This is a genomic window from Bacillus stratosphericus, assembly GCF_020524495.1.
Taxonomy (GTDB): Bacteria; Bacillota; Bacilli; order Bacillales; family Bacillaceae; genus Bacillus; species Bacillus stratosphericus_B.
This window is the reverse complement of the sequence record NZ_JAIVLB010000002.1, coordinates 57,672-115,342: the sequence shown is the minus strand read 5'-3', so window position 1 is coordinate 115,342 and position 57,671 is coordinate 57,672. Positions and strand designations below refer to the sequence as shown.

General features: G+C 40.7%; 51 protein-coding genes, 3 pseudogenes and 1 other annotated feature (2 of these 55 cut by a window edge). Of the genes and pseudogenes, 33 read left to right on the top strand and 21 right to left on the bottom strand.

Annotated features, from left to right (window positions below; all coding sequences use genetic code 11):
• The 3 genes from trmB to LC033_RS01505 all read left to right on the top strand — a co-directional run.
• Window positions 1-52, top strand: partial view of a tRNA (guanosine(46)-N7)-methyltransferase TrmB gene (trmB, locus tag LC033_RS01515; RefSeq protein WP_226566535.1) — the 3' portion only. 587 nt of this gene lie to the left of the window's left edge; only the last 52 of its 639 coding nucleotides appear in the window; the start codon falls outside the window, past its left edge; the stop codon is at window positions 50-52.
• Between the two features lie 129 nt (window positions 53-181).
• Window positions 182-1,030 (top strand): YtnP family quorum-quenching lactonase, encoded by an 849-nt coding sequence (locus tag LC033_RS01510; RefSeq protein ID WP_226566534.1) that lies wholly within the window; start codon window positions 182-184, stop codon window positions 1,028-1,030.
• A 71-nt stretch (window positions 1,031-1,101) separates the two neighbouring features.
• Window positions 1,102-2,799, top strand: a complete 1,698-nt coding sequence (locus tag LC033_RS01505; protein WP_226566533.1) for an NAD-dependent malic enzyme — start codon at window positions 1,102-1,104, stop codon at window positions 2,797-2,799.
• A 47-nt stretch (window positions 2,800-2,846) separates the two neighbouring features.
• Here the strand turns inward: LC033_RS01505 and LC033_RS01500 are convergent, their stop codons facing one another.
• Entirely contained in the window at window positions 2,847-3,161 is a 315-nt protein-coding gene (locus LC033_RS01500) for a PepSY domain-containing protein (RefSeq protein ID WP_003217759.1), read from the bottom strand.
• A gap of 199 nt (window positions 3,162-3,360) precedes the next feature.
• Between LC033_RS01500 and LC033_RS01495 the strand changes: the two genes are divergently transcribed.
• Complete coding sequence (locus tag LC033_RS01495) at window positions 3,361-4,434, top strand: M42 family metallopeptidase (RefSeq protein ID WP_226566532.1); 1,074 nt, start codon at window positions 3,361-3,363, stop codon at window positions 4,432-4,434.
• Window positions 4,435-4,606: 172 nt separating this feature from the next.
• Here the strand turns inward: LC033_RS01495 and LC033_RS01490 are convergent, their stop codons facing one another.
• Window positions 4,607-5,053 carry a YtoQ family protein gene (locus LC033_RS01490; protein ID WP_226566531.1) on the bottom strand — a complete coding sequence of 149 codons (447 nt, stop codon included), beginning with the start codon at window positions 5,051-5,053 and terminating at the stop codon, window positions 4,607-4,609.
• A 200-nt stretch (window positions 5,054-5,253) separates the two neighbouring features.
• Between LC033_RS01490 and LC033_RS01485 the strand changes: the two genes are divergently transcribed.
• The 11 genes from LC033_RS01485 (at window position 5,254) to ccpA (ending at window position 16,955) form a co-directional block, all read left to right on the top strand.
• Window positions 5,254-6,282: a PTS sugar transporter subunit IIC gene (locus LC033_RS01485; protein ID WP_226566530.1), complete on the top strand. Its 1,029-nt coding sequence runs from the start codon at window positions 5,254-5,256 to the stop codon at window positions 6,280-6,282.
• Complete coding sequence (locus tag LC033_RS01480; RefSeq protein WP_226566529.1) at window positions 6,269-6,589, top strand: thioredoxin family protein; 321 nt, start codon at window positions 6,269-6,271, stop codon at window positions 6,587-6,589. Before LC033_RS01485 ends, LC033_RS01480 begins: the two co-directional genes overlap by 14 nt.
• A 19-nt stretch (window positions 6,590-6,608) precedes the next feature.
• On the top strand, window positions 6,609-7,421 hold the full coding sequence (locus tag LC033_RS01475; protein WP_226566528.1) for a DUF1444 domain-containing protein: 813 nt from the start codon (window positions 6,609-6,611) through the stop codon (window positions 7,419-7,421).
• A 16-nt stretch (window positions 7,422-7,437) separates the two neighbouring features.
• Complete coding sequence (gene ytpR, locus LC033_RS01470; RefSeq protein ID WP_226566527.1) at window positions 7,438-8,043, top strand: YtpR family tRNA-binding protein; 606 nt, start codon at window positions 7,438-7,440, stop codon at window positions 8,041-8,043.
• 195 nt (window positions 8,044-8,238) lie between these two features.
• Window positions 8,239-10,980 carry a DNA translocase FtsK gene (locus tag LC033_RS01465; RefSeq protein ID WP_446680371.1) on the top strand — a complete coding sequence of 914 codons (2,742 nt, stop codon included), beginning with the start codon at window positions 8,239-8,241 and terminating at the stop codon, window positions 10,978-10,980.
• 301 nt (window positions 10,981-11,281) lie between these two features.
• Window positions 11,282-12,580: a UDP-N-acetylmuramate--L-alanine ligase gene (murC, locus tag LC033_RS01460; RefSeq protein WP_226566525.1), complete on the top strand. Its 1,299-nt coding sequence runs from the start codon at window positions 11,282-11,284 to the stop codon at window positions 12,578-12,580.
• A 379-nt stretch (window positions 12,581-12,959) separates the two neighbouring features.
• The gene (locus LC033_RS01455; RefSeq protein ID WP_226566524.1) at window positions 12,960-13,379 is read left to right on the top strand and encodes a DUF948 domain-containing protein; all 420 of its coding nucleotides are present in this window, start codon (window positions 12,960-12,962) and stop codon (window positions 13,377-13,379) included.
• 25 nt (window positions 13,380-13,404) lie between these two features.
• Window positions 13,405-13,875 (top strand): YtxH domain-containing protein, encoded by a 471-nt coding sequence (locus tag LC033_RS01450; protein WP_226566523.1) that lies wholly within the window; start codon window positions 13,405-13,407, stop codon window positions 13,873-13,875.
• A 30-nt stretch (window positions 13,876-13,905) separates the two neighbouring features.
• Window positions 13,906-14,229: a bacillithiol system redox-active protein YtxJ gene (ytxJ, locus tag LC033_RS01445; RefSeq protein WP_226566522.1), complete on the top strand. Its 324-nt coding sequence runs from the start codon at window positions 13,906-13,908 to the stop codon at window positions 14,227-14,229.
• 212 nt (window positions 14,230-14,441) lie between these two features.
• Window positions 14,442-15,518 carry a bifunctional 3-deoxy-7-phosphoheptulonate synthase/chorismate mutase gene (locus tag LC033_RS01440; protein ID WP_226566521.1) on the top strand — a complete coding sequence of 359 codons (1,077 nt, stop codon included), beginning with the start codon at window positions 14,442-14,444 and terminating at the stop codon, window positions 15,516-15,518.
• Window positions 15,519-15,953: 435 nt separating this feature from the next.
• The gene (ccpA, locus tag LC033_RS01435; protein WP_226566520.1) at window positions 15,954-16,955 is read left to right on the top strand and encodes a catabolite control protein A; all 1,002 of its coding nucleotides are present in this window, start codon (window positions 15,954-15,956) and stop codon (window positions 16,953-16,955) included.
• Between the two features lie 44 nt (window positions 16,956-16,999).
• Here ccpA and LC033_RS01430 read toward each other — a convergent pair whose 3' ends face one another.
• Genes LC033_RS01430 through LC033_RS01420 form a run of 3 tightly spaced genes read right to left on the bottom strand, consistent with a single transcriptional unit; the run spans window position 17,000 to window position 19,469 of the window.
• Window positions 17,000-18,160 (bottom strand): acetoin utilization protein AcuC, encoded by a 1,161-nt coding sequence (locus LC033_RS01430; protein WP_226566519.1) that lies wholly within the window; start codon window positions 18,158-18,160, stop codon window positions 17,000-17,002.
• Window positions 18,157-18,798, bottom strand: a complete 642-nt coding sequence (locus LC033_RS01425; protein ID WP_226566518.1) for a CBS and ACT domain-containing protein — start codon at window positions 18,796-18,798, stop codon at window positions 18,157-18,159. The genes LC033_RS01430 and LC033_RS01425 overlap by 4 nt, the downstream gene beginning before the upstream one ends.
• 38 nt (window positions 18,799-18,836) lie before the next feature.
• On the bottom strand, window positions 18,837-19,469 hold the full coding sequence (locus tag LC033_RS01420; protein ID WP_226566517.1) for a GNAT family N-acetyltransferase: 633 nt from the start codon (window positions 19,467-19,469) through the stop codon (window positions 18,837-18,839).
• 155 nt (window positions 19,470-19,624) lie between these two features.
• Here LC033_RS01420 and acsA point away from each other — a divergent pair, with 155 nt between their 5' ends.
• The 6 genes from acsA to LC033_RS01390 all read left to right on the top strand — a co-directional run bounded on the left by acsA (window position 19,625) and on the right by LC033_RS01390 (window position 29,759).
• On the top strand, window positions 19,625-21,349 hold the full coding sequence (acsA, locus tag LC033_RS01415; protein WP_226566516.1) for an acetate--CoA ligase: 1,725 nt from the start codon (window positions 19,625-19,627) through the stop codon (window positions 21,347-21,349).
• A 58-nt stretch (window positions 21,350-21,407) separates the two neighbouring features.
• Window positions 21,408-21,645 (top strand) — a binding site (T-box leader).
• 53 nt (window positions 21,646-21,698) lie between these two features.
• On the top strand, window positions 21,699-22,967 hold the full coding sequence (gene tyrS / locus LC033_RS01410) for a tyrosine--tRNA ligase (protein ID WP_226566515.1): 1,269 nt from the start codon (window positions 21,699-21,701) through the stop codon (window positions 22,965-22,967).
• A 361-nt stretch (window positions 22,968-23,328) separates the two neighbouring features.
• Window positions 23,329-24,921, top strand: a complete 1,593-nt coding sequence (locus tag LC033_RS01405) for a type I restriction-modification system subunit M (RefSeq protein ID WP_226566514.1) — start codon at window positions 23,329-23,331, stop codon at window positions 24,919-24,921.
• Window positions 24,922-24,925: 4 nt separating this feature from the next.
• Window positions 24,926-26,086, top strand: coding sequence for a restriction endonuclease subunit S (locus LC033_RS16975; protein WP_226566513.1), 1,161 nt, complete (start codon window positions 24,926-24,928; stop codon window positions 26,084-26,086).
• 19 nt (window positions 26,087-26,105) lie between these two features.
• Window positions 26,106-29,264, top strand: coding sequence for a type I restriction endonuclease subunit R (locus LC033_RS01395; protein ID WP_226566512.1), 3,159 nt, complete (start codon window positions 26,106-26,108; stop codon window positions 29,262-29,264).
• Between the two features lie 171 nt (window positions 29,265-29,435).
• Window positions 29,436-29,759: a cysteine hydrolase family protein gene (locus LC033_RS01390; RefSeq protein WP_226566511.1), complete on the top strand. Its 324-nt coding sequence runs from the start codon at window positions 29,436-29,438 to the stop codon at window positions 29,757-29,759.
• 59 nt (window positions 29,760-29,818) lie between these two features.
• Here LC033_RS01390 and LC033_RS01385 read toward each other — a convergent pair whose 3' ends face one another.
• The 3 genes and pseudogenes from LC033_RS01385 to msrC form a co-directional block, all read right to left on the bottom strand.
• Entirely contained in the window at window positions 29,819-30,370 is a 552-nt protein-coding gene (locus tag LC033_RS01385; RefSeq protein ID WP_226566510.1) for a hypothetical protein, read from the bottom strand.
• A gap of 248 nt (window positions 30,371-30,618) precedes the next feature.
• A complete protein-coding gene (rpsD, locus tag LC033_RS01380) occupies window positions 30,619-31,221 on the bottom strand; it encodes a 30S ribosomal protein S4 (protein ID WP_226566509.1) in 603 nt (200 codons plus the stop codon).
• A gap of 305 nt (window positions 31,222-31,526) precedes the next feature.
• Window positions 31,527-32,023: pseudogene (gene msrC / locus LC033_RS01375) on the bottom strand (free L-methionine (R)-S-oxide reductase MsrC).
• Between the two features lie 126 nt (window positions 32,024-32,149).
• On the opposite strand from msrC, the gene refZ reads away from it, so the two are divergent.
• On the top strand, window positions 32,150-32,815 hold the full coding sequence (gene refZ, locus LC033_RS01370; RefSeq protein WP_226566508.1) for a forespore capture DNA-binding protein RefZ: 666 nt from the start codon (window positions 32,150-32,152) through the stop codon (window positions 32,813-32,815).
• Here refZ and hisJ read toward each other — a convergent pair.
• Window positions 32,785-33,600 (bottom strand): histidinol-phosphatase HisJ, encoded by an 816-nt coding sequence (hisJ, locus tag LC033_RS01365; RefSeq protein ID WP_226566507.1) that lies wholly within the window; start codon window positions 33,598-33,600, stop codon window positions 32,785-32,787. The two genes, refZ and hisJ, sit on opposite strands and share 31 nt — an antisense overlap.
• A 340-nt stretch (window positions 33,601-33,940) precedes the next feature.
• On the opposite strand from hisJ, the gene ezrA reads away from it, so the two are divergent.
• Window positions 33,941-35,644, top strand: coding sequence for a septation ring formation regulator EzrA (gene ezrA / locus LC033_RS01360; protein WP_226566506.1), 1,704 nt, complete (start codon window positions 33,941-33,943; stop codon window positions 35,642-35,644).
• 41 nt (window positions 35,645-35,685) lie between these two features.
• Here the strand turns inward: ezrA and brnQ (LC033_RS01355) are convergent, their stop codons facing one another.
• The gene (gene brnQ / locus LC033_RS01355; RefSeq protein ID WP_226566505.1) at window positions 35,686-37,029 is read right to left on the bottom strand and encodes a branched-chain amino acid transport system II carrier protein; all 1,344 of its coding nucleotides are present in this window, start codon (window positions 37,027-37,029) and stop codon (window positions 35,686-35,688) included.
• 204 nt (window positions 37,030-37,233) lie between these two features.
• Complete coding sequence (brnQ, locus tag LC033_RS01350) at window positions 37,234-38,577, bottom strand: branched-chain amino acid transport system II carrier protein (RefSeq protein WP_226566504.1); 1,344 nt, start codon at window positions 38,575-38,577, stop codon at window positions 37,234-37,236.
• A 198-nt stretch (window positions 38,578-38,775) separates the two neighbouring features.
• On the opposite strand from brnQ (LC033_RS01350), the gene LC033_RS01345 reads away from it, so the two are divergent.
• From LC033_RS01345 to LC033_RS16970, 5 genes and pseudogenes are all read left to right on the top strand, one after another.
• Window positions 38,776-39,918 carry a cysteine desulfurase family protein gene (locus LC033_RS01345; protein WP_226566503.1) on the top strand — a complete coding sequence of 381 codons (1,143 nt, stop codon included), beginning with the start codon at window positions 38,776-38,778 and terminating at the stop codon, window positions 39,916-39,918.
• A 4-nt stretch (window positions 39,919-39,922) separates the two neighbouring features.
• On the top strand, window positions 39,923-41,128 hold the full coding sequence (thiI, locus tag LC033_RS01340; protein ID WP_226566502.1) for a tRNA uracil 4-sulfurtransferase ThiI: 1,206 nt from the start codon (window positions 39,923-39,925) through the stop codon (window positions 41,126-41,128).
• An 89-nt stretch (window positions 41,129-41,217) separates the two neighbouring features.
• Window positions 41,218-41,430: an alpha/beta-type small acid-soluble spore protein gene (locus tag LC033_RS01335; RefSeq protein ID WP_226566501.1), complete on the top strand. Its 213-nt coding sequence runs from the start codon at window positions 41,218-41,220 to the stop codon at window positions 41,428-41,430.
• 222 nt (window positions 41,431-41,652) lie between these two features.
• A complete protein-coding gene (gene mbcS / locus LC033_RS01330) occupies window positions 41,653-43,230 on the top strand; it encodes an acyl-CoA synthetase MbcS (protein WP_226566500.1) in 1,578 nt (525 codons plus the stop codon).
• A 136-nt stretch (window positions 43,231-43,366) separates the two neighbouring features.
• Window positions 43,367-43,626 (top strand): annotated as a pseudogene (locus LC033_RS16970) (amidohydrolase family protein); the annotation flags it as partial.
• A gap of 44 nt (window positions 43,627-43,670) precedes the next feature.
• On the opposite strand, the gene LC033_RS01325 reads toward LC033_RS16970, so the two are convergent.
• From LC033_RS01325 to LC033_RS01280, 10 genes and pseudogenes are all read right to left on the bottom strand, one after another.
• Window positions 43,671-45,611 (bottom strand): ABC transporter permease, encoded by a 1,941-nt coding sequence (locus LC033_RS01325; protein WP_226566499.1) that lies wholly within the window; start codon window positions 45,609-45,611, stop codon window positions 43,671-43,673.
• Window positions 45,601-46,362 carry an ABC transporter ATP-binding protein gene (locus LC033_RS01320; RefSeq protein ID WP_226566498.1) on the bottom strand — a complete coding sequence of 254 codons (762 nt, stop codon included), beginning with the start codon at window positions 46,360-46,362 and terminating at the stop codon, window positions 45,601-45,603. The genes LC033_RS01325 and LC033_RS01320 overlap by 11 nt, the downstream gene beginning before the upstream one ends.
• 101 nt (window positions 46,363-46,463) lie before the next feature.
• Window positions 46,464-47,468, bottom strand: coding sequence for a sensor histidine kinase (locus tag LC033_RS01315; RefSeq protein ID WP_226566497.1), 1,005 nt, complete (start codon window positions 47,466-47,468; stop codon window positions 46,464-46,466).
• The gene (locus tag LC033_RS01310) at window positions 47,468-48,157 is read right to left on the bottom strand and encodes a response regulator transcription factor (RefSeq protein WP_226566496.1); all 690 of its coding nucleotides are present in this window, start codon (window positions 48,155-48,157) and stop codon (window positions 47,468-47,470) included. The genes LC033_RS01315 and LC033_RS01310 overlap by 1 nt, the downstream gene beginning before the upstream one ends.
• A 110-nt stretch (window positions 48,158-48,267) precedes the next feature.
• Window positions 48,268-48,459 (bottom strand): annotated as a pseudogene (locus tag LC033_RS01305) (ABC transporter substrate-binding protein); the annotation flags it as partial.
• A gap of 156 nt (window positions 48,460-48,615) precedes the next feature.
• Window positions 48,616-49,215 carry a response regulator transcription factor gene (locus LC033_RS01300; RefSeq protein WP_226566495.1) on the bottom strand — a complete coding sequence of 200 codons (600 nt, stop codon included), beginning with the start codon at window positions 49,213-49,215 and terminating at the stop codon, window positions 48,616-48,618.
• Window positions 49,212-50,348 (bottom strand): sensor histidine kinase, encoded by a 1,137-nt coding sequence (locus LC033_RS01295; RefSeq protein ID WP_226566494.1) that lies wholly within the window; start codon window positions 50,346-50,348, stop codon window positions 49,212-49,214. The genes LC033_RS01300 and LC033_RS01295 overlap by 4 nt, the downstream gene beginning before the upstream one ends.
• Window positions 50,349-50,475: 127 nt before the next feature.
• Window positions 50,476-51,525, bottom strand: coding sequence for a Delta(5) desaturase DesA (desA, locus tag LC033_RS01290; RefSeq protein ID WP_226566493.1), 1,050 nt, complete (start codon window positions 51,523-51,525; stop codon window positions 50,476-50,478).
• Between the two features lie 189 nt (window positions 51,526-51,714).
• Window positions 51,715-53,154: a DEAD/DEAH box helicase gene (locus tag LC033_RS01285; RefSeq protein ID WP_226566492.1), complete on the bottom strand. Its 1,440-nt coding sequence runs from the start codon at window positions 53,152-53,154 to the stop codon at window positions 51,715-51,717.
• A 113-nt stretch (window positions 53,155-53,267) separates the two neighbouring features.
• Window positions 53,268-54,071, bottom strand: a complete 804-nt coding sequence (locus LC033_RS01280) for an NAD kinase (RefSeq protein WP_226566491.1) — start codon at window positions 54,069-54,071, stop codon at window positions 53,268-53,270.
• Window positions 54,072-54,501: 430 nt separating this feature from the next.
• Between LC033_RS01280 and sppA the strand changes: the two genes are divergently transcribed.
• The 5 genes from sppA to tpx all read left to right on the top strand — a co-directional run.
• On the top strand, window positions 54,502-55,503 hold the full coding sequence (gene sppA, locus LC033_RS01275; protein ID WP_226566490.1) for a signal peptide peptidase SppA: 1,002 nt from the start codon (window positions 54,502-54,504) through the stop codon (window positions 55,501-55,503).
• A 14-nt stretch (window positions 55,504-55,517) separates the two neighbouring features.
• On the top strand, window positions 55,518-56,042 hold the full coding sequence (locus LC033_RS01270) for an RDD family protein (protein WP_226566489.1): 525 nt from the start codon (window positions 55,518-55,520) through the stop codon (window positions 56,040-56,042).
• Between the two features lie 116 nt (window positions 56,043-56,158).
• Window positions 56,159-56,848, top strand: coding sequence for a DUF2953 domain-containing protein (locus tag LC033_RS01265; RefSeq protein WP_226566488.1), 690 nt, complete (start codon window positions 56,159-56,161; stop codon window positions 56,846-56,848).
• A gap of 14 nt (window positions 56,849-56,862) precedes the next feature.
• On the top strand, window positions 56,863-57,315 hold the full coding sequence (gene ytfJ, locus LC033_RS01260; protein WP_226566487.1) for a GerW family sporulation protein: 453 nt from the start codon (window positions 56,863-56,865) through the stop codon (window positions 57,313-57,315).
• A gap of 110 nt (window positions 57,316-57,425) precedes the next feature.
• Window positions 57,426-57,671: the beginning of a thiol peroxidase gene (gene tpx / locus LC033_RS01255; protein WP_226566486.1), read on the top strand. The gene runs 255 nt beyond the window's last position; only the first 246 of its 501 coding nucleotides appear in the window; its start codon is at window positions 57,426-57,428; the stop codon falls past the right edge of the window.

Below are 57,671 nucleotides of genomic sequence, written 5' to 3'. Positions count from 1 at the left end.
ATTCTCTTCTATGGGACAACCCATCTATCGATCAGAAGTGAAATTCCCATAATAACAAGTGAAAAAAAGCTGGCTGTAATGAACGATTGCGGTCAGCTTTTTTTGATGAAAAGTTCCAGTGGATTGGGGCATGCGCTTTTCGGCTGTATTTGCTACGATAGAAAAAGGAGGGATGACAGCAATGGAGACAATGAAAATAGGCGACATGGAACTGTTCTGGTTAAACGGGGGAGATACTCACATGGATGGAGGTGCGATGTTCGGTGTGGTGCCAAAGCCGTTATGGTCAAAAAAATACCCTGTGAACGAACGCAATCAAATTGAATTACGGTGTGATCCGATTCTCATTCGACGGAAAGGTCTTCATCTATTAGTGGATTCGGGCATCGGATCAGGGAAGCTGACAGATAAACAAAAACGCAATTATGGCGTGACAGAGGAGACAAACATTGAAGAATCGCTTTCAGCTCTCGGTCTACGTCCATCAGATATTGATTATGTATTAATGACACACCTACACTTCGATCATGCAAGTGGGTTAACAAAACGTGAGGGTGATCAGCTCGTGTCCGTTTTTGAGCAAGCAAAAATCATCACATCAAAAACAGAATGGGATGAAATGAGAGAGCCGAACATTCGTTCAAGAAATACATATTGGAAAGAAAACTGGGAGCCTGTAGTAGATCAAGTGGTCACATTTGAAGAAAGCATCGAAGTGACAAAAGGAATTCATCTGTATCATACAGGCGGTCATAGCAATGGGCATAGCATCTTAACGCTTACAAGTCAGGGCGAAACAGCGATTCATTTAGCAGATATCATGCCGACACACGCTCATAAAAATCCACTTTGGGTTCTGGCATATGATGATTACCCAATGACCTCAATACCAGCCAAGCAAATGTGGCAAGCATACGCAGAAGAAAAAAATGCGTGGTACTTGTTTTATCATGACGCCATTTACCGAGCTGTGAAGTGGGATCAAGAAGGGCAAATGACACATGAAGTCAAAAGAGAAGCAGGTAGATAAAAGATCATCTGTATGTTTTTTCACCTTTCATACAAAATAGACAATATGAACTTGTGAAAGGAAGAGTGCAGGTGAACCAATTTTATCGTGTACATGATGATGTCATTGAAACACCATTAAGAGGGATGGAAATCATGTCTGTCCCTTATTTAAATAAAGGAGTTGCATTTACAAAGGAGGAGCGGGAAGAGCTTGGTTTAAAAGGATTTCTCCCCCCTAAGGTCTTAACTTTAGAAGACCAGGCAAAGCGTGCATACGAGCAGTTTAAAGCACAGCCAGATGCACTTGGGAAAAATGTCTATTTAACAGCGCTTCATGACAGAAACGAAGTACTCTTTTACAAATTATTGAATGAGCATTTGGCTGAAATGCTTCCGATCGTATATACCCCAACCGTAGGAACGGCGATTCAGCGTTATAGCCATGAGTATAGAAAACCGAGAGGACTTTATTTATCTATTGATGACCTAGAAGGCATGGAAGAGATTTTCGCATCCTACGGTGTTGATGAATCCATTGATTTAATCGTTGCGACGGATGCAGAAGGTATTTTAGGCATCGGAGACTGGGGCGTTGGTGGAATAGCCATTTCAGTCGGGAAATTGGTTGTTTATACGGCGGCAGCAGGCATTGATCCTAGCCGCGTGCTGGCAGTTGTACTTGATGCTGGGACAAATCAAGAAAGCCTTCTAAATGATCCGCTTTATGTGGGAAATCAGCATTCTCGCGTTCGAGGAGAACGTTATGATCAGTTCATTGATCAATATGTAGAGCTTGCCCGTGCCACCTTTCCAAATGCGCTTCTTCACTGGGAAGACTTTGGCACAAAGAATGCCCGTGCGATCTTAGAAAAATATAAGGACCACATTTGTACATTTAATGACGATATTCAAGGAACTGGAGCGGTTTCACTTGCTGCGGTTCTATCATGTGCAAAAGCATCGAAGGTTCCGCTTAAGGACCACCGAATCGTCATCTTTGGAGCGGGTACGGCAGGTATTGGGATTGCTGAGCAAATTCGTGATGCCATTGTAAGAGATGGGGTTAAAGAAGAGGAATCATATGGCCACTTCTGGTGTATTGATAAAACTGGATTGCTTACAGATGATTCGCCTGAAATTCAACCATTCCAAAAGCCGTATGCGAGACATTCTGAGGAAGTAAAGGAGTATGCCCGTAATGGTCCAAAACACTCCATTGATCTATTAGAGGTTGTCAAACAAGCGAAACCAACCATCTTAATTGGCACCTCGACGGTAGGAGGGGCATTTACAGAGGACATTGTGAAAGAAATGGCGTCACACGTCGAGCGCCCAGCGATATTACCGATGTCTAATCCGACGCCTCTTTCAGAAGCAAAGCCGAATGATCTCATCGAGTGGACAGAAGGACGTGCCCTTGTGACAACGGGAAGCCCGTTTAATCCTGTGGAATATAAAGGAGTTACATATGAAATTGGGCAGGCTAATAATGCTCTTGTTTTTCCGGGGCTTGGTCTTGGAACCATTGTGTCTAAAGCCCGCCTGATGACGGATAGCATGTTTGTTGCGAGTGCTGAAGCCATTGCCAGCATGGTCAATGTCGGAAAACCGGGTGCGGCGATGCTGCCGAGTGTCGATCAGCTTCGAACGGTTTCAGCGACAGTGGCTGTCCGTGTGGCGCAAGCCGCGATTGCCGAAGGGGTTGCCGAAGAAACGCCTGATGATCTCATACAGGCTGTGCAAGACGCTATGTGGCACCCTGTGTACAAAAAAATTAAAGCCATATAAAAAAAAGAAGCTTCGCAGAGGAACATGTCCTTGCGAAGCTTTCTTGATCAAGCAACAGAATCAATGACATCAACGATCATGCCTGTTTTTGCATCAATCATGACTTCGTACTGTTCAAGCTCGCCAAAGGCAGAGCGGGTAATGCCAGATTTGTACACATCAATCGTTTCACCATTTACGGTATACGGTTCTGGTACAGTATAAATCCAAGAGCCATCAATTGGGCCGCGCTGTTTAAAAGCAGATTTCACAATTTTTAACGCTTTTTCAGACGAGATATACGTAGGGAAAAATACTTTCTTTGCAACAATTGCAGCGGCTACGCCAATACTCGCACCAATCAGAACATGTTTTAACTTCAACGTGCTGCACCTCCGTATTGTTGTTTTTTCCATTATACAAAACTTGTCCAATGATGTTAAGAAATCCGAATACTTGAAAGCATATTCAAAATTTCCGGAGAGAAACTTGGAAAACCGAAAGAATTCTTATAGTATAAAGTGAGTGTTATGTTTATAGGAATATATATGGTCATTACATAGAAACGAGGTAAACTGTAGAATGAACGAAGAAACATTATCGCTTTTCCGAAATTTAACAGAATTGCAGGGAACACCAGGTAATGAGCACCATGTGCGTGCTTTTATGAAAAAGGAACTTGAGAAATATTCCGATGAACTCATTCAGGATCGTCTTGGCGGTGTGTTTGGCGTGCGGAAAGATCCAAAAAATGGGCCAAAAATCATGGTGGCTGGTCATATGGATGAAGTGGGTTTCATGGTCTCGTCAATTACCAAAAACGGGATGATTCGTTTTCAAACACTTGGTGGCTGGTGGAGTCAAGTGATGCTGGCGCAGCGTGTTGATGTTCATACCGATCATGGGCCAATTCCTGGTGTCGTGTCCAGTACCCCTCCTCACCTTCTGACATCAGAACAAAAAAACAGACCTGTAAAGCCGTCAGATATGCTCATTGACATTGGTGCTGATAGCGAAGAAGAGGCAAAGGAGCTTGGCATTCGCCCAGGACAGCAAATTGTCCCTGCAACAGTCTTCACTCCAATGGCCAATCCGAAAAAGATTTTAGCGAAGGCTTGGGATAACCGCTATGGCTGCGGACTTGCGATTGAATTATTAAAAGAGTTGAAAGACGAAACACTCTCCTGTCAGCTATATTCAGGCGCAACGGTTCAGGAGGAAGTAGGGCTAAGAGGTGCAGAAGTAGCAGCAAATATGATTCAGCCGGATCTATTCTTTGCTTTAGATGCGAGTCCTGCAAATGATGTGACAGGTGATAAAACACAATTCGGCCAGCTTGGGAAAGGTGCACTTCTTCGTATTTTTGATCGAACGATGATTACGCACCGGGGCATGAGAGACTTTGTGCTCGATACTGCTGAAACAAACAACATTCCATACCAATACTTTGTATCGCCAGGTGGTACTGATGCTGGGAGTGTTCATATTTCTAACCAAGGTGTACCGTCTGCTGTCATTGGTGTTTGCGCTCGCTATATTCATACAAGTCATTCTATCTTGCATGTGGATGATTATGCAGCTGCAAAAGAATTGATTGTCCGCGTTGTCAAAAGCTGTGATCAAAGCACTGTGGAGTCCATTTTTCAACAGGTGTAAACGTAATAGAAAAGGGTGCCCCCTCAATGCGGGCAGCCTTCAGCGTGTAGACAAACCCTCGATTTCGTCCGCAGTCCTGCGCTTCGGTGCTCATGAATGTCAAATTCGCTCTGCTCCGATGCTCGTCCTTTCTAGAAAAAAGGCTAAAATAAAAACCATTTAGCCTTTTTTCTTATTCCTGTGCAAACACGTAAGATAACGCCTTGATCGCTTGATTCACTGTTTCCACAGTGATATTCGCTTTGTTCGATAGCTCCTTTAATGGATGATGTAATTCCTTTGGACGAATTAAAATAAGAGGTTTCCCTTTGGCGATGGCAGAAGCGGCATCCATAGCAGTGTTCCACTGTTTATATTTCTCACCAAACCGGGCAATGACGACATCTGCTTTATTTAATAAAATTTCGGTACGGAAATTGTTCAAATCAGAAGCGGCATCGTCTTTCAAAATGGCATTCGGCTGCTCACCTAAAATGTCTTCACCGATGTTGTCTGAGCAGTGATGATTCTCCATTGGACCAACGAATGTCACAGGTAATTTCAAAGAATGGCTTTTCTCCTTGATTTCATCACGCCACTGGCTATGAATTTCTCCAGCTAAATAGACGGTTAATTGCATAACGATCTCCTCCTTTTGCACAAACTAAGTAAAGGTTTGCCCTGTTTCTTTTCATGTTACACAAGAAGTGCTTGATAAAGCAAAAAAAATATGATTATGATATTCATGGTAGAGACTATTTTTCATCGAAAGAATACTACATATAATGGGAAGGACAGGTCTCTTCGTCTTTCCTATGAGAAAGCAGGAAGACGACGTTGATGACTTATTTGAAAAGAAAGGGTATTTCCCTTTCGCCAAAGGTTTATTTCATTGATGCACTCTCTTATATGGCTTTAGGTCTATTTGCTACATTAGTGGTAGGGCTTATTTTAAAAACAGCAGGAGGCCTGTTATCACTTCCGCTCATGATCAAAATGGGGACGCTCGCCATGGGGCTTATGGGACCAGCGATCGGTGTAGCAGTTGCTTATCGCTTGAATGCGTCTCCTCTGATCATTTTTGCGAGTGTTGTTTCAGGTGCTGCAGGAGCGGAACTCGGAGGACCTGCTGGAAGCTTTGTGGCTGCTTTAATTGGTGTAGAATTAGGCAAACTCGTCAGTGATGAGACAAGAATTGACATTATCTTAACGCCTCTTGTGACCATTATCACTGGCTTTTTCACCGCCGCTTTGATTGGACCAGGGATTGAGGCGATGATGACAGGATTAGGCAGGCTCATTATGTGGGGAACAGATCAAAGCCCGCTGATCATGGGCATGCTAGTGGCGACCATTGTGGGACTTGCCCTTAGCTCACCGATCTCAAGTGCTGCGCTTGCCTTGATGCTTGATTTAAGCGGGACAGCCGCAGGTGCTGCAACGATCGGCTGCTGCGCCCAAATGATCGGCTTTGCCGCCGCAGGATTTAGAGAAAATCGCTTTGGCGGTCTTGCTGCTGTTGGCATTGGGACGTCAAAACTACAGCTGCCGAACATTGTGAAAAATCCCCTCATACTCATTCCGCCGACAATTGCAGGGCTCATACTTGCGCCAATTGGTATTATTGGCTTTGGGATGGTCAATAATGCGGCAGGAGCGGGTATGGGAACGAGCGGTTTTGTCGGACAGCTCATGACATTGACAGTCATGGGGTTTCATCCATCCGTTTTACTCGCGATCGCTCTCTTGCATATCGTTGGCCCGGCAGTGATTAGTTTGGTAGTATCAGAATGGATGAGAAAGAAAGGCTATATACAATTCGGAGATTTAACCATACAAACTGGAGGAATCAAACATGAAAAAAATTGAATCAAACGAAGAATTACAAAAAGTGATTCAAGAAGACTTAACGGTCTTACTATTTTCAGCGGACTGGTGCCCGGACTGCACATTTATTGAACCGTTCTTGCCAGAGCTTGAAGCAAATTACCCAGAATTTGAATATTTTTATATCGATAGAGATCAGTTCATTGATACTTGTACAGAGTGGGAAATTTACGGTATTCCAAGCTTTCTAGTCTTTAAAAACGGACAAGAGATCAACCGTTTTGTCAGCAAAGATCATAAGACAAAGGAAGAGATTGAAGCATTTTTAACAGATTCTCTTTCTAAATAACGAAAGGAGAGTCTTATCAATGGCAAAAATGACATCAAGACAGCTTGCCAATCATTTGAAAAGCCGTCTGACCAATGACAGTTGGACACACCAGTTCGATCGGGAAAAAGATACGCTTCGTATTGAAGATAAACAAACAGGGAAAGGCATCACGCTTGAACTTCCGCAGATGATTGCGAAGTGGGAAGTAAAGCCTGATGAAACACTGGATGAGATCATCTATTATGTGAAAGAGGCGTTAAGCGCAATGAAAGGAGAAGCGCAGCACATATCAGGCAAAGAAAAGCAGATCTATCCGGTCATTCGTTCGACCTCCTTTCCAGAGACATCAAGTGATGAGATTCCGCTCGTTTTTGATGAGCATACAGCTGAAACAAGAATCTACTATGCACTTGACCTTGGAAGCACCTACAGATTAATTGATGAGAAGATGCTTCAAAGGGAAAACTGGACAAAAGAGCGAATCAGAGAAACCGCAAGCTTTAACGTCCGCTCACTTGAAACCGTCGTGAAAATGGATGAAGTTGCGGGCAATCGTTTTTATTTCTTCCGTGCGAATGACGGGTATGATGCAAGCAGACTTTTAAATGAATCGATTTTACAAGAATACGCGCAAAAAATAGAGGGGCAGATGGCCATTTCTGTTCCTCACCAAGACGTGTTTATCATTGCAGATGTACGGAATGAATCTGGCTATGATATTTTAGGGCAAATGTCGATGAGCTTCTTCGCCAGCGGCACGGTTCCAATTACCGCATTGTCATTTTTATATGACGAAGGTAAGCTTGAACCAATCTTTATTCTTGCGAAAAGCAGACCAAAACAGCAGTAGAAGGGAATTTAGAAGAATGAACGTTTTTTATAATGCAAAAGGTGTTGGCGATACACTCCTCATTTCATTGAAAGATGTGACAAAAGAAGAAGTAGGTCATGAGACATTTGGAGATGTGGTGAGAATCTTCAATCAAGAGACAAAAGAAACAACAGGCTTTAACATCTTTAACGCATCCAAATACATGAAAATTGAAGAAAACGGATCTGTACCGCTTTCTGAAACGCTTGTTCAAGATATCAACGAAATTTTAAAACGTAACGGTGTCAGTGAAACATTAACTGTCGATTTATCACCAAAGTTTGTTGTCGGCTGTGTGAAGGAAAAGGAAAAGCATCCGAATGCGGATAAATTAAACATATGCCAAGTAGATGTTGGCGAAGAAACATTACAAATCGTGTGCGGTGCACCAAACGTTGATCAAGGTCAATATGTCGTCGTGGCCAAGGTCGGTGCAGTAATGCCAAGCGGTATGGTGATCAAGGATGCTGAACTAAGAGGTATACCATCAAGTGGAATGATTTGTTCAGCAAAAGAATTAGATCTTCCAGATGCACCTACTGAAAAAGGTATTCTAGTTCTAGAAGGTAGCCACCAAGCTGGCGAACCCTTTGAAGGCTAACCTCCCATAAACGGGCATTTATGAGCGAAGAATGTGTTATACCAAAAGTCACTAAGTACGTACTTAGTGGCTTTTTTTCATCTACTACAGAATGAATAGCAAAAAGCGACACTTTTCTCGCTGTTCTGCATGAAAAAGCAATGGTATACTTAAAATCGCCCAAGAAAACGTAAGGGGAGTTAAAGAGAGTGATAAATAATGAGTTGGTTTGATAAATTTTTCAGTGTATTTTTAGGAGAAGAAAAGAAAGAAGAAAAAGCCGATAGACCTGAAGAAAGTCCGGGTGCGCCAAAGCGGTCAACTTTTGAAAAAAATAAAGAATATAAAAAAATTGAAGATACGAAAGTATTTTATGAGTATCCGAAAGGCAACTTCCGCTTTCCTCTCGTTCCAGATGAACCAACACGTGACGGAGTAAAGCAGCGGGAGAGAAGGCGCGGGAGACAGCCAAAGGCAAAGCAGACGACGTATCAGCCAAAACAAACATTGCAGCCTGATATGAAGAAAAAGCCATTCAAAACAGAGCAAATCCCTTCACCGATCTATGGCTACCACCAGGATATGCGGCCAAAACGCACAGAAGTGAAAGAAGAAGCACCCTCTGTTCAAATAAAAGCAGCAGAAGAAACGGCACAGCGTGTTACACTGCTATCAGAAGAGGCAGAACGTGAACGGAATGTGAGACAGCAAATGAACATCCCGTCTTTACGGAAAGAAAATCGCATGGAAAAAACGGCTTCGGCTCCTCCAGAAGAGGGAGCAGATAGACAAACAGTCACGACGCCTCTTACATTGCAAGAGGAACTCGCCTATCAGGATCACGTCCAGACGACGATGGAGCGCTTACCTATTACAAAATCAGAGGAAAAGGATCAAGCTTTGTCGCAACCTGAAAGTCATAAAGAAACTGTCTTACATAAGCAGCAAGAACGTGTATATCAAGATCAGCCAGTAGAATCTGAGCAGGAACAGGTAGTCTTTGACGAACAAGAAGAAAGAGACGAGCCGATGATCCAGCTTAAAGATTATGCTGAGGAAATAGAAGCATGTACATTTGATGAAACGGCCGAATATTCACCATCAGCGATTGAAATGGAAGCAGTTAGCCTAGCAGAAGAAGCGTCACTGACAGAAGACATGACAGCGGATGCTATGAAGGAACCAGAGGCCGCTTCGTTAGAAGAAAGACAAGAAGAAGTGCCGGCAGCAGAATCTGAAGAAACTGAGCCAGCTATCATACATGATCAGCAGGGTGATCAATCTATGGTAGAAGATGAGGGCATAGATGATCCAGTCATGCAAGTAGAACCAGTAACAGATGAACTAACTGCCTCCGGGCCATCAGAAATCGCCTTTGATCAATCAGTTCAGCAGAAACAAACGCATGAAGTAAAGCAGCGAGAGGAACCAAAAGAGACATCACCGCAGCCGAAGCGCTCAAGCGGTCAAACCTCAACAGTTCCTTTTAACGTCTTGATGTTAAAAAGTGACCAGCGTGTGCAAGGGCAAAAGAAAACGTCGAATGCACATGGATATGTTTTTCCAAGCTTAGCCCTTCTAGACGTACCGCCAGCTCAAAAAGAAGAGGACGGGACATGGGTGAATGAGCGGGCAGAGCTACTCAATGCAACGCTTAAGAATTTTAATGTAAAAGCAAGTGTGGTCCATGTCACACAGGGTCCTTCTGTCACAAGATTTGAAGTACATCCTGAACCTGGCGTGAAAGTGAACAAAATCACGAACCTATCAGATGATATTAAACTCTGTTTGTCCGCAAAGGATATTCGAATCGAAGCACCAATCCCAGGAAAGAACACGGTCGGAATCGAAGTGCCGAACCTGCACAGTAAAATGGTCTTCTTAAGAGAAATGGTTAGAAGCAGTGCATTTAGAGACAATCCATCTCCTTTAACGGCAGCACTCGGATTAGATATTTCAGGTCAGCCCGTCGTGGTTGATTTGCAAAAAATGCCGCACGGCTTAATTGCCGGAGCAACAGGTTCAGGAAAAAGTGTCTGCATTAATACCATTCTTGTGAGCTTGATGTTTAAGGCCTCACCAGATGAAGTAAAAATGCTCTTAATCGACCCTAAAATGGTCGAACTAGCGCCGTATAATCACATTCCACATCTCGTGAGTCCTGTCATTACCGACGCCAAGACAGCGACAGCTGCCCTGAAATGGGTAGTAGATGAAATGGAAAGACGCTATGAGCTGTTTGCTCACTCCGGTGTGAGAGAAATCAAACGATTCAATGAGCTTGTGAAAGAAAAGCAAATAGGTGAAACACTTCCGTATCTCGTCGTTGTCATCGATGAGCTTGCGGATTTAATGATGGTCGCACCAAATGAAGTCGAAGAAAGCATTTGCCGAATTGCACAAAAAGCAAGAGCATGCGGCATCCATTTACTGATTGCGACGCAAAGGCCATCTGTTGATGTCATCACAGGCCTCATTAAAGCCAACATCCCAACAAGAATTGCTTTCTCTGTCTCAAGTCAAGTGGATTCAAGAACCATTATTGACATGGCAGGTGCAGAAAAGCTTCTCGGAAAAGGAGACATGCTCTTTTTAGAAAATGGCTCCGGCAAGCCGACAAGGCTGCAAGGGAACTTTGTATCAGACTGCGAGATCGATCAAGTGGTCTCCCATGTGAGAAAACAGCGCAAGCCTGTGTTCCTTTTCGAACAGGAGGAATTGATGCTCCAAGGCTCTGCTATTACAGACGAAGACGAATTGTTTATCGATGCCTGCCGGTTTGCAATCGAGCAAAATAGTGCAAGTACATCAAGTTTGCAAAGAAGGTTTAGAATTGGCTACAATCGTGCAGCGAGATTGATTGACATGATGGAACGTGAAGGAATGATCTCCAGTGCGAAAGGCAGTAAGCCAAGAGAAGTCCTCATGACACTGAGTGATTTAGAACAGTTGATCTAAACAAATCACTTCATTTTTCTGATAAACATGGTATGATAGCACATAGGTGCAATTTTGTAATTGGACGCTTTTTGTATGCCTGCCTAAACGTTTTGATGTAAAATGAGCAAAAGCAGGTGTTAGAAATGGGAAAGTTGTCAGATACTAATCATAGTTAATATTGATTAGAAGAGGAAGATCGGAAAAAAATTTTTAATTGGAGCTGCGAACTGTGATCAGCTAGAGACGAAAATCACAAGTTGCAAATTGAAATGAGCGTCATATACTGTAAGTCAGATAGACGTTTGTTGGAGGTACAATTATGACTGTTTATCATTTTGTTGGAATAAAAGGGACAGGTATGAGTCCACTGGCCCAAATTCTCCATGATACTGGGTATACTGTCCAAGGATCGGATATCGAAAAACATATCTTTACACAAAAAGCATTAGAAGAACGAAACATAAAAATTCTTCCATTTGACTCGGAGAATATTCAGCCAGGGATGACGGTCATTGCAGGAAATGCATTTCCTGATACACACCCTGAGATTGAACGTGCCCTTTCCGAAGGGATTCCTGTGATTCGTTACCACAAATTCCTTGGAGAATACATGGATTCATTCACAAACGTTGCAATTACTGGTGCTCATGGCAAAACATCCACAACAGGACTGCTTGCACATGTGATGCAATCAGCAAAGCCTACTTCGTACTTAATCGGTGATGGATCTGGAATGGGGAAAGAAAACAGCGAGTATTTTGTATTTGAAGCATGCGAATACCGCAGACATTTTCTTAGTTACCACCCAGATTACGCAATCATGACCAATATTGATTTTGATCACCCTGATTATTTCTCGGACATTGATGACGTATTTGATGCGTTTCAAAACATGGCGCTTCAAGTGAAAAAAGCCATTATCGCTTGCGGAGATGATGAGCATTTGCTCAAGATTCAAGCGAAAGTGCCTGTTGTGTACTATGGATTCAATGAAGAGAATGATTTCCAGGCTCGAAATGTTGTGAAAAATACAGAAGGCACCACATTTGATGTATTTGTGCGCAATACGTTTTATAATACCTTCTACATTCCTGCGTACGGAAATCATAATGTCCTCAACTCGTTAGCAGTGATTGCATTATGTCATTATGAAGCCATTGATGTAGAACTGATCAAAGGGGCATTAACGACATTTGGCGGTGTAAAACGACGCTTTAATGAAAAAGTAGTCGGTGAGCAGGTCTTAATTGATGATTATGCGCATCACCCAACTGAAATTGAGGTAACAATTGAAGCAGCTCGTCAAAAATATCCAGACCGTGATATTGTCGCTGTCTTCCAACCGCATACCTTCACACGTACACAGCAATTCTTAACTGAATTCGCTGACAGCTTAAAGAAAGCAGACTATGTGTATCTTTGTGATATCTTCGGTTCAGCTCGTGAAAACATTGGTAAATTGAGCATTGAAGATCTACGAGGAAAAATCCCGCAAGCTCAATTGATTGAGGAAAAAGATACATCTGTACTGAAAGCACACGAGGATGCGATTCTGATCTTTATGGGAGCAGGAGACATTCAAAAATATCTGCGTGCTTATGAAAAAGTTGCTGTCTAAATGTTCATGAACGAAGGTGCCGTTTCAATCGGCACTTTCAGCGTGTAGACAAACCCTCGCATTCGCCCGCAGGTGCCGGTAATTACGAATGTCAAATTCGCTCTGCGCCGTGCTCGTCCTTCCTAGTTTAAGGGTTTTCTATCATCCTGAAAAGAAGACAAAGTGCTAAAATAAAAAACATTTTAGCACTTTTTTTATTTTGAATAAAATGTGATAGAGTAGCTAAATGTGTCAAGATCTGCTGCTTTTTTCGTTCCCTGTGGACAGGAATTAACGAAAAAGTGTAGAATTATTATTCAATCGGTCATTCTAGGCGATGTTTGAATGATACAACGAGAGGGTAATGAATTGAATATGCCCGCAGCAAAGGAGGTATGAAATGATTATAATTCTATATCTAAGCGTTGCACTGATCGCAATTGCTTTCCTCATTCTTGTCATCTATTTGTCCAAAACATTAAAATCCTTACAGCTGACATTAAAGAATGTCGCATCAACTTTAGAAGGTCTTGAAGGTCAGATGCAAGGCATCACAACAGAGACAGCACAGTTGCTACATAAGACGAATCAGCTTGCAGAAGATATTCAAGAAAAATCGGCAAAACTCAACACAGTTGTGGATGCGGTGCAGGGAATTGGCGGCTCCATTAACCAATTTAATACAAGCATCAAGCAGGCAGCTGGTGCAGTTTCTTCATCGGTTGAAAGAAATCAAGAAAAAGTCACGGATGTGGTAAGCTGGAGTAACGCAGCACTTGAAATTTATAAAAAATGGAAACAGCGCAAGTACCAAAAATAACCCATTTCGCATAGGAGGAAGAATCATGAGCAAAGATGGAATCAATAGCAAAGACTTTTTGATCGGAACACTTATTGGTGGCATTATTGGTGCAACAACAGCACTTTTTTTAGCACCGAAGTCAGGGAAAGAGCTTCGCAATGATTTGAACAACCAAGCGAATGCTTTAAAAGAAAAAACCGATCGACTCACAACAGATGCAAAGGAGAAAGGCACTGAATATGTGACGATTGCAAAGGATAAAACGTCTGAATGGTCTCAGCTGGTTGCAGAGCAATCAAATCAAATTTTAGACAAAGTGAAAGACATAAAAGAGCGTGCCGCTGGAAAAGCTAATCAAGTGAAAAGTGAAGCAAAAGATGCCACAGCTAATATAGCGAGCGAAGCGTCAGATGTAGCAGACGAAGCAAAAGTAAGAGCACAAGAAGCAACATCTGAAATTGAAGACGGCATCAACGATGTCAAAGAAAAAGTAGAACAATCGATTAAAGGCTAACTTGCTGTTCAATTTAGGAAGGAGCACACCATGTCAAAACAACTCATTGAAACAGAAGAACAGTTTGATCAACTAATGAATCAAGACGGGACCTTTGTCTTTTTTAAGCACAGTTTGACATGTCCAATCAGCAAGGCTGCTTTTAAAGAGTTTGAAGCATTTGCATGTGCACATGGAGACGTACCTACCTATTTTTTGGAAATTCAAAACACAAGAGAGCTTTCAGCCTATGTAGCAGAAAAGACAGGGGTGAAGCACGAAAGCCCTCAGGCACTCGTCTTTAGCGGCGGAAAAATAAAATGGCATGTATCTCACTCAAGTATAACAAAAGAAGCACTTGAGTATAATATGTAGAAAAACGTCAGCAATTGCTGACGTTTTTTTTATAAAAAAGGTTTACTTGAATCTAAAGTATGCTATAATTACACATAATACTTTATCACTTAAAAGCGTTTAGGTAATAAAGAATTTATTCGTGACAATTCGGAAATCTTTGTTATAATAAACCCTATCATTAGAGAATGAAAAATAAAAAGCGAGAACAGGCAGAGGAAAGGATGACAAAAATGAGCAACAATGAACTAGAACAATTGAGACAGCAAGCAGAAGAACTAAATCTTCAAATCTTAAAATTGATCAATGAAAGAGGAAACATTGTAAAAGAAATCGGAAAGGCCAAAGAAGCGCAAGGTGTCAACCGTTATGATCCTGTCAGAGAGCGCACAATGCTGAACCAAATTCTTGAGGAAAATGATGGACCATTTGAAAATTCAACCATCCAGCATATTTTCAAAGAAATTTTCAAAGCAGGTCTAGAGCTTCAAGAAGATGATCACAGCAAAGCACTCCTTGTTTCTCGTAAGAAAAAACCAGAAAATACAATCGTGAATATTAATGGGGAAGCCATCGGTGATGGAAAACAACGCTTCATCGTTGGGCCATGTGCTGTTGAGAGCTACGAGCAAGTCGCAGAAGTAGCGGCAGCAGCTAAAAAGCAGGGGCTAAAACTTCTTCGCGGAGGTGCATTCAAACCTCGTACAAGTCCATACGACTTCCAAGGGCTTGGCGTTGACGGTCTAAAAATCCTAAAGCGTGTAGCTGATGAATACGGTCTAGCTGTCATTAGTGAAATCGTAAACCCTGCTCATATTGAAAAAGCAATTGATCATATTGATGTGATTCAAATTGGTGCACGTAACATGCAAAACTTCGAGCTATTAAAAGAAGCAGGATCAGTGAATAAACCAGTTCTTTTAAAACGCGGTCTAGCAGCGACAATTTCAGAATTCATCAATGCAGCTGAATACATCATCTCACAAGGAAATGACCAAATCATCCTTTGCGAGCGTGGTATCCGCACGTATGAAACAGCAACAAGAAATACACTAGATATTTCTGCTGTGCCAATCTTAAAACAAGAGACACATTTACCAGTTTTTGTTGATGTGACGCACTCAACTGGACGTAGAGATCTTCTTCTTCCAACGGCTAAAGCAGCTCTTGCTATTGGAGCGGACGGTGTCATGGCAGAAGTGCATCCAGACCCATCTGTTGCCCTATCTGATTCAGCGCAGCAAATGGACATTCCTCAATTTGAAAAATGGTTAGACGCCTTAAGACCACTTGTTAACATTCACGCGTAATCATAGACAGAGTAGCCGCCGGATGAAAGCCCGGCGGTTTTTTTCATGGAGAAAATCCGAAATAATAGGTAAAAAACTCATTGAAAGCTTAAAAAGTGCTTGTTCATAATGTTTTCATTTTTAAAATTCGACAGAATCTGCTAAGATCATTGTCATAGCTGACGTTCACGATGACTTTTTATGAAATATGATTCAATATAAAGGTAACAAGCATATTCTGTTTAATTTAGTTATAAAAAGAAAGGGAACGTTTTCATATGACCAAAAAACGTGTATAATTTCATAAAAGAATGTCATTTTGATGTAGATTGAAAAATTATGTGTTTCTTTTCATCGTTTTAATGACAAATAGGATATTATTTTCCTCGTATCTGACATGTCTTTATCCAATTGGTGAATGCTATAGATATGAAGTGTATTTGAAGGAGTGATTTTGTGAATAATGTTACAATATATGATGTAGCAAGAGAAGCAAATGTAAGTATGGCAACAGTATCACGCGTTGTGAATGGAAATCCGAACGTAAAACCAACAACAAGAAAAAAGGTGCTTGAAGCGATTGATCGTCTTGGCTACCGTCCCAACGCAGTGGCACGAGGTCTTGCAAGTAAAAAAACAACGACAGTTGGGGTTATCATCCCTGATATTTCTAGTATTTTCTATTCTGAGCTTGCACGCGGGATTGAAGATATCGCCACAATGTACAAGTACAACATCATTTTGAGCAACTCAGACCAAAATACAGATAAAGAGCTTCATTTGTTAAATACGATGCTAGGCAAACAAGTGGATGGGATTGTCTTTATGGGCGGCAACATCACAGATGTCCATGTCGAAGAATTTAAGCGCTCTCCTGTACCGATTGTTCTTGCAGCATCCGTTGAAGAGCAGGCACAAACACCATCTGTGAACATTAACTACGAGCAGGCCATTTATGATTCAGTTCAATTATTAGTTGAAAAAGGACATAAACGAATTGCCTTCGTATCTGGGCCGTTGTCAGAACCAATTAACTCTGTGAGAAAGCTTGCTGGTTATAAGCGTGCGCTAGAAGAAGCGGGTATTGCGTTTGACGATGTACTCGTTGCTGAAGGCGATTACTCATATGACTCCGGTATTGAAGCCCTTGCGAATCTGCTTGAGCAATCTGATAAGCCGACAGCTGTCATTGCAGCAACAGATGAGATGGCTTTAGGGGTTATTCACGGAGCGCAGGACAGAGGTGTATCGATTCCTGAAGACCTAGAAGTCATTGGCTTTGATAACACAAGACTTTCCCTTATGGTACGTCCTCAGCTGACAACAGTTGTTCAGCCGACATACGATATTGGGGCTGTCGCAATGAGACTGCTCACGAAGCTGATGAACAAAGAACAAGTGGAAGATCAAATTGTCGAACTGCCACACAGAATTGAAGAAAGACAATCAACAAAATAAAAACAAGAAAGCAGGCTCACCTTATCAGTGAAGGCCTGCTTTTCTTATGCATTTTTCTTTTCTCTTCTAACAGGCATGAGTGCTTTTTCTACCGTTTGTGCATTTTTTTCTGTGATTTCTGCTCTTCTTGGTATCGGTGGATATAAATCTGCAGGATCTGACCATGTCGATGGAAGGGTGACAGGTGATTGCTTATTCCATGCTAGAATCCAGTCCTGTGGAAGCTCAGCTGGCGGTGTGATGCCTTTCATCTCAAGCCAAATGCGGCTCCATGCCCTTGGGACAACGCGCCAAATATCATACCCACCCCCGCCAACAGCAATCCATTTTCCGTCACAATATTGATGAGCAAGCTCATGGGCAAGTCTAGGAATTTCCTCATATATTTTCATGGTGGCAGATAAATGGGTTAAAGGATCATAATAGTGAGCATCCGCCCCATTTTGCGTTAAAATCACGTCTGGATTAAAAAAAGTAGCAATCTCAGTTACTGCTGTTCGGTATGCTTCGAGGAACGATTCATCTTCTGTAAATGCATCGAGAGGGATATTATACGCATAGCCATAGCCTTTATCGTGGCCTCTTTCCTGTACTTGTCCAGTTCCAGGGAACAAGTAGCGACCTGTTTCATGAATGGATACAGTACATACCTCTGGATCGTCATAGAAGCTAAACTGCACACCATCCCCGTGATGAGCATCAGTATCGATATATAAAATCCTTGCGCCATATGTCTTTTGAATGTATTGAATGGCCACAGAGCTGTCATTATAAATACAAAAGCCAGAGGCACGCCCTTTAAATCCGTGGTGAAGCCCGCCGCCAAGGTTGAGCGCATGATGCGAATGACCCAGCATCACTTGATCAACTGCTGTTAATGTTCCGCCGACAAGGAGAGAAGCCGCCTCGTGCATCCCTGCAAACATCGGTGTATCCTCAGTGCCAAGGCCATAGCGTTCGCCCTCTGCTGTAGACAGCTTTCCTTCACTTGCCCGCTGCACAGCTTGAATATAATCTGCCGTATGAACAAGCTTTAATTCATCGAGCGTCGCCATACGCGGTGCGATGATCTCATCATTCGTTAACGCTTTCATTTTTTGAAGAAGATCGTATGTTAAATAGACGCGAAGCTGATTGAAGGGATGATCTTGATGAAACTGGTACGTTTGAAAAGATGGTGAAAAAACAAAGGTCGCTTCTTTCATTTGATTGTCTGCTCCATAGGCCAAAGCACCTTGTAGCCTTTTGCTCGAATCAGCTTCGTCACATGATCTGCATGAATGGTTTGAAGGCGGAATACGAGCACTTTAGAGGCTTCATTTGCATGTGGGTACACAAGCACACTCAGCATTTGAATATGCTGCTCCTTTAAAATGGCCGTAATATCTGCGAGCCCCTCTGTCATTTGCTCCACTTCCACTTCTAAGTGTGACCCAGGCTGATCTGCACCTGTCAGTCTAACAAACGTACGAAGTAAATCTGTCTTCGTGATAATGCCTACAAGCTTGCCGCGTCTAACAACTGGAAGACAACCAATTCCGTGCTCAAAAAAGACACTTGAAATCTCCTCAACGAAATCAAGCGGGTGAGCGGTGATCGTCTCTAGCACCATGATCTCTTCAACCGGACGCTGAATAAAAAGCTGTCTTTTTTCTGTTTCGAAAATACTTGGACTGGCGTTTTTAATATCCCTATCTGTCACCATCCCAATGACAGATCCTTGATCAGATACGATGGGAATATGCCGAATGTGATGAGCACTCATTTTTTGAATGGCTTCTTCGATCGTATCGGTTTTTCGCAGCGTGATCACATCACGCTCCATAATTTGTTCAATCATCATGTTTACCAATCCCCTTTGCCAAAAAAACGAATTGAACGTTAATACATAAAGCGCTGATGGAAGCGAAGACGATCAAAACGCTCGATCGAATCAGGACTCACATTTTTGCCGATTCTCGCCATCAAACAATTGGCAGGATGTGAGCTGATCTCTGGCTCGTCTGTTGCAAACCAGACAAGACCACCTGCGTTCATCATTTTCTCCATCATTTTGCGGTACTCCCAAACGTTTTTCTTTGTCCCCTTTAAATCCCAATGCCAGTAATATTCAGTTGTCATGATGATGTAGTTCTCCATTTGCTCATCCATCATGCTCACATTCAGTAAATGCTTGCCGAGTGAGCAACCTCTAAATGGAGGAGCGACTTCAATGGCACCAAGCTCAATTAAATTGTCCATGTTGCCTTCTGACCAGCGCTCAAGTGGATCAGGATACAAATACGTGACATAGCCTGCGACAAGCTCATCCACTCTTGCAATGATCACACGTCCTTCAGGTAGATCTGCTATTTCAACAAGTGCTTGTTTCTGTTCCTCAGGCGTGCGAAATGCCGTTAGTCCTTCATGAAACGTGTAGTTCGCAAGCTCTGATGCAGGTACTGGGCCTTCAATAAGGATGTTACCTGTTTCTCGCTCAATTGTTTTTGAATAATAAGTTTTAGGATGCTCCACGTATCCACCGCCTCAAATTCTAGTGAGTCGTTTCTATTTTATCTTAAATCTTGAAAGAATTAAAATGGTTTCATTATAAGTTTTTTAAAAATTGAGAAAAAAAGTCATCTATACTATAATGATCATTGTAAACGTATGCAAAGGGGGACTGTTTGATGCAAGTGGAAACGCTACTATCAGTAAAAGGGAACTATCATTTAAATGATTATGAGCAGGCATACAAAGAATTCACATGGGAGGAAGCGAGAAAAAACTTCTCCTGGTATGAAACAGGAAAAGTAAATGTATCCTATGAAGCGATTGACAGACATGCGGACTCGTTTCGTAAAAACAAGGTGGCACTTCACTACAAAGATTCACAGAGGGATGAAAAGTATACATTCAGGGATATGAAAATCAACACAAACAAAGCGGGAAATCTATTAAGAGAAAAAGCGCATGTGCAAAAAGGGGATCGTGTCTTTATCTTTATGCCAAGATCACCTGAGCTCTATTTTCTTCTGCTTGGCGCTGTCAAAATTGGTGCGATCGTTGGCCCGTTATTTGAGGCATTTATGGAGGGAGCCGTCAAAGATCGTTTAGAAAATAGTGAGGCAAAAGTGATTGTGGCGACGCCTGATTTGCTGGAGCGGATACCATTTGCAGACCTTCCAAAACTTGAATCTGTCATCATTGTCGGCGGTGACAAGGAAGACGTGGATGGCGTGCGGACGATTCACTACGAAGAATCGTTTAAGCAGGCAGCAAAGGAACTCGACATTGAATGGATGGATGAAAAAGACGGCTTCCTGCTTCATTACACATCAGGGTCAACCGGTACGCCAAAAGGTGTCCTGCATGTCCATGGCGCAATGGTGCAGCAAGGCCAGACCGGGAAATGGGTACTTGACCTGAAAGAAGATGACGTCTACTGGTGTACAGCTGATCCTGGCTGGGTAACGGGTACGGTGTACGGCATTTTTTCACCATGGTTAAATGGGGCGACGAATGTCATATTAGGTGGCCGGTTCAATCCTGATACGTGGTATGAAACCATTGAATCACTTGGTGTGACTGTTTGGTACAGTGCGCCGACAGCCTTCAGAATGCTGATGGGGGCAGGGGACGACCTCATTCAAAACTATGACCTCAGCTCGCTCCGTCACGTTTTAAGTGTAGGGGAGCCTCTTAATCCTGAAGTCATCCGTTGGGGAGACGCTGTGTTTGGCAAACGAATTCATGATACATGGTGGATGACGGAAACAGGAGCACAGCTGATTTGTAATTATCCATGCATGGACATCAAACCAGGTTCAATGGGGAAACCAATTCCAGGCGTAGAAGCAGCGATTGTGGATAATGCCGGGAATGAACTTCCGCCATACCGAATGGGGAATCTTGCAATTAAAAAAGGCTGGCCATCCATGATGCATACGATCTGGAACAATCCTGAAAAATATGAATCTTACTTTATGCCGGGAGATTGGTATGTTTCAGGAGATTCAGCTTATATGGACGAAGACGGATACTTTTGGTTCCAGGGACGTGTCGATGATGTCATCATGACATCAGGAGAGCGAGTCGGTCCATTTGAGGTTGAAAGTAAGCTGGTTGAACATCCGGCCATTGCAGAGGCTGGTGTCATTGGAAAGCCAGATCCAGTCCGCGGTGAAATTATCAAAGCATTCATTGCTCTCAGGAGCGGATATGAGCCAACAGATGAGCTGAAAGAAGAGATTCGTACATTTGTGAAAAAAGGACTCGCTGCACATGCAGCACCGAGAGAAATCGAGTTTAAAGAAAAACTACCAAAAACGCGAAGCGGAAAAATTATGAGACGTGTGCTAAAAGCGTGGGAGCTGAATTTACCTGCTGGCGACCTTTCGACAATGGAAGATTAATTTCTCCGTCAGTTGACTTGAAATCAAAAGTATGTTAAAAATGACCTTAGTTGAATATGAAAAGGTTTTGACTGAGATTCAGTAGAATCATCTTTCCCTGTTTAAGAGAGCTGACGGCTGGTGCGAGTCAGTACAAAGAGATATTCGAATTACCCTCACGAACCGCTTTTACGAAAAGGAGCATAAATGCTGCCTCATTAGTGAAAGAACGGATCTGTCCGTTATCAGTGTAAGTGAAAAGACGTGATGTGTTGTCTTTTAAGCAGGGTGGTACCGCGATATATATCGTCCCTTCGTTCATACGAAGGGGCGTTTTTTATGTTGAATCGTAAAAAAAGGAGATTTGGATATGAGCGAATTGATGGAAGATTTATCGTACAGAGGTTTAATTCAGCAGCAAACAGATGAAGAAGGTTTGACAAAATTACTAACAGAAGAAAAAATCAAGCTATATTCCGGCTTCGATCCAACAGCTGACAGCTTGCACATTGGTCATCTCTTGCCAATTTTAACATTGCGCAGATTCCAAGAAGCAGGCCATCACCCGATTGCACTTGTTGGGGGCGCAACTGGACTGATCGGCGATCCAAGCTTCAAAAAAGCAGAACGCTCTCTAAACCCAGCAGAAATCGTGGAGCAGTGGTCAGAGAAAATCAAAGGCCAGTTGTCTCAATTTCTTGATTTTGAAGCAGGTGAAAACCCAGCAGTTATCGTCAATAACTATGACTGGATCAGCCAAATGAATGTCATCACGTTCCTTCGTGATATTGGAAAGAACTTCGGAGTGAACTTCATGCTGGCAAAAGATATCGTCAGCTCTCGTATCGAGACAGGGATTTCGTACACAGAGTTCAGCTACGTGATCCTACAATCTTTAGACTTCTTAAACCTTTACAGAAATGAAAATTGTAAGCTTCAAATCGGTGGAAGTGACCAGTGGGGAAATATCACCTCTGGACTTGAGTTGATCCGTAAGTCTGAGGCAGAAGGTGAAAAAGCATTTGGTCTCACGATGCCGCTTGTCACAAAAGCAGATGGCACGAAGTTTGGGAAAACAGAAGGCGGCGCGATCTGGTTAGATAAAGAAAAAACGTCACCATATGAATTCTACCAATTCTGGATCAACACAGATGACCGTGACGTCGTGAAATACTTAAAATACTTTACGTTCTTATCAAAAGGAGAGATCACATCGTATGAAGAAAAAGTGCAAACAGCCCCTGAAAAGCGTGAAGCGCAGCGCCGTTTAGCAGAAGAAGTTACAACGCTTGTACATGGCCGTGAATCACTAGAACAGGCTGTGAACATCTCAAATGCGCTATTTAAAGGCGAGATCAAATCTCTTTCACCTGAAGAAGTAAAAGTAGGCTTTAAGGATGTCCCTTCGATGGAAAAAAGCAGCACAGAAGAGCTGATACTTGTCGATGTACTTGTTGAATCAAAGCTGTCTCCTTCAAAACGTCAAGCGCGTGAGGATATTACAAATGGTGCTGTTTACATCAACGGAGAGAGACAAACCGATAAAGACTATGTTCTTTCAGACGAAGACCGAATTGAAAACCAATTTACCGTCTTAAGAAGAGGGAAAAAGAAATACTTCCTTGTCACTTACAAGTAAGACTCAATGTGTAGCCGGGCTGAGAGAACCGGCTGCATTTTTTTATGACAAATAAGGTCACAGAGTCTAACAGACTTTTAGCAGAACGAATCTCTAGTCTTTTGGCATCGGCTCATACGAAACAAACAGTACCTTGTTCACTTTTATCATATTTTTTTTGAAATAGAGTCTAGATAGATTTTTAATGAAGAAACATGAGTATCTATTGAGTATGTTCTATAAATTAATAGTAATTCCTGTGAATATTTGAAATGATTGTCGATGAAATAAGACTATGATACGATGAATTCGTATGATAAAAAGTAATTCATACGGAAGGATTAAAACAACATGATCAATAAAGAAAAGCGAGGAAATAACGATGGCTGTATTACATACAAAATTATTTAGTGCCGCAGATGATCTTAGAAGCAAAATGGACGCTTCAGAGTATAAAAACTATTTATTAGGTTTGATTTTCTATAAGTATTTATCTGACCAATTATTAGAAAAAGTCATCGAAGTTGCATATGAATCGCCGGAAGTATACGATACACAGGATAAACAAGCGCAATTATACAAAGAGTTATTATCAGATGAGGATATTCAAAAAGACTTAATCGAAACATTAGTCGATACGATAGGATATGATATCGAGCCAGCGTATTTATTTAGTGAGTTAGCGAGTCAGGCAAAACAGAATACCTTTCAATTAAATGATTTAAATAAAGCATTTATTGATTTATCGACGAAATATCTTCAATTTAGTGGCTTGTTTGATGATGTGGATTTGAAATCGAAAAAACTAGGATCAGATGATCAGCAGCGAAATATTACGATAACAGAAGTATTGAAAAAGTTAAATGATGTGGATGTCATAGGCCATAATGGAGATGTCATTGGAGATGCCTATGAATATTTAATCAGTCAATTTGCCTCAGAAGCAGGGAAAAAAGCGGGAGAATTCTATACACCACATGAGGTGTCTATCATGATGGCTCGTATTGTGGCAATGGGACAAGAAGAGAAAAAATTATTCAGCGTGTATGACCCTACAATGGGTTCTGGTTCTTTAATGTTAAATGTTCGTAATTATATTAAATATCCAGAAAGTGTGAAATATCACGGGCAAGAACTGAATACAACGACTTATAACTTAGCAAAAATGAACTTGATCTTGCACGGTGTTGATTACGAAGATATGCGTCTGCGTAACGGGGATACATTAAATAAAGACTGGCCGACCGATGAGCCATATACATTTGATTCAGTTCTAATGAATCCGCCATATTCAGCCAAATGGTCAGCAGATGATACATTTTTAGATGATTCACGTTTCAATCGCTATGGGAAATTAGCACCGAAATCAAAAGCGGACTTTGCTTTTCTATTGCACGGCTTATATCACTTAAAAGATTCTGGAACCATGGCGATTGTCCTGCCACATGGTGTTCTTTTCAGAGGCGCAGCAGAAGGTGTCATCCGTAAAAAATTACTAGAAGATGGACACATTGATGCGGTGATCGGTTTACCAGCAAACTTATTCTTTGGTACAAGCATTCCAACCACTGTCATCATTTTAAAGAAAAACCGTACAACGCGTGATGTACTATTTATTGATGCGAGTAAAGAATGTACCAAAGGAAAAAATCAAAACAAATTGTCTATAGAAAACATTGATAAAATCGTAGAGACATATCAAAAACGAGAAGATGTAGAAAAGTATGCACATGTCGCAAGCTTTGAGGAAATCAAAGAAAATGACTTCAACTTAAATATACCAAGATATGTCGATACATTCGAAGAAGAAGAGCCTGTCGATATGGATGCTATTGGAGCGGAAATTCAAGCAATTCGAAAAGAAAAAGAAGAGCTAGAGACGAACCTATATGAAATGATTTCTTCCATGCAGTATGATGAAAAAGACGCAGAATGGATGAAAGGTGCGTTAGAGGTGTTTAAGCGTGGGAAGTAAAAGAGTGCCAGAAGTGAGGTTTAAGGGGTTTAGTGGGGAATGGGAAGAATCTATACTGGGCGAAATAGTGCAAATCACAATGGGGCAATCACCTAAGGGAGAAAATTATACAAAAAATCCCCATCACCATATTTTAGTGCAAGGTAATGCAGATATGAAAAATGGTTGGGTAACACCTCGGTTATGGACAACTCAGATCACAAAAAAGGCCAAAAAAGGAGATATTATTTTAAGTGTTCGAGCACCTGTCGGTGATGTTGGAAAAACTCACTATGATGTTGTTATTGGTAGAGGAGTAGCAGCAATTAAAGGAAATGAGTTTATATACCAATTGTTATTAAAGATGAAAGTCGATGATTTTTGGGTGAAATTTAGCACAGGATCTACATTTGAATCGATAAATTCGACTGATATTAAAGCGGCAATTATTAGAGTTCCAGATGAATTAGAACAATCGAGAATCGGCAACTTCTTCAAACAACTAGACGAAACAATTGCGCTTCAACAACAAGAACTAGACACCTTAAAACAAATGAAACAAGGGTTCTTACAAAAAATGTTTCCAAAAGAAGGAGAGTCCGTACCGGAAATTCGTTTCCCTGGGTTTGTTGAGAGATGGGAAGCTAAGTGTTTAGGAGAGATCTCTGAGTCTTACTCTGGTGGTACACCAAGTGTAGATAATAAAACTTTTTATGGTGGAAACATTCCTTTTATTAGGTCGGCAGAGATTAATTCGAAAACTACTGAATTATATATTACTGAAGAAGGATTTAATAATTCTTCATCCAAAATGGTTAGCGTAGGAGATATTCTTTATGCTTTATATGGTGCTACGAGTGGTGAAGTGGGAATTTCTAAAGTAAACGGGGCAATTAATCAGGCTTTGTTAGCAATAAAGCCTAAAAGAGGTTACGATTCATATTTCATTACCCAGTGGCTTAAAAAACAAAAAAGCTCAATTGTTAATACCTATCTCCAAGGAGGACAAGGTAATCTTTCTGGTTCTATTGTTAAGAAATTGATATTACAAATACCTTCTGATGAAGAACAAACCCAAATAGGCAACTTCTTCAAACAACTAGACAAAACAATCGCTCTACACGAACAAGAACTAGATATTCTAAAACAAACAAAAAAAGCCTTTTTACAAAAGATGTTTGTCTAGCAAAAAGGGGAGAAATATGATGGTCAAGAATGGTCATAGAGATGAATCAGAAATAGAACGTCAGTTAATTGACGTACTTGGTGAAGAGAGTAACCAATGGAACTATCGTCCAGATCTAAAATCAGAAGCCGATCTATGGCAGAACTTACGAAAGATCATTACACAAAACAACTTATCAGAAATTGGGGAACATCCGATTTCTGATAAGGAATTTGATAAAATTAAAACGGAAATTTTAAATAAAACGCAAACACCTTTTGATGCAGCAAAGTGGCTAAAAGGTGAAAATGGGATTGCTCGCATTACGATTGAACGAGATGATGTAACGCTAGGTTCGATGTCTCTCGTTCTTTATTCAAATCATGATATCGGTGGAGGCATTTCTACATATGAAGTTGTTCATCAAATAGCGAAAAAAAGAGAGAGCATTGACGAACGCGACCGTCGTTTTGATGTGACGTTATTAATCAATGGGTTACCCATTGTGCAAATTGAATTAAAAAAGGTTACGGCAAAAGATGGTGTGTTTCAAGCATACAATCAAGTGAAGAAGTATACAGAGGAAGGGCTATTTCGTAATAATATTTTTTCTACTCTTCAGTTATTTGTTATTTCAAATGAACAAACGACTCGTTATTTTGCCAATGCTCTGCCAAAAGATATGCATAAGAAGTTTGTCTTTAGTTGGCGGACAAAAGATAACCGAAAAGTCAACAACCTCTATGAATTTGTGAAACAAGTACTCAGAATTCCAAATGCACATCGTCTGATCGCTCAATATACCGTTGTGAGCGAAGAAAATGATCAAAAAGCGTTAATGGTTTTACATCCATATCAAATACACGCAATTGAAGCATTATTTACGGCGGCGATGAAGCATCAATCTGGATATGTATGGCATGCAACAGGGTCAGGAAAGACACTAACGAGTTTTGTTGCGACCAAATTATTAGCAAGGAAACCTGGCGTTGACCGAACGATTATGCTCATTGATCGAAAAGATTTAGATAATCAAACAACGACAGAATTCACAAGGTTTGCGTCTGAATTTAATACAGGTAACTCTTCAGGTAAGGCAAAGTCTAATAGTTTAATCGTTGGAACTGGCAGTGCAAAAGAACTGAGTGAGACATTATTAGCGGATGCCAATTCAAATACCATTATTATTACGACTCGTCAGAAGCTAGAGAATGCTATCAATTATGCAAAAAAACAAGAAGCGCAGGAGGGAAAGAACCGATTTCAAAAACTGATCGGACAACATATTGTCTTTGTCGTTGACGAATGTCACCGAGCATTAAGTGCAGAGGGGATGGAATCCGTGAAGAAAACGTTCCCTAATTCTACTTGGTTTGGCTTTACTGGTACACCCATTTTCGATGTTAATAAAAAACAACCAAAAGGTCAGCTAGCACGTACGACTCGTGATCAATATGGTGAAGAGCTTCATACATATACGATTAAAAATGCTTTAGACGATGGTGCAGTTCTAGGATTCCAAGTAGAACATGAAGATACGATTGAACCAAACTCTCTTAGCAATCATATCTTTTCTCAGCTTCGTCAAAGTGACAAATACGCTCATCTCAGTGATGATGAATTAAATACGTATATTGATCAAATGGATGGGATGGAGAAGGAATCCCATTTGCCATCCACTATCTATGAAAGTGATGAGCATATTCAAAAGGTCATCTATAAGATGTTTCGACCGGATAATGCTTATACAAAGTTTGATTTCAAAAACGGCCGACCGCAAAAGTCCGCTATTTTGACAACAAACTCTATTGCGATGGCCAAACGATATTATGATGCGATAAAAAGAATGACGAAAGATCTTGATTGGATGGCAAAGGAGTTTAAAGGTCATCCGATTCGTAAAGGGCGAACGATCGAGGATGAGGATTTTCCTAGAATCGCCATCACCTACTCATTAAATGATAATGAAGAAACTTCAAAAATAGATCAAGAAGATATGCTAAACATCATCAAAGACTATAATCAATCCTATGATACCGCTTGGTCGATTCAAGATATTGAGCGGTATAATGGGGACATTAACAACAGATTAGCCCGAAAAAAAGCGGAGTTCAAACAATTTGGAAAGCATATAGATTTAGTGATTGTGGTTAATCGCCTATTAACTGGATTTGATGCGCCTACCATACAAACTCTTTTTGTGGATCGGCATCTAGATTATGCGGGTTTAATTCAAGCATTCTCGCGAACAAATCGTACATATCCTGGTAAAACAAAAGGACTCATCATGACGTTTAGAAAACCTTGGACGATGGAATGGAATGTAGAGGAAGCGACTAAGACATATTCTAACGAACAGGAAGAAACGAATCTTGTGTACCCAACATATGAAGAATCGTTGAAACGATTTAAAAAGGCACATAAAACCTTAAAGTCACTGGATATCGATCCTTCTGAATTGGACGAGCATTCTCCAGTAGAGGAACGCGTTGAATTTGTCAAAGCATTTCAAGAGCTGAATAATGCTTATGAAGCTCTCGTGACGTATGACAATTACAACGACGATATGGAAGCATCGAAAGCCCTGCAAGAACAGGTGATGACGATTGAAGAAAACATCGGGATATACAATACAATCAAAGGCTCACTCTTAGAAGAAGGAACGAAAGAAGAGGAAACACCAAACTTCTCGGATATTGAATTTTATGGTGAAAATTCTGTTAAGTTATACGACATAGACTCTGCCTTTATTGATCAACTATTAGGAAATTACTCTGCCAATAATCATGATATCCGTCAAGAAATCGAAAAAGCACTTCAAAAATTGAAAAAAGCTGAAGTGGTCAAAGAGGTATATCGTGCGATCCTCAATGAAATGGATAATAAACAGGTGAATCCAGATGAAGACATATTAGTAGTCAAACGAACATTCTTTACAAAAACGAAAAATCTCCATATAAAAGAGTTTGCTGAAACATGGTTTGTGGATGAGAATGAACTTCATTTATCATCTATTCAATATATGATAGGAACTGATCCTATTCCGAATATTGGGAACATCATTGATAGTAAACAGTTTGATCAATACAAAGCAATTCATCCAGAAGCTAAACCATTAAAATACGGACCTGAAATGAAACGAGCGTGGAGAACATTGTTAGATGAAGTAATTGTTCCTTTGGATGATGAATTAAGATAATCTTAATAAGGAGTTTCAAATGACGCAAAAACTCAAACAATATTTCTTAGGATATCTTCTCTATTTTCCGTGCTCATTCCTCATCTGGATAAATATCGTCAAATCAGTGCAATTGGGAGAAGTACTGTCTAACTGTACATCAAATGCACTACATGTAGTGAAGGTGAGGGTTTGTGCAAAAGGGAAGTGATTCATATCCGGTGTACATCTGATCAGCCGCACTCCTTATTTCATCAGGCGGATGAAGGCCATCTATTCAGAAAAGCTTTAACCAACTTAGAGGAACAATTAAGATCAAACCATATTGACACTGGCGTGATCATAGGATTGACAACACCTCACTGTATGATGCAACCGCCCTTTGGATTAACAGATGAAAACGGTACATATTATGATTCCGAAACGATACATCGACTCTCATTTGCAACACTGCATGGTGAAGTTGCTGTCATGACAACAGAGCAGCTAATGAAAAAATGGGCAAACCATGAATGAACGATTGAAAGCTCCTAGAATGACATCTAGGAGCTTTTTTGTCATGTACTTGTGTGAAGTTAAGCATGCTCTTGAGTGTTCTGATTTCTTTGCTTAAAAGCTGTGAATACATAATCAATCCCAATAAATAAAAAGCTGACAAAGAAAGATAAAATCAATGTACCGTTGTCCCAAATAGAGACGTTTATTATTTTCATATTGAGCACAAGCTTGATTGAAAGGTGCACAACAATCCATGAAAAGATAAATTCTAAAACAAACGTGAGCCATTTAGGGAATCTTAGTAAAGAGGATATTCCTTTCCCGATGAATACTAAAAAGATCGACCAAAAAAGAACAAAGCCACTGACCAATAGAGAGAACGTCAGTAATGAAAGAAGTGAATCATAGGTGATATATTCCCCAAAAAGAAAGTTCACTCCTAATGAAACGACAGAAAGTACGGCACTTGGAATGATGATTACGAAACTAAGTGAAAAAAAGATGAGGAAAATGAGGAAAAATCCAGCAATTGCACCAGGCGGTTCATCTACAACATCTGTCTTTCTTAAAATCGTGTAAATGACAATTGAAATAAATAGAAGCACTAACATGAATGAGAAGATAGACAAATTGTTTCCCCCCTATAGTTTCCTTGCATCATTGTTTTAAGCTTTAAAATCTTGAACACATGTCATTATAAGGAAAAAAGGAGAGAGAGTAAAGTCTGACCGAAGTTCTTCTTGCTTGTTTGAAAATCAACGGAAGGTGTTCGTAAAGAGTATCTTTTTCGGAGAAACCCAAACAAAAAACCCCAGTAATCCTTGAAAAATCAAGATCTCTAGGGTTTGTTTGATCTCTCTTTGAGAGAGTAATAAAATTAACGAGAGTAGAACTCAACGATTAGTTGTTCGCTGATTTCAGGCGCTAATTCAGAACGCTCTGGAAGACGAGTGAATGTTCCTTCAAGCTTTTCAGCGTCGAAAGAAAGGTATTCAGGAACGAAATTGTTTACTTCAACTGATTCTTTCACAACGGCAAGGTTTTGAGATTTTTCACGAAGAGAAATCGTTTGACCTGGTTTCACAGAGAAAGATGGGATGTCTACACGGCTTCCATCAACAAGAATGTGACCATGGTTGACTAGCTGACGAGCTTGGCGGCGAGTACGTGCAAGGCCAAGACGGTATACCAGGTTGTCAAGGCGAGTTTCAAGAAGGATCATGAAGTTTTCACCTTGTTTACCAGGAAGTTTAGCAGCTCTATTAAATAATGTACGGAATTGACGTTCGTTGACACCGTACATGTGACGAAGCTTTTGCTTCTCTTGTAATTGTAAACCGTATTCAGATAGTTTTTTGCGTTGTCCTGGACCATGTGGGCCTGGGGCGTAAGGACGTTTTTCAAGTTCCTTACCTGTTCCGCTTAATGAAATGCCTAAACGGCGGGAAATCTTCCAACTTGGACCTGTATAGCGAGCCATTATGTGACTCCTCCTTATTGTTTTTATTTGTGAAAAATAAAAACCGTCTGTTCTTCCTCTTTTTCGTCATTATGTTTTCATGCATCCTCGCTCCAGCAGCAGGGAGTTACAAGATGCACCTCCATAAAGAAGGAACAAAATGATACAAAAAAGCCGAACAAAAAGGCTGCCATATTTCACACAAACTCTATTATATGATGCTCAATGGGAGAAGTCAACCTATTTAAAGGGAGAAAGTCAAACGTGGCGCCTTTCCCCATTAGACGAAGGAAAAAGCAGACAATATGCCTGCTTTTCCTGCTTCATTACGCATCAGTAGAGGCTGATAACGCATTTTGGAGGATCGCTGTAAATTGAATTAAGTAGGTTTCATCTACTTCACTGAAGCGGTCTTTCACTGGCTGTCAATATCGAGAACCCCAATGATTTGTCCATTCACCTTAAGCGGAATGACAATTTCAGATTGTGAAGCAGCATCGCATGCAATATGATCAGGGAATGCATGGACATCTGCGATACGCTGCACATTACCTGTGGCAAATGCTGTACCGCAAACACCTTTCCCAGCAGGGATGCGCGCACATGCGGGCAGGCCGTTAAACGGTCCAAGCACAAGCTCACCGTCTTTTGTCAAATAAAATCCTGCCCAATTGACTTCAGGAAGTGAGTGATACAATAAAGCCGCAGCATTTGCCAAGTTGGCGATAAGATCTTGTTCACCGTCCGTCATCGCTTCTACTTGCTTGATAAGTAATTGATAGTCTTTCGATGGATTGCCAGACTGTTTTTCGACATGAAAAATGAAAATCTCCTACTCTCTATCTCAAAAATACATAATGTGCGTCTTGCATGTGGGATTTGTCGAGCAATTGTAAAAGGAACTTCCTCCTTCATCTTGAAGTATGTACACATGAAGAGGGGTGAGCGGATGAAAACATCAACAACTTTGCAAACAAAAGACCGTATTATTGAAGCTTCCATCAGACTTTTTAACCAAAAAGGATTTTCTGGAACCTCTGTCCGTGAGATTGCGAAGGAAGCAAACGTCAACGTTGCCCATATATCTTATTACTTTCAAGGAAAAGGAGGGCTATTAGAGCAGCTCGTATCCGATTTTTATGAAGGCTACATTCACATGATTGAAAGACACATTCATCACATGGAAACCCGTCACGCAAAAGAGTGTTTACTTCATGTGGTTTTTAATATTTTATCTTATCAGCATGAACACCGTCAATTAACCCGTTTCGTTTATCGAGAGGTGACCATTGATTCAACGTTGATCAGAGAAATCATGTCAACGTATTTAACGAAAGAAAAGTATTTGTTTCAGCTCATGATCGAAAAAGGAAAAAGCACCCACGTTATATGTAAGCGGCTCTCACTCTCATCATTTATGATTCAGCTAAAATCACTTCTGATGATGCCATATTTGCAGCCACAATATTTAACAGAGGTGCTTTATTTGAACCCAAGCGAGCCTTACTTCTATCAGACGTACTTTAAGGAACTAAGCCGCTCGCTTGATCATTTACTAGAACCAAAAGAGATGAAACTGGATACTCACCTGAAACTCATGATGTCTTCAAACTGATCATAGGCATACCCGAGATCTTCCGCTTGATGGGCATCAGACCCGAAAATAAGCGGAATTTTTTTCTGTTTTGCAAGGTTAGTCATCCAGTGATCTAAATAGATACTTCTGGCATATGTTTTACGAAGACCAGATGTATTAAAATCTAAGGACATGCCTTTTCTTTCCATTTCTTCAAGACAAAGGGTGACCCTTTGTCGAAGTTCAGGGGACATCACATATGGGAAAAGCTGCTTGAATTTCTGGACAAGGGTGATATGACCGATTCTCTTTGGCTTATAGTTACCTAAAGATGATAGAATAGAAGAATGAATTTGGTCATAGTAGCTTTGATAAACCTGTTCGATGCTACCATAAATGCTTATCAACTGCTGGAAGGCATGCTCGTCAAAATCAAGGCAAATATAATCATCGCCAGCAGGAAGAAAATGAACAGATAAAATGCCGTCATCTAATTCTGGCCCGTAGCAGTCTAAAAAGGCACTTGTTTCCTCTTCAAACGCTTTGATATAGTCAACCTCAAGCCCAGTTTTTACTATTAATTGTCCTTGGTATTCTTGCTTCAGCTGATCCAGAGCCGTCAAATACGCTTCAAGGGCTTGGAGCTTCATAGCACTATCCTTTTGAGGCGTTGGATCTCGAAACGAAGGAGGCAGCGGTGCATGCTCGGTAAAGGTGATGGAATCAAATCCCTTTTTTATGGCTTTTTCAATATAAGCATGAAAAGGATCAAGCGAGCCGTGCGGGCAAAACGGTGTATGTAGATGTGCATCTTGTTTCACCATGTCGTCACCTCTTGTTGATATTTTGAAAAACGTGATGTTTATCAGTGAAAATAATGAAAAATCATGACCAAAATGCTGGTTACATGGTATCATAATAACAATGAAAACGACAACTTCCGCATACATAAAAGCAGGTAACATCAATATGTGTGATCGAATCATAGAAAGCACTGAATCACTTTTTTGAAAAAACATACATAAAACCGTGAATGGATGGTAATGGAAAACATACGATACTGCTTATAAAAAACAAATGCAAAGCGGACACGAAAAGGGTTCTCAGGTCTACTTGGGACACTTAAACCCTGACAGCACTTAGATCACAACAAGGGGGCTCATTATGGAGTTAATCATCGGTTTAATTGTCATTTTGCTTGCTTTGTTTTCAGTCGGTTATTTCCTGCGAAAAAATATATATAAAGAAATTGACCGATTGGAAGCATGGAAAATTGAAATTTTGAACAGATCAATTGTAGAAGAAATTTCAAAAATCAAACATCTAAAAATGACCGGAGAAACAGAGCAATTTTTTGAAAGATGGCGTGCAGAGTGGGACGATATCGTTACAGCCCATCTTCCAAAGGTAGAGGAGCTATTATATGATGCAGAAGAGTATTCTGATAAATATCGATTCTCCAAAGCCAAGCAAGTTCTTGCGCATACTGGGGATTTGCTGACTGCTGCTGATTCAAACATTGCAGACATTTTAAAAGAGATTGAAGACCTTGTCACAAGTGAGGAGCAAAACCGCAAGGACATTGAAAAGGTCAAAGAGCAATACCAAACGGTTCGAAAAAATCTGCTTGCGTACAGCCATTTATATGGAACCCTTTATGACAAAATGGAGCAGGACTTAGATGAGGCCTGGGAAGGAATCAAGCAGTATGAAGAAGAGACAGAAAACGGAAACTACATGAAAGCAAGAAAAATTCTGCTTGAGCAAGACCGAAGACTTGATCAGCTTCAATTGTATATCAAGGATATACCGAAACTCATTGCCGACTGCAAACAAACCGTACCAGGTCAGCTGACTAAGCTGAAAGACGATTATCAAGAAATGACAGACAAAGGCTACAAGCTAGAGCATATCCAGATCACAAAAGAGCTGGAGAACTTAAACAAACAGCTAATCCGTGCGGAAAAACTGCTCATTGATGAACTCAATTTAGATGAGGCACCAAGCATTCTGCAAATGATCGATGATGCGATTCAGACGCTGTATGATCAGCTAGAAGCAGAAGTAGAAGCAGGTCAGGAAATCAAAAGCAAAATGCCTGAGCTTACGGAAGCATTCGAAAAGCTTGAACAAGATCACACACAAACAAAGGCAGAAACGGCTCTTGTGAAAGAAAGCTACAAGCTGACAGCAGGAGAGCTTGATCAACAGAAGGCATTCGAGAAACGCTTAGAAGAAATTGAAAAGCTTATGAAGCAAATATGTGAGAAGCTTGATCGTGAGCATGTGGCATATTCGATATTAATGGACGAAATCAATCAGTTGGAGACCTTTATCAATGAGGCAAAAGCATTGCATGAAACGTTTAAAGATCATCTTCAGTCATTACGAAAAGAAGAATTACAGGCGAGAGAAACATTGGCTGAACTCAAAACAATGCTGGCAAATACAGTTCGCCAACTGCAAAAAAGCAATATTCCAGGGATACCTGCTGACATCACGAACTGTGCTGGAAAAGCGCAGGAGATGATTCAGCAAGTTCACGAACAACTGGAGAATTCGCCTCTGAATATGCCAGCAGTAAATCAACAATTAAAAGAAGCCTCTGAAACAGTGAGAAGTGTCGCTCATGAGACACAAGAGATGCTCAGTAAAGTGGATCAAATTGAACGGATTATTCAATATGGCAATCGTTTCAGAAGTCAAAACCATATCTTATCAAAACAGTTAAAAGAGGCAGAACGAAGATTTTATGCCTATGATTATACCGGTTCATTTGATGTGGCAACAGCGGCTGTCGAAAAGGCATCACCTGGAGCCGTCCAGAAGCTTTTGGCCCAGCAAGAAAAAGAATATCAGCACCAATAAAAAAGCTGAAGTCCAGTTACAGGACTTCAGCTTTTTTTAAACTATGATGCTTGTTTCTGGCACTCGTCTGAAGAAGAAGAAGTGAAAAGAGAAATCACAAATCCAACAATTACTCCGATTAAAGCTGGCACAATCCAGCCAATCCCAAGATCATATAAAGGTAGTAACGTGTGAAAGATGTCTTTCACCGGACCAATTGGAAGCTTCGCAGCTGCTATGCCGTCAAATAAGCTCACACAGCCCGTTAAAATTAAAGAGAGTACATAAACAGGTTTTCTATGTCCAAGCCATTTATCTGCAAGTGATAGAACAATAATCATAATCGCTAGCGGGTAAATCGCTGTTAAAACAGGCACAGAGAAAGCGACAATGTGAGCAAGTCCAAAGTTTGAAATGATGAAACTAAATAATGTCACGAGTGTGACGACCATTTTATAAGAAAGTTTAGGTAATAAATTTGAAAAATATTCCCCGCACGATGTGACAAGACCAATACTCGTTGTTAAACACGCTACTGTAATGGCAGCACCTAACACAATATTTCCTAGGCTGCCGAAAAGGAATTGAGAAGACTGGGCCAAGATTTTGCTTCCATCTCCAACGAATCCAATCGCCTGTGTACTAGAAGCGCCTAAATAAGCAAGTGATAGATAAACAAATGTTAATCCGCACGCTGCAATCAGCCCTGCTTTGATACAAGCAGAAGCTAGAGCCTTTTTACTTGTGATACCGCGTCCTTTAATCACGTTGATTACGACAATTCCAAAAACAATCGAAGCAAGGGCATCCATTGTTTTATAGCCTTCTAGAAACCCTTTAAAAAAGGAACCATTGCTATAGGATGCATCAGGCGTTCCAACCGCACCCATTGGCGTCAATATCGCTTTGACAATGATGACAAAAATAATCGTAAGTTTAATCGGTGTTAACACTTTCCCTACACGATCCACAATCTTCGTTGGATTTAAAGCAAGATAATACGTAATACCAAAAAAGACAAGTGTAAATAGAAGTAGTGACAACCAAGCTGGTACACCTGTTAGAAAGGGTAATGCACCAATTTCATATGAGACCGTTCCTGTACGAGGAATGGCGAAAAGTGGTCCGATGGATAAATATAAAATGACAGTAAACACTGTACCAAAAGTTGGATGTGCTTTATCTGCAAGTCCTTTTGCATCTCGACCTGTTAAAGCAATCGCAATAATCCCAAGAAGGGGTAAACCGACACCTGTTAATAAAAATCCGCCCATTGCTTTCCACACATTTTGCCCAGCATATTGACCAAGCTCTGGTGGATAAATCATATTACCAGCGCCGAAGAATAGAGCAAATAACATAAAACCTATAATTACCGTATCTTTTGTCGACAAAGTTGCCTTCATTGAATAAAGCCTCCATTATTATGTTGAAATATTCTGTCAATTAGTTGCTAGAACCGATCATCATGAACATTCACTAATTATAAAGGATGTACGATTGATGTCAACATGTGTTTTCATACAAAAGTCATAAATTTTTCTATTTTAGTATATGAAGAACAATAAAAAAGCATCCCCTTCATCGTTGGAAGAGGATGCTTAGGCTCACTACGATGCGAGCTGTTTAGGTGGGCTAGTGAACATGGAAATAAGTAAACCAACACCTGCGCCGATCATAGCTGGTATGACCCAACCAACGCCTAAATTGTAAAAAGGAATGAATGACCCCAAGATGTCAGGTAACCCACCGAGATTGATTCCGGCAGCCAATAAGCCGTCGATAATAGCAAAAAATCCAGTAAAGATGAGGGATACGACATAAATCATGCGTCTACCGTTAATCCAGCGATCAAGGAACGACAATAAAATAATCACAATTGCCAATGGATATATCGTCACTAGTACCGGGACTGATAGCGAAATAATTTGTGCCAGTCCAAGGTTTGCAACCAATGCACTAAATAAAGAAATAATGAGAACAACTGTACGATAAGAAAGTGCTGGGAAAAGCTTTGAAAAATATTCGCCACAAGATGAGATAAGTCCGACACTTGTGGTTAGACAAGCGAATAAAATCGCTGTGCCAAGTACAATGTTACCAATAGAACCGAATAAAAAGTTAGCAGATAGTGAAAGCAGTTTACCACCTTCATTTGCTCCAACCATTCCGGTTGCATCGGGACTTGAAGCACCGACATAAGCAAGAGAGATATACACGAGTGCTAGTCCAGCAGCCGCGATAAGGCCAGCTTTTATACATGCAGCCGCAAGAGGTTTACGCTCCGTGATGCCTCTTTCTTTAACAGCTGTCACAACAACGATTCCAAATACGATAGAAGCGAGTGCGTCCATTGTTTTATAGCCCTCTAAAAACCCAGTGAAGAGTGGGTTTGCTTCATATGTCGCATCAGGCTTACCGATGATTCCCATCGGCGTAGCAATTGCTTTAACAACAATCATTGCAATCACTGTTAATAAAATAGGTGTTAATACTTTTCCAATTCGATCAACCAGCTTTGAAGGATTTAAAGCGAGCAGATACGAAATCGTGAAAAACACAAGGGTGAATAAGAATAGCGGTACCCATGAAGAAGATTGTGCTTCTGACAAAAATGGAGCTAATCCAATCTCGTAAGAAACCGTACCTGTTCGTGGGATAGCAAAAAATGGTCCAATGGATAAATACAGAATGATGGTGAAAATTGTTCCAAATTTAGGGTGAGCTTTATCCGCAAGCCCTTTTGCACCGGTACCTGTAAGGGCAACTGCAATCACCCCTAGAAGCGGAAGACCTACTCCTGTTAGTAAAAAGCCACCGATGGCGAGCCATACATTCTCACCCGCATATTGTCCAAGGACAGGTGGAAAAATCATATTTCCTGCGCCAAAGAATAATGCAAAAAGCATTAGACCAATGGCCAACGTCTCTTTTATACTTAAACTATTTTTCAAAATAGTCCCTCCTCAACAGTGTATTGTGCTAAATATAAATATTCTGACAATTAACATTTTTATGTGACAATTGCACTATGGATGATATAGTGAAAATGGAAAGTTGTCAACAGCCATTTTCAGAAAATTCTCTGTTTGACATCAATATGGTAACATATAAATGCAAGTATTTTATTAGCTTTTTTAAGGAGTTCCGATATGATTTATCTTGATAATAGTGCAACAACAAAGCCTTACCCAGAGGTTTTACAAGTATATGAGCAAGTGAGTGAGCGTTTTTTTGGAAATCCGTCTTCGCTTCACCAGCTCGGAATTGATGCGAGCCGTCTGCTAAGTGAAACGCGCAAACAAATGCTTCACTATACAGGCTTTAAACAATATGAGATTATTTTTACATCTGGCGCAACAGAAGCGAATAACATTGCCATTAAAGGGGCTGCTCTTGCTAAAATGAACCGAGGCAAACACATTGTCACAACAGCGATTGAGCACCCTTCTGTCTTTGAATCGTTTGAACAGCTGAAAGACTTATTTGGTTTTGACATCACTTATATTCAAGTGAGTGAGCATGGCCATGTAGATATGACTCAATTAAAAGAAGCCCTTCGACCTGATACAGTGCTTGTCAGTATGATGCACGTAAACAACGAGACAGGTGCTGTCCAGCCGATAGAAGAAGCTGCCGGCATCATTCGTGAATATGCAAAAGATGCACTCTTTCATGTCGACGGGGTTCAGGGGATCGGCAAGGTAGCCTTCAATAAGCAGATCGACGTGGATCTCTTGACAATGTCAGGTCACAAGATTCATGGCTTGAAGGGGACAGGTGCTCTCTTTTTAAAGAAAAATGTAGTGCTTGCACCATTCATCACAGGAGGAGAGCAGGAATTTGGTCTGCGTTCAGGTACAGAAAACCCTGCTGGTGCTGTCAGCTTAGTAAAAGCCATGAAACAATCATTTGAACTTCTTGAAAAGCATCATGATCAGATGCTGGCGTTAAAAACGGAGCTGCAAAAGCAGCTTAGAGAAATAGAAGGTGTCGTTATCAACACACCACTGATGCATAGTGCGCCGCACATTGTGAATTTTTCAGTGCCAGGTATTCAAATTGAAGTTCTTCTCCATATGCTTGAAAAAGAAGGCATTTACGTTTCTACGACATCTGCCTGTTCAGCTAAGAAAAAAGAACCAAGCCGTGTACTGCTAGCTATGGGGAAATCAGAAGAAGTCACTAAAAGCAGCATGAGAATCAGTTTGACGTATGGACAAGGTCCTGATCTTGCGCCGCACATCATCACAACTATTGCACAAAGTGTGAAAAAATTAAAAGGAATGAGATAACAATATGAAGTATGATTATATTTTAGTCCGTTTTGGTGAAATCTCAACAAAAGGGAGAAATAGAAAGAAGTTCATTGAAAAACTAAGACAGCATATACGATTCGTATTAAAAGATTTTGAAGCGTTAAAATACACATCTGACAGAGACCGCATCACCATCATGCTGAACGGAGAAAATCCTGAACCGATTTCAGAACATCTCAAAAATGTGTTTGGGATTCAGAGCTTTAGTCTTGCAGTGAAATGTGAAACCAATATGGACGCAATTAAAGAAGCGGCGCTAACGGCTGTGAAGGAAGTATACGAAAAAGGGAATACATTCAAAGTCACAACGAAGCGGTCTTACAAACAATTTGAGCTTGATTCAAATGAAATGAACCGTGAAATTGGCGGACATGTCCTCAGAAATACTGAAGGCTTAACGGTCAATGTGAAACAGCCAGTTGTTCATTTGCGAATTGAAATTAGAGAACATGCGACGTACATTACTTTTAAAGATGTAAAGGGTGCAGGCGGTTTGCCAGTCGGTTCAAGCGGGAGAGCGATGCTCATGCTCTCAGGTGGCTTTGACAGCCCGGTTGCCGGATATCAGGCTATGAAACGAGGAATTCAAATTGAAGCGGTTCACTTCTTTAGTCCGCCTTATACAAGTGAACGTGCCAAGCAAAAGGTCATTGATCTTGCTGGTTGCCTAGCTGCCTATGGAGGCGAAGTGAAGCTTCACATAGTTCCTTTTACCAAAATCCAAGAGCTGATTCACAAACAAGTACCAGAAAACTATACGATGACGTCAACAAGAAGAATGATGCTGAAAATAGCTGATAAAATAAGAGCGAAGAAAGATGCCCTTGCGATTATTACAGGTGAAAGCCTTGGCCAAGTTGCTAGTCAGACACTTGAAAGCATGTATGCCATTAATCATGTGACAAACACGCCGATTATTCGTCCCCTAATTGCTGTTGATAAAAATGACATTATTGAGGAAGCGAGACGAATTGGCACATATGATACAAGCATTCAGCCTTTTGAGGATTGCTGTACAATCTTTACACCGCCATCTCCAAAAACTAAGCCAAAGCTTGAAAAAGTAGAACGATACGAAAGCTTTGCTGATTTCGAGCCAATGCTCGACGAGGCAGTTGCGCAAATCGAAACCATCATTGTCACAAATGAAAAGAAAACGGCAGACGAATTCGCTGATTTATTCTAAATTTAACATTTCATAATAATTACCATAAAATCAATCGCATGAAGTCATGTGTTTCTACACATTCTATATTCACAAGGAGGTGAGAACACATGGCTCAACAAAACAGACAAAGCAGTTCTAATCAATTAGTCGTTCCAGGCGCTGCACAAGCGATCGACCAAATGAAGTATGAAATCGCTTCAGAATTTGGTGTAAACCTTGGACCAGATACAACATCTCGCGCTAACGGATCAGTTGGTGGAGAAATCACTAAACGTCTTGTATCTTACGCTCAACAACATATGGGTGGCGGATCTTTCTAAGACACACAATTTAAAAGCTATGGCTTATGAGCGGGTTCATCCCCGCTCTTTTCTTTTTGTACATATAAATTGTTAGAATATTTTTAAAAAAAGAAGACGAATTGAAAAAATTATGGCATAATACTAGGAGTAGGTCCTAATTCAAGCATTTTTCAGTGATGAGTGAATAGGTCATTTGAAACATCATTAATTTCATAGAAAGAGGCTAAAAGGAGCTGTACCATGAAAAGAGAAGACTTAATTGCACCAGAACAATATAACTTAGTCAGTGAGATTGAAGCGTTTAGTCATGACCGGAAAAAAATGGCCCTGCACTGGCAGGACGGAAATGGTGATGAGGCGCATGTGACTTATGCAGCATTAGTGGAAGAGGCGAATAAAATCGGTCATGCTTTGTTACATGCAGGCTTTAAGAAAGGCGATAAAATCATTGTGATGGTGCCGCGCATGCTAGAGGCATACAGCATTTATTTAGCTATTTTGAAAACAGGGATGGTCGTCATTCCTTGCTCAGAAATGCTTCGTGCGAAAGATTTAGATTACCGGATTGAACATGCAGAAGCAAAGGGAGCGATCGTTTACGCTTCATTCATTCAATCGTTCGATGGAACGAATCAACCAAAAGGTTTTAAAACATTCTCGATTGGCGAAAACGATCATGGCTGGGCAAACATTTTAGCTCAGAAAGAACAACAATCAAGCGAGCTTCAAATGGCACAAACAGAACGGACTGACATGGCGTTTTTATCCTATACATCAGGCACAACAGGTAATCCAAAAGGAGTTGTTCATACTCATGGGTGGGCTTATGCTCATTTACGCACAGCTGCTAAAGCATGGCTCTCGATCGATGAAGGAGATAAAGTATGGGCGACAGCAGGACCAGGCTGGCAAAAATGGGTGTGGAGTCCACTCTTATCTGTTTTGGGAAGTGGAGCGGAAGGCTTTGTATACGGAGGTAAATTTCATCCAAATACGTACTTAGAACTGCTTCAAAAAAATGAAATCAATGTCTTATGCTGTACACCAACAGAATATCGATTTATGGCCAAAGTAGATGACTTGAGTCAATATCAACTGCCAAAGCTACATAGTGCCGTTTCTGCAGGAGAGCCGCTAAACCGTGAAGTCATCGATACATTCAAAAAACATTTCGATATAGAAGTTCGAGATGGCTACGGTCAAACAGAAAGTACACTGCTAGTAGGTTTATTAAAAGGAATGAATATCAAGCCAGGCAGTATGGGAAAACCAACTCCTGGTAACGAAGTGGACATCATTGATGACGACGGCAGCATTTGTGCTCCAGGAGAAATTGGTGACATTGCCGTTCATCTCGAAACACCTGCTCTATTTAAGGAATACTACAAAGATGAAGAACGGACAAAGGCGCAGCGACGCGGAAATTACTTTATTACCGGTGACCGTGCGAAAAAAGACGAGGACGGGTATTTCTGGTTTGAAAGCCGCAGAGATGACATTATTGTCAGCTCAGGCTATACCATTGGGCCGTTTGAAGTAGAAGATGCGCTCATCAAACACCCAGCAGTGAAAGAATGTGCTGTCGTGGCAAGCCCTGATGAAATCAGAGGATCGATCGTCAAAGCATACGTCGTCCTGCGTGATGCATCTGCACAAAGTGATGAGCTCATCAAAGAGCTGCAATCACACGTGAAAAATACAACAGCACCATATAAATATCCAAGAGAAATCGAATTCATTGACGAACTGCCAAAAACACCGTCAGCGAAAATTCGTCGTGTAGAGCTGAGAGAAAGAGAGCTTGAGCGAAAAGCATAATCATGAATGAAACGAGAAGCGTTTGGATGGAAAACATCCAGCGCTTTTTTGTAGCCCGCATGAAAAAAACGCACTTTCAATCATCAGATCAGCTGTTGACTGCGTTATGTAGTATGCACATTTTAAATGTTGTCACATAGGGGACGATGCCAGGAAAATGCTTGAAGCAGCAACTATAAACGGAGCTCATGCATTGCAGCATGAATCTTCTTCGGATGACAGATCCAGCTGGGGCGGTTGTCCAAACGGCACACCCTTTAAATGTTGATTCCGTCTATATTGCTGGAAAGGCAGTGAAACGGGATGCTTGTTGGAGTGAACCGAGAAGAGGTCAAACAAAAAGCATATTCTGCTAGTGATCATATTTTATCGCACAAGTTTGAATCAACACCATTAAATAAAGTACAAAATCCCCATAAGCAGAGGCCTATGGGGATAAATTACAAGGATTCTTTAATGACTTTTTTATAATACTGGACAGACAGGAATCCAAAGACAGAATACAAAACAGTATAAATCGACATGACGATCAGCATTGGTGTCCACAGCTCCCCGCCGAATAGAAACCAGCCTGATTGAATGGCAAAGTAACTGTGCAGCAAACCGACTAGCAGCGGAATGCCAAAGTTAAATAGCTGTTTGAGTCGAATGCCTCTTAATAGATCTTTTTCAGTAAAGCCAAGCTTACGTAAGATCGTGTACGAGCTTTGTTCTTCTTCACTTTCATTCATTTGTTTGAAATATAAAATACAGCCTGATGTGACAAGAAAACTCAGTCCTAAAAAGCCTACAACAAACATCAGCAGTCCTGTCGCTTGTTTTTGCTGCTGACTCTCCTCTAAACGAGACATGCTTCCATCACTCATTTTTAAAGAAGTAAACACGTCATTGCCTTGTTCTATTTGTTTCTCATCTTTTACATTGATCGCGATATATTGGTTATTCTCAAACTGAAGCTTAGGATCTTTCTTTTGATCCAGCTGTTCAAAAACCTCTTGACTAACCACTGCAACAGGGAGGGAGCCGCTAAAAGTGAACCTGTAAGAGATTAAATAATCTCTTTTCATATCAATGACTTTTAAAGTAAGCGGCTTCTTTATTAGAAGTTGCACATCACCTGAGCTTTTAATGGGCATGAATTTTCTCATTAAATCATTGTAGCCGCTTAGTATGACTTCGTCGTTCTCTACATGAAAGTTGGGTGCATTCTTCTCACTGATCACTGGTAGTGTCAACACTCCTGGATTCTCATCCAGACTAATTAACTCTGTATCAATGATCTTCTTTACATCAAAATCGGCTTGAATGACCTTGAACTGTTGTTCTTCATAAGCAATATGCTTGTCAGAAAGTGCACGAGTGAAGGTAGCTGCTCCCTTTTCTGAACCCATGACGAAATGAGCCGGAATGTTTTGTTCTGCTGTTTTTTCTGCTGAGTAATACGAAATGTAGCTGAATGATAACAAACCAATTGCAAGTGCAGAAACTGTTGTAATAATGGTTAAAAGCAGTGCATTTGATTTTAGGCGGAACATAATCGATGACAGTGACAAGACTTCATGAATGGCAAGGTAGCCATTTTTTCTTTTTCTTACGATATTGGCAATGAATGAAACAGAGCCTTTATAGAAAAGAAAGGTACCGATAATGACAGAACCTAGAATAAAAATCATGGCTAAAAATAACGAAGGCATCGATGTGAATGAGCCATTAAAAAGCTGAGAAGAAATGTAATAGCCTGAGCTGATTGAGACAATACCCATAACCCCAATGATGATTTCAAACACAGAGATTTTTTTGACGCGCTGTTCTGTAGAAGACGTTGTTCTAAATAAAGCTAGGATCGTTTGCTTTTTAATAAAACGTCTATTTCTCAGCATAATCAGTATATAAATCAATAGAAAGACGATGATCGTTTGCAAAAGGGCCATGCCTGAGAAATGAAGGTTGGCAATGGCGTTAACGCCTGTCACTTTGAATAGCACCATCAGCATCAGCTTTGAGCCGATAAATCCGGCGAATATGCCGATAGCCATGGAGATCATGTATAGGATAAAGTTTTCTGCATTGAGAAGCTTGGTAATTTTTTGTTTCGTCATCCCTATGAGCTGCAGGAGGCCAATTTCTTTTCCTCTGCGTTTAATGAATATGCTATTTGCATATAGCAGAAAGATGCCTACGATGACAATGATTAGGATAGAAGCGGTTTTAATAGAAGCACCGCCTTTAATGGACCCTTTCACCTCATCAAGTGCTGGTGAATACTGCAAGGTGACAAAAGAAAAATAGAGTGCCACACTAAACACAAGAGCAAACACGTATAAATAGTAATTCTTCAAATTTTTCTTCAGGTTTCGGAAGACGAGCTGATTAATGTTCATGCTTCACACCGCCTAAGACACCTTGCGTTTTCATAATATCTTCGAAAAACATCTTTCTCTCTAAAGCGCCTTTATTCAACTGTGTATAGATCTGTCCGTCCTTGATAAAAATGACTCGTCTTGAATAGCTGGCTGCGACAGGATCATGTGTGACCATCACAATGGTCGCTTTTCGTTTGCGATTGAAATCTTGCAGCTTGTTGAGTAAATCAGATGCAGATTTGGAATCAAGTGCGCCAGTTGGTTCATCAGCGAAAATGAGACTAGGCTCATGAATGAAGGCACGAACCGCCGATGTCCTCTGCTTTTGTCCCCCAGACAATTCATTCGGATATTTATCTCGAAGTTCATAAATCCCCATATCCTCAGCGAGCTGTTGAAAGCGTTCAAAGGCTTCCTTTTTAGGCGTTTTGGAGATCGATAATGGTAAAAGGATGTTCTCTTTGACGGTCAGTGTATCAAGTAAGTTATAATCCTGAAAGACAAAACCAAGCTGTTTTTTTCTGAATTCAGCGAGCTGCTGATCCTTCATTTGAGTCATTTCAGCTTCTGCGATACGAATCGATCCACTAGAGACATGGTCGATAGATGACAATACATTCAGGAGTGTTGTTTTCCCTGATCCTGATGGCCCCATAATGCTGACAAACTCTCCTGTTTCTATGGTTAGATCAATGCCTTTGAGCACCTCTTGTTTATTGAATTTATTTCCATAGCTTTTATATAGCTTGCGAGCTTCTAAAATATTCATATGATGAACTCCTTTTTCTTTTGATAACTTTAGTATAAAAAGAAGCCGGACTGACTTCCTTCGATTTGGCGAACAAAACAGACGAGCATGTGACAATATTGTCACATGCTCGCAATATGAACAAATTCATTCTTTTTCGGAAAGATAAAGGTGAAGGTTGTACCTTGATCCATTGTGGAGTTGACATCGATTGTCATATGAAGAGCGTCTGTTCCTTTTTTGGTTAAATACAGCCCCATTCCCGTGGAGGCGGTGTCATTGTGATGTCTTGTGGAGGTAAAGCCTTTTTCAAAGATACGAGACAGGTCTCTCGGATCAATTCCTCTGCCTTGATCTGTAATCGTGAGAATCACTTGTTCATCCTTTTTTCTGCTTTTGATGACAATATCAGATGAATGGCTGTACTTGACTGCATTTGTCAGCACTTGTCTCATTATAAAGGATAACCATTTTGAATCACTTAATACGTCTCGTTCTTCTAATGCTAGTTCAAAGCCAATCCCTTTTTGCATGCACCATGATTGGAGCGCTTTGATTTCTTTCGCTATGATGTTTTGCAGATCCAGCTTTTCAATCAATAAATCATTTTCAATATGACGTATTCTGCTTTGGTGCAGCTGTGCATCAAGTAATAAATGAATTCTGAGCCACTCGTACGTCATATTCGATTTCAGGGGCTCCTCTGTTAAGCGGTCAATCATTAAGTGCATCGCTGTTAGAGGTGTTTTGACTTCATGTATCCATGAAAGCAGTTCATCTTTTTCTTCTTCAAGAGCGCTTTTTTGCTCAGCCGCCATCTGCCGGTAGCGGGCGATTTGCTCTGACGTTGCATCATGTACGATCTGTTCAAATGGGGAAGAGGGGCCCATCCGCATTTGAGGATCAATGTGTTCGTCCCATTCTTTCAGGCTTTGATAATAATCTGTTTCTTTTCGGTAACGGAAAAAAAGAAAGACGATCATGAGTAACGTAGACAATAAAACGATATAAAAAAGAGAAGCTACTGGAATTGTCGTATCCAAATAAGCAACAAAAAGAATGAGTGGCTGTAGGCTAAGGAAGAACAGAATCCAGCTTCTTCGTTCTTTTAAAAATGCTTGCAGCATCATTGATCATCCTTTTCCTTTGCGAGATACCCTTGACCCACTTTTGTTTCAATAAAGGTACCGAGAGAGATCTCGTCTAGTTTTTTTCTAAGGCGATTGACATTTACAGTCAGCGTATTGTCACTTACAAACCGTTCATCCTCCCATAACGCTTGGATGAGTGATTCCCGGCTGACGATATGATGTTTATGCTGAACCAATTCCTTGAGAATAAATAATTCGTTCTTCGTTAATTCAATCTCACCATGTTCATTGGTCACGGTGTTTTTTTCTAGATCAATGGTAGCGCCGCACCATACCTTTAGGTTGGCCGGTTCTGCATTATAATCATGGACGCGGCGAAGAACCGCACTTACTTTGGCGATGAGGACGTCAAAGTGAAATGGCTTCTGCACAAAATCATCGGCACCGAGCTGCATAGACATCACCATATCAGCAGGGTGGTCTCGAGAGGAGAGGAAGATGATTGGAACATTTGAATGATGCCGAATCATCCGGCACCAATGAAAACCATCGTACTTTGGGAGCTGAATGTCAATAATGACTAGATCCGGCTGAACAGAAGTGAATTCCTTCATGACCTGATGAAAATCGTGTATCCCATAGACATCATAGGACCAGTTGATTAAACGTTCTTTGATTTCTTGGAAGAGGGTTGTATCATCCTCAATCAGCAAAATTTTAAACAAAACCAGCACCACACTTTATGAATTAGCTTGTATGTAATTGTAGCGGAAAAAAGGCGTTGCCGCTAGAAGCAGACAAGAAAAAAGCAAGGGAAGAGGTCCCTGGCTTCAGCTTATTTACCTAAAAAATGCTTTTTAAAGAATGATCGTTGATATTTCAGTTTGAGTGAATCATTAAAGTAAAATTCTTCAGCATTTGCTTCGTACACTTTCACAGCAGGAATGGATTTATAGATTTCACTGTTTTGATAGGAATTGTCCATTTCGCTGTCTTTGCTAATGATCATATAGTCTCCGGAAAATTCATTTCTTCATACAGGATTTCTGTTCAATGCAAGGACAAAGATGAGCATCAGGGAATATATATCATAGGTCTGTTGTCAATTACATTTTGCCAGTTGGTGATAAAAAATAACGGAATTTTTTAGAAAGTAAAAAGGCATATGACTTGATCTTTTTTCCTATTTTAACCAGCCTTTTTCTTTTGAGCGTGTGATGGCTTCAATTCGATTTTTGACTTCTAGTTTATCTAAAATAATGGATATGTAGTTACGGACAGTGCCGCTTTTAATGCTGAGTTCCTTTGCGATTTCTTTTGTGTTTTTGCCGTGTGCGACGAGTTCAAGTACGGATTTTTCTCGTTCGGTTAAAGGATTTTCGTCGCTATATAAGTCTTCCATCAATTCAGGGGCATACACCTTTTTCCCTTTCATCACACTGCGAATGGCACTTGCCAGCTCTTCGCTTGGGCTGTCTTTCAGCATATAGCCGCTAACGCCAGCTTTCAGCGCTCTTTGGAAATAACCAGAACGGGCAAAGGTCGTTAAAATGATGATCTTTACATTTGTTTCTTTAAGTTCTTCAGCTGCATCAAGCCCAGATTTACCTGGCATCTCAATATCCATTAAACAAATATCAACTGAGTGTTTTCTGGTAAAATCAATGGCATCCTGGCCATTTGTGCCTTTCCCAACAACCTTCATATCGTCTTCTAAATCGAGAAGTGAACCGAGTGCACCAAGCAGCATTTGCTGATCTTCTGCGATAAAGATGTGAATCATTTCATCCCCTCCTTTTCTTTTGCTGATGAATCATTTGGTATGCTCATAATCAGCTTTGTCCCGTCTTTTGCCTCAATGTGCAGACGTCCATTTGCAAATTCCAATCGTTCTCTAATCCCTAAAAGACCATGCCCTTTCGTCTGAAAGGGTGGATGATCGCCTTTAAATGTTCCATCATCCTCAACTGTGATGACGGCTTCTTTTGACTTTTGGTGAATGGTGATTTTACACACAGTGGCGTTACTATGTTTGACGACATTCGTCACGGCCTCTTTGATGCACATGCTCACAATGTTTTCGTTGAGAAGAGAGATGTGTTTCGGCGCTTCCTTTTCATCATAAATCAATTCAATATCAGCCGCTTCGAGTATTTGTTTTATATTCAATATTTCATCCTTGATTCGAATGCCTTTCATGGAGGAAACAATTTTTCGGACTTCATTGAGAGACGTTCTAGCGGTTTGCTGGACGCTTTTTAGTTCGGCACGAGCCTGTTCAGGATCTTTATACACGAGTTTTCGGGCAAGGTCACTCTTTAAACCGATAAGGGAAAGCTTTTGTCCCAGGGTGTCATGCAGATCTCGTGCAATGCGCTGCCTTTCTTCAAGCTTCACAAGATCGGCGAGCCGTTCATTGGCATATTCTAATTTTTCTTCGAGCCGTTCACGTTCCTTTCTGCTCCTAATGCTTAGAGGGAGGAGGATGGCACTAATGAGTGTGATCACGACAAAAGGAATTTGTGTGAGAAACCAGCCCTTTTTTAAGATCAGACTAAAGTTCACCGCAACGGCGGCGCTTGCTAGATGGATATAGTATAAGATATAGAAAGGTACTTTTCTTTTTATATGCCCATTGAAATAGGCAATGCAAAAAGCAAAATAAATGTAGCTGTAGAGCATGACATAACCAGTAGAAATGGCGATTAATAGAAGGCCGAATACATATAACGACCAGCTTTTTGCGACAAAGGCAAAACGGTAGACAGAGAAAAAGACGACGTTCAATATAATGCCGATCACAATGCCTAAAGTCGAAGGTGTCTTAAAGATAAAATAAAAGGGTAGGATGAAAAAAATAGCCCAAATATATGGGGAAATCCCATTCAGTTTTTGAATTTTAAGTTGTTTTTTCATCCGTGATTCACCTTTTCCATTTTTTCATTCTTTTTCACTACTTTATCAAATTGAACACGTTACCGCATCTTGCAAATACAACAAAATACAACAAGCTCCTTCTATTGTAAGAAAGAGCCTGGGCTGTTTATGCATTCTTCTTGAGAATGTCTCCTTTAATGACAGGGGTAATTCTCGTCTGACGTGCTTCTTTAAAGGTAACAAATGCCTTCGTCTCTTCATCCCATAGTCTGAATTTCATTGACTCAATACTAGTTTTCAAAGTGATGGTTGGAACATTTTGAAGCGGTTCACTTTGCTGATGGGCATGCTCTAAATGATAATTTGGTACCCGTGGGCTTAAATGATGGACATGGTGGTAACCGATATTGCCTGTTAACCATTGAAGGAGTTTTGGTAATTTGTAAAAGGAACTGCCTTCTACAGCTGCCTGCACATAATTCCAATGTTCATCTGCTTCAAAGTAAGAATCCTCAAACGTATGCTGCACATAAAACAGCCACACACCAATTGATCCAGAGATGAGAAAAATCGGCCCTTGAACAAGCAGGAAGCCTTGCCAGCCAAAGAGGAGACATGTGGCTGCTGCAAATAAAATAATCGTCACGTTTGTGAAATACGTATTCCAGCGCTCTTTTTTACGAGCACTCTTGACGTTGAACCGATTTTGAATGAGAAACACAAAGATCGGCCCCAAAATAAACATCACAAAGGGATTTCGGTATAATCTGTAGCGAATTTTCGTCCATACAGCTGCTTCTTCATATTCTTTCACTGTCAGGAGCCAAATGTCACCTGTGCCGCGTTTATCTAAATTACTGCTTGTGGCATGGTGAATGGAATGACTTCTTTGCCATTGAAGATAAGGGAAAAGGGTGAGTACACCCGTTAAGAAACCGAACAGGTGATTCAGCGGCTTCTGTTTAAAAAAGGATTGGTGGCAGCAGTCGTGAAAAATAATAAAGACACGAACTAAAAAACCAGCTGCAATGACCGCAAACAAGAGGGTGAGAAGGTAGGAGATGTTCAGGCTATAATAGGCTAGAAACCAAAGTCCTAAAAATGGAATAAATGTATTGAAAAGCTGCATGATACTTTTTTTTGAATCAGCACCAGAAAATTGACCTACTTGTTTCCTTAAAGTTGCTTGCTGCTGCTTGTTTGTTGAAATCGTCATGAAAGTTCAAGTCCTTTCCGTTTCTTTCTACTTCACAGTATAGAAGGAAAGAGATCATGCTCATAGTAGCACCCATCATATATTCAATATGACAAATGTCATATTGAGCATCATAAAGGCTGATGGTACCACGGTTTGTGACCTTGTATCATCATCAATAAAAAAGTGAAGGCGCTTTGCCTTCACTTTTTATGAGCGTGCTTTGTGCACTTTTAGCTGCTTGCCTTTAATCGTTGTGTGACGCATGGCTTTTATCACAAGAGGGCCTTTGCCATTTAAAATATCGACATACGTTTTCGTTTCATGAATCGTAATAATTCCAATGTCATCAAATGCAACGTCTTCTATTTTGGCGATGGTCCCAACGAAATCAACAGCGCGCAGTTTTTTTTTCTTCCCACCGTTAAAATAGAGCTTCATAATATCCTTCTCTACACCTGCCTGCTTATTTTCCTTCTGAATAGGTGTTTCAATCTTCTCTTCGAAGCTTGCTACATGTTGCTCCGCTTCTTCCTTAGTAGGATAAGGATGAGTTTCAAAATCAATACCGGCCTGCTGCTTTAATTCATCAATAAACGGCTGCGTGTGCTTGGTCATAAAGGCAATCGTTTTCCCGCTTTTACCCGCTCTACCCGTTCTTCCAGTACGATGAATATAACGTTCTTTTTCATAGGGCAGGTCATAATGAATCACATGTGTCATATCGATTACATCAATTCCCCGAGCTGCAATATCTGTTGCGATCAGATAGCGGAACTCGCCGTTTTTGAATTCATCCATGACGTCAAAGCGATCTTCCTGCCTCATACCCCCATGAATTTTGTCGCAAGGAACATCCCAATCGTCCAGCTTCATGGTTAGTTCATTCACTCGTTCCTGCGTATTGCAGAAAATAATACAGCTATCTGGATTTTCGATAACGATCGTTCGTTGGAGAAGTGAGAATTTGGCTTCTTCCTCTGTTTCAATCACAGTGTGGGTAATTTTTTGTACAGGGATTTCCTCACGCATCTCAATCACTCTTGGCGACTGTAAAAATTGCTCACTCAGTTCCTTCATTTCAGTAGACATTGTTGCTGAAAAGAGTATTGACATGCGTTTAGGCGGCAGATGCTGAATAATGGCAGAGACTTGCTCAATAAACCCCATGTTCAGCATTTCATCTGCTTCATCTAACACAAAAAATGTGAGGTTTTCTAAAGAAAGAGTGCCTTTTTCAAGGTGGTCCAATATTCGCCCTGGTGTTCCGCACACAATATGGTTTTTTTGCGCAAGCTCTACTTTTTGTGTTTGAAAAGAGGCTTTTCCATAAATGGCTACGGCTTTGATTCGTTTAAATCGTCCAAGGCTAGTGAGGTCCTGCTTGACTTGAATTGCTAATTCTCGTGTTGGAACGAGGATGAGGGCTTGAGGTTTATTTTGGGCCCAATCCACCATTTCACAAATTGGCAAACCATAGGCGGCTGTTTTGCCGCTGCCTGTCTGAGACTTGACGATCAGATCTTGCTTTGAAAAAGCAACTGATAATGTCTCGTGCTGAACGGGTGTAGGTGTATGGAAGTGAAGCGCTTTTAACGCTTGTTTCAATTCATCGCTTAATGGATATTGATCAAAATGTTGTAATGGCATCGCGTTCTCCTTTTCGTACACTCATACTTGTGACATCATACCATATCTTTTCAAAGACAGCATGATTGTGAATGAGAAGACATGAAAAAAAGCCCCGTATAGGAGCTTTTTGATTAAAGGAATCTGCGTTTGACTTTTTCCCAGTAGGAGTTGTCTTTTAATTTAACCGTTTTAATCACTTTGCCTGAAAGACCAATGTCAATTTGGTTTACGTGTTTTGTGCCGAGTGCTTCGTTATCAAGCCCGATAATTGGATGATCGTTTCCGTCCTGCACGACCTTCAGCGACAACTTGCGGTCACTGCTTAAAATGAAAGGAGCACCAAGTGTACGGTACGAGTTGTTATTTAATGATGCAAGCTCTGTCACTTGCATACAAGGGAGCATCGGATCAACCACGGCGCCGTTAACGGATTTATTGTAGGCCGTTGAGCCGGTCGGAGTGGAAATAATTATCCCGTCGCCTCTAAAGGTTTCAAAGTGAAAATCATCTATATACACATCGATGACAAATGTTTTAATGATGCTAGAGCGGATGGACAGTTCGTTTAAGCAATGGAATTGATTGGTACTGTCGATGCTTACATCAATGATCGGATATTTTCTCACTTCAATCTGTTCGGAGTTCATGGCATCAATCATTTTATCAAAATGCTCTAATGAAAAATCGCAGTATAGATGCGAATTCTCTGTTTTTGATACCCCTACGTACAAGCAGTCATCACGGAACTTTGTTTTGCGAACTGCTTGAAGAAATGTGCCATCCCCGCCAATTGAAGCAATAATATGGGCATCCTCTGCACGATTTACGACTTGAAAGCCTTGATCGGAAGCGAGCTTCTCCAGAGAAGAAATGTGTCCATCCAATTCATGATCTTTTTTGTAAAAGAAAAATACATTGCGACGTTTGTCTGTCATTGACGTTCTCCCCTTTGTTGTCAAAAATAGATTTCCAATAGTAAAGGGCTTACATGTAAACCCTTGCTCACATTTTACACTTTTTTTATATGAAAAGTAAAAAATTTAGAAAGACGCACATAGAGATAGAAAGTTAGAAGTGATTCGAAATCGCTGACTTTGAGCATAATTTAAACGCTGTTTTTTTATTGAAGAGAAGTTAAAAGGTGTTTGTTTCGTTGCGTTGAACACCTGTGCTGTTAGACGTGGGGAGAGGAAAAAAGACAATTTCTCGTCATGGGATTCTGAGATCGAAGAGGTAAAGTTGTTCGTCTTTTAAGATCGATGCTATCATATGTTGAAATGAAATGTAAAAAAAACAAAATTCCTATGAAACATTTCATGTATGTATTCGTATGAATGAAGTGAGATAAAAAAGGAGGAGAAAGAGATGAATGCGAAAAGATGGGTAGCCTTAATCATTGCACTTGGTGTTTTCGGATTTTCAATTGTGATTAGTGTTACGATGGCCTTGTTTGAAAACTTCAATGACAATAAAATGAGCTATCAATTCGGGGATGAAATCGAAGAGAAGGTACTAGAGGATGGCAGCGGAGCGAGTAAAATTGCTGTTCTTGAGATTAATGGAACCATTCAAGATAACGGCGGTGCATCAAGCCTCTTAGGCGGAGAAGCGTATGATCATCGTGCGTTCTTAAAAGAATTAGATAAAGCAAAAGATGATGCTTCTGTAAAAGGTGTATTGCTTCGCGTCAACTCTCCTGGCGGTGGTGTTTACGAAAGTGCTGAAATACATAAAAAATTAGAGGAAGTGAAAAAAGCGAAGAAGCCAATTTACGTATCAATGGGATCAATGGCCGCTTCTGGCGGCTACTATGTGTCGACTCCAGCAAAGAAAATCTTTGCTTCCCCTGAAACATTAACAGGTTCTCTAGGCGTGATCATGCAAAGTTTGAATTATTCAAAGCTAGCGGATAATTTAGGCATTAAATATGAAACCATTAAGAGTGGAAAATATAAAGACATCATGTCTCCAGATCGTGATATGACAAAGGCTGAGCGCGACATCATGCAAAGCATGGTAGACAACTCCTATGAAGGGTTTGTCAAAGTCATCTCTGAAGGACGCGGCATGTCTAAACAGGACGTCAAGAAAATTGCCGATGGCCGAGTATATGATGGAACGCAGGCGAAGTCCAACGGATTAGTGGATGAGCTTGGATACTATGAAGATGCAATAAAAGCGATGAAGAAAAATGAAAAAGGATTAAAAGGGGCAAAGGTTGTCAGCTATTCTCAAAGCTTTGGCTGGAACTCTCTCTTGAATATGAGCGCAAGCAAGCTCTTTAAAAGCGAAATTGATTTTCTGAATTTAAAAGAAACACTGGCTGGATCAAACGGGTCTAAACCGATGTATCTCTATTCAAAATAAAGGAGGGATCATAGATGGATTCTACATTCGATGAAGTAAGCGAAAGCCGCAGCCAAGAGGAAGAATCGCAGCCGGCCCTTGGGAAGCGCGTTTCAATTGAAGCACAGGCCTTTGCAGGTTTTTGGATTAGATTTTGGGCGTTTATCCTTGATTGGCTCGTCGTCTGGGGTGTTAACCATTTGACGGTTTCTCCCATCTTTAGTCTGTTTGGCTGGTCAAAAGGAGGAGGATGGTTTTCTCCAATTTCAGTCACTACGACGATTGTCTTCCTGCTTTATTTCGCCATCATGACAAAAATTTTTCATCAAACACTCGGCAAGATGGTGTTTGGGATCAAAGTTGTCTCACTTCAGCCTGAGAAGCAGCTGACATGGGATGTCATTTTCTTTAGAGAAATCGTTGGCCGATATATTAATACGCTTTTTGTTCTCTATGCTGTTGTTGGGTTCTCACCGAAAAAGCAAGGGGTTCATGACTACTTTGCTGATACGGTGGTCGTCCATGAACATTTGTATGAAAAAAAAGAATCAAGCATGTAATCAAAGGGAGTTTGACCGAGGCCGGTCAAACTCTTTTTTTATGATTGGGTATAAAATCCAGCATGAGAGCCATAATCGTAAAGGAAGCATCATTTGTTATAGAGGAAGTGAGAACAGTGCTTTACGTTTGGATCGCAGCTATTTGTCTCCTTGTGATCTTATTGATCTTCATGAAAGTGACTATATCACTTGAGTATTCACATGCAAATGACAAAGACTATCTTGCACTGAAGGTCATCACCTTATATGGAATTGTCAGGCTCAAAAAAGAGATTCCGATGGTGAGAGTGAATAAGGAAGATCAAACAATTGATATTCGTGAAAAGAATATGGACAGCTCCAAAACGCCTAGTAATGAAAAAGAATCTATCCATAAAAAAATAGACAAAGGTGATATGAAGCAAATTCTTCATCAAATTGAGCGGATCGCAAAAGAGATTGTCGATCTAAACCGAATCATGCGCCAATTCTTTATTCATATGAAAATTGTATCTTTTCACTGGTCGACATGGATCGGTTTTCATGACGCAGCTTTAACAGGTGTAGCAGCAGGCGGTGTGTGGTCAGTCAAAGGAGCACTGCTTGCCTTTATGCAGGAGCACCTTACTTTTAAGCATAAACCTGTATATGAAGTGATTCCTGCCTTTCAGCACAATGTGTCACAGATACATTTTACATGTATAGCTTATTTTCGTATTGGACATGCTATGCTTGCAGCCATTCGATTACTTGTCCATTGGTTAAAAGGAAGAAAGGCAAGAAAAAATGCCTCTCTTCAAGCAACGAAGAATGAATCATCTGTTTAAGGAGGAACATGAAAATGGCAGATCATCCAATCCAAGGTCTGATGAAGACAGCGATGGAAAACTTAAAAGAAATGATAGATGTGAATACAATTATCGGCGATCCAGTGGAAACCCCTGACGGCAGCGTCATTCTCACTGTATCAAAGGTCGGTTTTGGATTTGCAGCCGGCGGCAGTGAATTTACCGGTAACCAAAAGAAAGAAAACCGTTCTGATGAACAAGAACGAAAAGAACCGAGACTCCCATTTGGTGGCGGAAGTGGTGGCGGGGTATCCATTACACCAATTGCCTTTTTAATTGTGGGAACAAACGGAGTTCGAATGCTTCATTTGGATGAACACACACATTTGCTTGATAAAATATTGGATTCTGCTCCTCAAGCAATTGACCGTCTTAAGCACATGTTTAAGAAAGATGAACAGGAGCATTGCCACAAAGAACGAAAACTAGATGACATCGACCTGTAAAAAGTTAGCTGCGCTGCAGTTAACTTTTTTTAAAATGGACGATTAGGCTTTGCAGTTTTTTAATTTCTCTACTAGAATAGAAGCATACATTTGATAAGGGGGGAATTGTTTTGGCAACGATCACATTTAAAGGAAGCCCTGTAACGCTTGTAGGAAATGAAGTGAAAGTAGGTGAACAGGCCCCAGATTTTACGGTATTAACGAACTCACTCGGAGAAGTTTCACTTTCTGATTTAGCAGGAAAAGTGACGATCTTTTCAGTGATTCCTTCTATTGATACAGGTGTGTGTGACGCACAAACAAGACATTTCAATGAAGAGGCAGCCGATTTAGGTCCGGTCAATATTTATACGATT

Bases quoted from the DNA above. Each gene is read 5' to 3' on its own strand.
- LC033_RS01510 (WP_226566534.1), top strand. From the start codon at position 182: ATGGAGACAATGAAAATAGGCGACATGGAACTGTTCTGGTTAAACGGG.
- LC033_RS01495 (WP_226566532.1), top strand. From the start codon at position 3,361: ATGAACGAAGAAACATTATCGCTTTTCCGAAATTTAACAGAATTGCAG.
- LC033_RS01490 (WP_226566531.1), bottom strand. From the start codon at position 5,053: ATGCAATTAACCGTCTATTTAGCTGGAGAAATTCATAGCCAGTGGCGT.
- LC033_RS01485 (WP_226566530.1), top strand. From the start codon at position 5,254: ATGACTTATTTGAAAAGAAAGGGTATTTCCCTTTCGCCAAAGGTTTAT.
- LC033_RS01480 (WP_226566529.1), top strand. From the start codon at position 6,269: ATGAAAAAAATTGAATCAAACGAAGAATTACAAAAAGTGATTCAAGAA.
- LC033_RS01475 (WP_226566528.1), top strand. From the start codon at position 6,609: ATGGCAAAAATGACATCAAGACAGCTTGCCAATCATTTGAAAAGCCGT.
- ytpR (WP_226566527.1), top strand. From the start codon at position 7,438: ATGAACGTTTTTTATAATGCAAAAGGTGTTGGCGATACACTCCTCATT.
- murC (WP_226566525.1), top strand. From the start codon at position 11,282: ATGACTGTTTATCATTTTGTTGGAATAAAAGGGACAGGTATGAGTCCA.
- LC033_RS01455 (WP_226566524.1), top strand. From the start codon at position 12,960: ATGATTATAATTCTATATCTAAGCGTTGCACTGATCGCAATTGCTTTC.
- LC033_RS01450 (WP_226566523.1), top strand. From the start codon at position 13,405: ATGAGCAAAGATGGAATCAATAGCAAAGACTTTTTGATCGGAACACTT.
- ytxJ (WP_226566522.1), top strand. From the start codon at position 13,906: ATGTCAAAACAACTCATTGAAACAGAAGAACAGTTTGATCAACTAATG.
- LC033_RS01440 (WP_226566521.1), top strand. From the start codon at position 14,442: ATGAGCAACAATGAACTAGAACAATTGAGACAGCAAGCAGAAGAACTA.
- LC033_RS01430 (WP_226566519.1), bottom strand. From the start codon at position 18,160: ATGAAAGAAGCGACCTTTGTTTTTTCACCATCTTTTCAAACGTACCAG.
- LC033_RS01425 (WP_226566518.1), bottom strand. From the start codon at position 18,798: ATGATGATTGAACAAATTATGGAGCGTGATGTGATCACGCTGCGAAAA.
- acsA (WP_226566516.1), top strand. From the start codon at position 19,625: ATGCAAGTGGAAACGCTACTATCAGTAAAAGGGAACTATCATTTAAAT.
- tyrS (WP_226566515.1), top strand. From the start codon at position 21,699: ATGAGCGAATTGATGGAAGATTTATCGTACAGAGGTTTAATTCAGCAG.
- LC033_RS01405 (WP_226566514.1), top strand. From the start codon at position 23,329: ATGGCTGTATTACATACAAAATTATTTAGTGCCGCAGATGATCTTAGA.
- LC033_RS01395 (WP_226566512.1), top strand. From the start codon at position 26,106: ATGGTCAAGAATGGTCATAGAGATGAATCAGAAATAGAACGTCAGTTA.
- rpsD (WP_226566509.1), bottom strand. From the start codon at position 31,221: ATGGCTCGCTATACAGGTCCAAGTTGGAAGATTTCCCGCCGTTTAGGC.
- refZ (WP_226566508.1), top strand. From the start codon at position 32,150: ATGAAAACATCAACAACTTTGCAAACAAAAGACCGTATTATTGAAGCT.
- hisJ (WP_226566507.1), bottom strand. From the start codon at position 33,600: ATGGTGAAACAAGATGCACATCTACATACACCGTTTTGCCCGCACGGC.
- ezrA (WP_226566506.1), top strand. From the start codon at position 33,941: ATGGAGTTAATCATCGGTTTAATTGTCATTTTGCTTGCTTTGTTTTCA.
- brnQ (WP_226566505.1), bottom strand. From the start codon at position 37,029: ATGAAGGCAACTTTGTCGACAAAAGATACGGTAATTATAGGTTTTATG.
- LC033_RS01345 (WP_226566503.1), top strand. From the start codon at position 38,776: ATGATTTATCTTGATAATAGTGCAACAACAAAGCCTTACCCAGAGGTT.
- thiI (WP_226566502.1), top strand. From the start codon at position 39,923: ATGAAGTATGATTATATTTTAGTCCGTTTTGGTGAAATCTCAACAAAA.
- LC033_RS01335 (WP_226566501.1), top strand. From the start codon at position 41,218: ATGGCTCAACAAAACAGACAAAGCAGTTCTAATCAATTAGTCGTTCCA.
- mbcS (WP_226566500.1), top strand. From the start codon at position 41,653: ATGAAAAGAGAAGACTTAATTGCACCAGAACAATATAACTTAGTCAGT.
- LC033_RS01325 (WP_226566499.1), bottom strand. From the start codon at position 45,611: ATGAACATTAATCAGCTCGTCTTCCGAAACCTGAAGAAAAATTTGAAG.
- LC033_RS01320 (WP_226566498.1), bottom strand. From the start codon at position 46,362: ATGAATATTTTAGAAGCTCGCAAGCTATATAAAAGCTATGGAAATAAA.
- LC033_RS01315 (WP_226566497.1), bottom strand. From the start codon at position 47,468: ATGCTGCAAGCATTTTTAAAAGAACGAAGAAGCTGGATTCTGTTCTTC.
- LC033_RS01300 (WP_226566495.1), bottom strand. From the start codon at position 49,215: ATGATTCACATCTTTATCGCAGAAGATCAGCAAATGCTGCTTGGTGCA.
- LC033_RS01295 (WP_226566494.1), bottom strand. From the start codon at position 50,348: ATGAAAAAACAACTTAAAATTCAAAAACTGAATGGGATTTCCCCATAT.
- desA (WP_226566493.1), bottom strand. From the start codon at position 51,525: ATGACGATTTCAACAAACAAGCAGCAGCAAGCAACTTTAAGGAAACAA.
- LC033_RS01285 (WP_226566492.1), bottom strand. From the start codon at position 53,154: ATGCCATTACAACATTTTGATCAATATCCATTAAGCGATGAATTGAAA.
- LC033_RS01280 (WP_226566491.1), bottom strand. From the start codon at position 54,071: ATGACAGACAAACGTCGCAATGTATTTTTCTTTTACAAAAAAGATCAT.
- sppA (WP_226566490.1), top strand. From the start codon at position 54,502: ATGAATGCGAAAAGATGGGTAGCCTTAATCATTGCACTTGGTGTTTTC.
- LC033_RS01270 (WP_226566489.1), top strand. From the start codon at position 55,518: ATGGATTCTACATTCGATGAAGTAAGCGAAAGCCGCAGCCAAGAGGAA.
- ytfJ (WP_226566487.1), top strand. From the start codon at position 56,863: ATGGCAGATCATCCAATCCAAGGTCTGATGAAGACAGCGATGGAAAAC.